The following is a 42,651-nucleotide window of genomic DNA, read 5'->3' as shown; positions in this document are numbered from 1 at the left end:
CGGGGGTCCCCCCCGTACCTACGGCTGGTGCACCTGGGCGGGGGGGGGACCGGTCCCCCGGGCCCCGCCCGCGCCCCATATCCCCCATGGTCCCCCGTGACCCCGTACTCCCCCTGACGCGCCGGACACCCTCCCGCTATGCGTCATGTGGCGCACATCACTCCGCTTGTCTGTCGGTGAGTGCGTCGGCGAGTCTGTTGGGTGACCTGGCAGGTGATCCGTCCGCGGACCTCGTCACCAGTACACGACCACCTTGTCGCCGTTCCTGACCTGCCCGAACAGCTGCGCGATCTTCACCTCGTCCCGGACGTTGACGCAGCCGTGCGAGGCCCCGTAGTAGCCGCGGGCCGCGAAGTCGGAGGAGTAGTGGACGGCCTGGCCGCCGCTGAAGAACATCGCGTACGGCATGGGCGTGTCGTACAGGGTCGACCAGTGGTCGCGGGACTTGAAGTACACGCTGAAGACGCCCTCGCGGGTCGGTGTGTACTCCGAGCCGAACCGCACCTCGACCGTCGTCAGCGTCCTGCCGTCCACCATCCAGCGCAGCGTGCGGCTCGTCTTGCTGATGCACAGCACCCGGCCCGTCAGACAGCGCGGGTCGGGTGACGCGGCCGGCTGCCCGCCGTACGCGTACAGGTCCCACTTGCCGGGCTCCCGCGTCATGTTCAGCAGTCGCGCCCAGGTGACGCTGTCCGTCTTACCGGTCCGCGGCAGCCCCCGCTTGCCCTGGAAGCCCCTGACCGCCCGGACCGTCAGATCGTCGTACGTCCCCGTGGGCCCGGCGAAGAGCCACGCGACCTGCCGCAGCCGGGCCTGCAACTCGCGTACGTCCAACCCTTCGTCGCCCTTGGCCCACAGGACCGTGGGGGCAGGGGTGGGGGTCGGAGTGGGTGTGGGCGAGGGCGGCGCGGTCGCCGGGGCCTTCTCGCGCTCACCCTTGCCGTCACTGTCTCCGTCGGCCTTGCCGCTGTCGCCGCCGTCGGCCTTGTCGCCGTCGCCCTGCTTCGGGGCGCCGCTGGGTGTGGCACTCGGCGTGGCGGTCACGTCGATGCGTACGGGCTGGCGCTGGTCGCCGTGCACCTCGATCCCCTGGGCCGTGCAGGCGCCGGCCATGGCGAGTGCCGCGAGCGCGGCCACCGATCTCCGCATGTCCTTGGTACGCATCAGGGCCCCCGTCGTCTCATGATCCGCCGCGTTCGGTCGCTCTCCCGGACAGGTTTCCCGGACGTGACCCGTCGCGAACAAACGGGCATGGTTGTGAGTAAGGTCCCAGCCAGGTGCACTCCACCGGGCGCAGACCCGCCGCAGACTCGCCGCTACAGTCCGTCGCGAGGGTCGACGTACTGGCTGGTAACAAGCGGGCAACCGAGCAAGACGGAGGCACACACCATGGCGCGCGAGTCGGAGTCCGGACTGCCCATCGAGCCGGTGTACGGGCCGGAGGCGCTGCGGGACTGGGATCCGGCGGACAGGCTCGGCGAGCCGGGCGCGTACCCCTTCACCCGTGGTGTCTACCCGTCGATGTACACCGGCCGCCCGTGGACCATGCGTCAGTACGCCGGATTCGGTACGGCCGTGGAGTCCAACGACCGATACAAGCAGCTCATCGCCAACGGCACGATGGGCCTGTCCGTCGCCTTCGACCTGCCCACCCAGATGGGCCACGACTCCGATGCCCCGATCGCCCACGGCGAGGTCGGCAAGGTGGGCGTGGCGATCGACTCCGTCGACGACATGCGGGTGCTGTTCGGCGGCATCCCGCTGGACAAGGTCTCGACGTCGATGACGATCAACGCACCGGCGGCCTTGTTGCTCCTGATGTACCAACTGGTCGGCGAGGAGCAGGGCGTACCGGCCGCGCAGCTCACGGGCACGATCCAGAACGATGTGCTGAAGGAGTACATCGCGCGCGGGACGTACATCTTCCCGCCGAAGCCCTCCCTCCGCCTGATCGCCGACATCTTCAAGTACTGCAAGGCCGAGATCCCGAAGTGGAACACGATCTCGATCTCCGGCTACCACATGGCCGAGGCGGGGGCCTCTCCCGCGCAGGAGATCGCGTTCACCCTCGCCGACGGCATCGAGTACGTCCGCACGGCGGTCGCGGCGGGCATGGATGTCGACGACTTCGCCCCCCGCCTGTCCTTCTTCTTCGTCGCCCGTACGACGATCCTCGAAGAGGTCGCCAAGTTCCGTGCGGCGCGCAGGATCTGGGCCCGGGTGATGCGGGACGAGTTCGGCGCGAAGAACCCCAAGTCCCTGATGCTCCGCTTCCATACACAGACGGCGGGGGTCCAGCTGACCGCCCAGCAGCCCGAGGTGAACCTGGTCCGCGTCGCCGTGCAGGGCCTGGCGGCGGTGCTCGGTGGCACCCAGTCCCTGCACACCAACTCCTTCGACGAGGCGATCGCCCTCCCTACCGACAAGAGCGCGCGCCTCGCCCTCCGCACGCAGCAGGTCCTGGCCTACGAGACGGACGTGACGGCGACGGTCGACCCCTTCGCGGGTTCGTACGTCATCGAGAAGATGACCGACGACGTGGAGGCGGCGGCCGTCGAACTGATGCGGAAGGTCGAGGACCTGGGCGGCGCTGTCGCCGCCATCGAACACGGCTTCCAGAAGAGCGAGATCGAGCGCAGCGCGTACCGCATCGCCCAGGAGACCGACTCCGGCGAGCGCGTCGTGGTCGGCGTCAACCGCTTCCAGCTCGACGCGGAGGAGCCGTACGAGCCGTTGCGGGTGGACCCGGCGATCGAGGCCCAGCAGGCCGGGCGGCTGGCGAAGCTGCGGGCGGAGCGGGACCAGGGGGCGGTGGATTCCGCCCTGGCCGCGCTGAAGAAGGCGGCCGAGGGCGAGGACAACGTGCTGTACCCGATGAGGGAGGCGCTGCGGGTACGGGCAACGGTGGGGGAGGTGTGCGCTGCCTTGCGGGCGGTTTGGGGGACGTATATGCCGTCGGATGCCTTCTGACCTGGTTGATTACTCGTACGGGTGATCGGGGCGGAATCCGCCCGCTCCCGGTTACGCTCGTGAAGTGTGAGCCCTGAAATGGAGGATGCCGTGGCTGTACTGCAAAACGAGCTGACGTTGGGCGAAGCCGCCGACCTGCTCTCCCGTGCACTGCCTGGGCACCGCGTGGAGATGCTCCAGGGGAGGCTCACTGTGACACCGCCGCCGGACGCTCGCATGCGTTGTCGTTGACGAAGCTGGGCAGGGCGTTCGATCGGGCAGGCATCGTCGAGGCGGGGTACGAGCACGTACAAGGTGTCAGCCTCTGGTTGCCCACGCTGCCCGGGGACTTCGCGATTCCTGACTTCGCCGTCGTTGACGAGGACTTCCGCGACGCTCACGTCACGAAGAACTACTACGCCCCGAATGTCTTCCGCCTGGTCGTGGAGGTGACGTCCTCCAACTGGTCCGATGATCTTCACGCCAAGGTGGAGTGCTATGCACAGGCCTGCATTCCGGCCTACCTCATCGCCGACCGCAAGCACGGCGAGGTTCTCGTCTACCAGAACCCGGTCGACGGGAAGTACGACGCCCCCCAGCGCTTCAAGCGAGGTCAGAGCGTCCCCGTCCCCGAGCCCGTCGGTGTCACCCTCGACATCTCCGTGGACACCCTCCTCGACGGCGACGACTGACCGGAAATGTGAAAGAGGAGTGTCGTACCCCCGTGCGACACTCCTTTTCATGTTCGGTGTCACTGACCTTCCCACCTACCTGGCAGGACTTGTCCTGATCGTCCTGCTGCCCGGCCCCAACTCCCTCTACGTGCTGTCCGTGGCAGCTCGGCGTGGGATACGGACCGGGTATCGGGCCGCCGCCGGGGTGTGGGTCGGGGACACCGTTCTGATGACCCTCTCCGCGGCCGGTGTCGCCTCGTTGTTGCAGGCCAACGCCGTGCTGTTCGGGATCGTGAAGTACGCGGGCGCGGGCTATCTGTCGTGGCTGGCGATCGGGATGCTGCGGGCCGCGTGGGGGATGTGGCGGAGCCGGCACGAACAGGTGGCCGAGGGGCCGGGCGGCGAGGCCGTTGAGGGGGAGCGGCCGTTCCGGCGGGCCCTGGTCATCAGTCTGCTCAACCCCAAGGCGATCCTGTTCTTCGTCGCCTTCTTCGTGCAGTTCGTTCCAGAGTCCAACCCTCTGCTGGGCTTCGTGGTCCTCGGCGCCTTCGCCCAGCTCGCGAGCTTCCTCTACCTGACCGCGCTGATCTTCGCGGGGGCCCGTCTGGCAGCAGCTTTCCGGCGACGCAGAGCGCTGAGCGCGGGGGCCACGTCCGTAGCCGGGGCGTTGTTCCTCGGGTTCGCGGTGAAGCTGTCCCTGGCAAGCGCGTAGGGGGTTCGCTATGTCTGACCTCCAGAAGGTTGCTGAACAGTTTGCCCGCCTGACCGTCGAGGAGCAGGGGGAGGCCCTCAGGGGCTTGGGTGTGGACACGGCGCCAAGACAACGCCGACCGAAGCCAGAAACCCCCGGGACCCCCCTTGCCTCGCTGGCTGAGAATGCGGCTGTGGTTGCTCAGTCGCGACGCAAGAAGCCTCCCGTTATCCGTGCCGTGCGGCGTGCCAACTAGCATCAATCTTCGATGAGTTGATGCTCTGGAGTAGACGCAGAGGCCCCCTACCTCATCCCAGGTATGGGGCCTCTCGCCCCTCGGTCGCGTGCTGCAACCGCAGCCGCTGTGTGTGATGCGTAGGCAGGCTCTCCAGGTCCTCAGGGGCCACCCATCGCAGCTCCAGGGACTCATCCGAGATAGCCAGGGTCCCGCCGACGAGCCGGGCCCGGAAGCACACGTTGAACTGTCGGCGTACCTCCCCGTCGCTGTACGCGATCACGTGCCGGGGGTCGGTATACGTGCCGACGAGACCCGTGATCTCTACGTCCAACCCTGTCTCTTCCTTGACCTCCCGGACGGCAGTTCCAGGCAGGCTGTCGGTCATCTCCATGCCACCACCCGGCAGAGCCCACAGGCCGCTGTCTGAGCGCTTCTGGAGAAGGATGCGCCCCTGGTCGTCGGTGACCACGGCAGAGGCCGCTACAACCAAGCTGTTCGGCTCAGGGGCCGAAGGATCGTCGTAGTACTCAGTCCGTCCCACGGGTGACCTCCTGAGCCGTCGACCAGACGGCATCGAATGACTCGGCGTAGGTGTTGAACATCGACCCGGCCTCTGTGCGGCGGAGGTGCCAGACTGGCGCACCGTATGCGTTGACTCCCCAGACATGGGCATTGACCAACACCTGATCATCGACCCGGTAGAGGCTGTTGTAGAGGGTTGTCCCGTGGGTCCTGATCTCCACCCCAGGAGCACCGATTAGGGGCCGGTAGTGGAGTAGAGCCAGACGGCATCTGGACTCAATACCGTGTCCGAACTTCTCTTCCTGGCCCCGGAGTTGAACGTTTGGAGAGTCGGCATCACCCAGGCAGATCCGTACTTGACACCCTGCCTCGGCCCTCTCCGTCAGAAGGTCATTGAGTCGGGGGTACGCCTCATGCAGGAAGACGGCCGCATAGACCAACACGTCGACCCGTTCCTGTGCCGACGACAGGAGGTCGACGAACACGGACACAGGGAGGTCTGCCCGCTGCTCGTAGAGGGCCACTAGCTCAGGGCTCACGGCCCTTGCTGACCGGGCCTGCCTCAGGGCTGGCCACAGTGCGTTGACGTCCTCCCCCAGAGCCTCAGCCGCCTTGACGGCCGTTGCCCTTCTGGGAACCCTCCCCAGGTTCACCCATCGCTCAACGCTCTTCGGATCAACTCCCGTTACCTCAGCCAGAGTTGCATGTGTCCAGCCACCCGCTACCAGCGTCGCCCGTAGCCGCTCGTTGCCAGCCATGGCGTCACCCCCTCCCGGTTGTCCTGTAGGGACGTTCTACCTCTCGCGGACGTCCCAAAGTGGGGGAATGGAAGAGGTTCCTACGTCCCAGCGATCGGGCCAACCATGGGCCCTCAGAACGCGGAGAGCAGAGGGGCCCGACACATGGCGACGACGACAGCTGAGACGGATGCCAGGAGGGGCGACTACGTCACGTACGCCCCCTCGGGTGAGAAGTGTGCCGATTGCAGGCAGGAACTCAAGAGTCTCGACCGCGTTTGGCGGGTCACTATCGAACGGCAATCCGGGGCCCCGGCCCTCGGCCCTTATCGGCACTATGACCCGTGTCCGAGGTAGTGCTACCAGAGAGCCAGAGTTCCAACCCCTAATCACTTATTGCGGGCAGTGTGCTGGACACGGTTCCATCTGGTGTGACCAGTGCTGTGGATTCAATGGGTGCGAGGTCTGTAACTGGACGTTTAAGCGGCCCTGCCCTATCTGCGTGGGCGGTGACGCCCTGCCTATCCGATGGTGAGACTCCGGGGCTGGACGCGACGGCGAGCGACACAAGGCGCCTAGCCCTGGAAATAGAGCCCCCGGTCACAATGCCGGGGGCTCTTCGGGTTACCAATCAATCCGGAACTTGACCGCAGTCATGTATTCGCTTTCCAGCGACCAATCGAGAACGCTCTCGGACCCGTCTGGGGTCATTCCTCCCTGTCCCAAGCCTTCAAGAATTACGTCTTCCTCAGGTGCCCCATGCCTATCTGGCAAACCCCTCTGACGGTTGCGGTGAACTCTGACGAACTCCCTGGCCTCTTCGATGTGACTCACTTGAGTTCGATCCTGGCTCGCTCCGAGTAATCCTGTTTCTGGTCAGAATCAAGCTGAGCAAGCTTGTACGCCTTGACCTGATGCTGAGTCAGGATGCTAAGAGCCTCACGAATGGTCGGCTTAGCCTGCCCCTGCGTATTCGGGTCAAGGCCACCACGACCGAGATTGACCGGGGCCTCAAATGGAATCCCGTTCTCGTCCCCGTACGGATGCGGAAGCTTCGAATTGATGCTCTCGATAGCAGAGAGAGCGGTATTCACCAGGTCCACAGCCTTACGGTAATCAGCCCAACGCTTGTCCCGGTCTCGGTCAGCCCACTTACGGTAGGGCTCCGATGCCCAGAGATCCAGGTATGCGGAATCTAGTTTGGCCCGGCTCTCGTGGGCCACATTGGCGCCAACCTTTATCGCGTTCTCAAGCTTGGTCAGCTCCTTATGGAGTGGAGTCAAATCGTCATGCTCTGCGGGGTCGGGGATATTCTCCCCGTTCTCTACAGCCTGAGTAAGCCGAGCCTGGTAATCGGCTTCATCCCGCTTCCTGCGAGAGATGGTCTGCTGGAATGCCACCGACTGAACCTCATGCTCGGCCAGATGCTTTGCCACATACTCAAGTCGGCGAGTAAGATCCTTGCCCGCTGCCTTCACTGTGGCATCGTCAATCTCGTGTTCGGTGTAGCTATCAGGGAGGGCCGGAGCCTCGAAGATGGCCCGGTAAGTCGGGTCGCTCTTCTGCTTGAGTTCTTGCTCAAGCTGATCAATTCGGGTTCGCTCGTAAGCAACATGCGCCATATTCACCGGCTGGGCACTGTAGGTAAGGTCGGGGATGTCATCGAATCGCTCAGGCATGAAAGTAGTCATTTCAGTTCTCCTTAATCTCAGCGGCCAGTGCCGCTACTCGCTCGTTCTTCATCAGTTCTGTTCTTTCTTGGCTCTTGCTCCTAAGATCACGCGGCCTCCCTAGGGAACGTGTGACGCTGATTCTTCGAATACCACTGCCGAAAGTACTCGCGCTGACACTCGCGACAGTATGGCTGGACTTGGCTTGCGTGAATCGGACTCTTGTTGAAGTCAGCAAGCGGCTTATCGTATTGACACCTGGAACACGTCTTTGTCACGGGGCCTACCTTTCTGTAGCTCTGACAAATCTCTTTGGCTCAAATAAAAAGGCCACCTCAGAGGGTGGCAGTACTGCGAATAGAGAGGTCTGCCTCTCCCCGGTAGTCAGGGAGACCGAGGAGAGACAGGAGTGCCGTGATGAGGGTTCAGCGCTAGGAACGCCCGCGCTGCGTAGGAGAGGTCATACAGCAGTGGACTTGGCAAGCGGTGCTCGTGGATTCCTTGGGAGGCCTTCTTCGAATGCTCCTGAGCCATGAGAACGGTCGTTTCATGATTTCAGAGGTGCCTCGACGTGACGGGGGAACCGTGCAGATCCTCCTTATTGCTGTTGGCCAGCATTGCTACCTACTTGTTTTGACCTTGATCGGTTCTTCGGCATGGAAGTACTCGGGAGTGCTTCTGCGGCCGAAGGTAATGGCCACGTGCGGGCCGTTTGGTGCGTAGGGCGAGTAGCAGGTCGGCTTGTCGACGGCTTCCACTTTGGTCACGTAGGTCCACCGGTCGTTCCACAAGATCTGCTGTCCTACCTGCACCTCCCCGGCGGGGGTAGGCGTGCCTTCTGCTGCCAGCCGGAAGTGTCTCTCTATCGGTCTAAGCATCTCGGTACCTCGTCAGTCTTCGCCGGTTCCGAAGAAGAGATCCACAAGGATTTCGATCTCCTCCTCCGAAGGCTCTGGAGCCTGTCGAATCCAGTGCTCCAGCCATTCGCTCTCGGTCATCGTCTCGGTACCTCCGTCAGTCTTCGTCCGTCTCACCGAGGATACGGATGAGTAGATTGCAGTTAAGGAATCTTGAAGGTAGCTGCCAACCGGCGGCCACATTCAAGACGCCGTGACCAAGTCAAGACGACCATCCCCCTCGCAAAGCTACGGGGGTGGTTGTTGCCGACTGGTCATCGGTGGATGGAATGAGAAACAACTGTCAGATGGTCCATGAACTGATGGAGGTCACCGTTAAGCACCGGAGTGCATAGCAGTAGGTGCAGGTGAGATCCAGTAGTGAATCTGTCGAAGACCATCTGTCCATCACGAACACGAGAACCTTAGGGTTCTCTCCCATCTGGGATTGAAGAGACTCCGGAGGACAGGCAGGAGTTAGCTCCTGGCTAGTGCCGGCGGAGGAGGACTGAGCATCTGGACTCAGATGCGACCTTCCATCCCCAGATGGATTCTGGCCCATCTGGGTCTATGAATCTACTTAGCCGCCAAAAGCGGCTGACTGCTCGACCCTCAGTCGAGCTTTCTCTATATAAGAACCTTTGTGGGTTCTTAGTAAGTATGGATGGTCAGATCTACCACCCCAGGTGATAAGAACCACCACCCCAGGTGTTGGAAACTACCACCCCCATGGATGCCAGGGGTGGTAAGAACTGCCACCCCATCACTCGGGAATGGTGAGCTGAAAGACCTTGCATCCCATCCGGTAGTTGCCAGTTTCCACTAGCCAGCCGTGCGCCTTAAGGGCGGCACGGCGGGCCTTGACGTTCCGTTCATCAGACTCGGTTATCTCTGCCAGCTTCTCGGTTCCGATGAAGACGGTTCCCTTGCTCCAGTTGGCATGGTTCGCAATCACCATGCCGAGTGCCTTCTCAGACCAGGAAAGACGCTTGTCTTTGCCATCCCTTCCGGGGACAGTCGTCTGGGCACCGGCAAGAGCGTTAACCCACCTTTGAACCACACGCCCTCCATTCGCTCCCTGAGGGCTGTTCTCAGGTTCGATGGGAGTAGACACCGGCTTCACTGTTTCAGTGGCTACAGGGGGCGCCTGGGCAACCTCGGGGCATCCGTCATGGTGTCCAATCAGATGCTGGCATGTGTCGCAATTGGGAGTAGCGTAGGTGACAGGCTTTTCCAGGCAAACTTCCTGATCAGGATTCACGGAACCACCGTGATTCCCGTGTACAGGGTTGGAAGTACCACAGTAGTCACACATCCAGGCAGGGTTAGTAGAGCCAGCGTCGGAAAAAGGGTCGAGTACAGTCGGCATGTGGGCTTCTCCATTCGGACGTAAGGAAAGAGGCTCGGCGTAAGCCAGACCTCTGGATGCGGGATGATGAAAATAGAGGAGCCCGCCAATTCGCCTGGCGGGCTCTTCGTTGTATTCGATTGCGGCGAATGCTGGCCGCCAGTTTTAGGGCAGGCTAAAGCATGAGCAGTTTTTCATTCCTAGCGAGTAGAGCACGGACAAGCAATCGATCCGTCACTAGGTACATCGTTCTGTTCTGCTCAGTCGTTACAGGTCTGGTGGTGTGATCTGGGTCTCAATTTATTTAGGTGGCATTCCCTAACTAACTAAGTAAGTGGTTGAGCGGACTTTGAGAATCCGAGGGCTGCACATCACGTCACCAAGTACAGTCGGCGGTATGGAAATTGAGGAGACGACACAGCAGATCGGCCCCTGGACTGTGCGGGCCGTCTGGACAGAGACAGGCCCGTTCCCCTCCGAGCTGCACATCACGACAGACAAGCAGGGAGCCGCCAGGTGCGGCATCACAGGCGCTGTACTCCGAGACGTGAAGCTGTCTCACCCGAACCCCCCGGAGACTGTGTCCGCCATGGGTACGGCACTGGATGCACTGCGGACAGTTCGGAACTATCAGAGTGACGGAAAGGGTCCACTAAGTGACAACTACCTAAAGGCTCTGGCCGCTGCCTATGTGGCGATGAGTAAGACAAAGACAACGGAACCAGTCGAGACAATGTCTCATTTCCTTCCGGATGATTCCGGCACCATTGAGAATCACTTGACCGAAGCCGAGAAGTTGGGATTCCTTGAGCGAGGAGAAGATGGCAGTTCCGCGCCTCAATCGAAATCGAATTCTCTAGGTGAGCACCTAAAAGGACCTCTAGTCCTCGAATCCGATATGACGGATAGAGAAAGCGTGACCCCGCAGAAGCAGGCCAAGAAGGGAAACATTAAAGTCAGAGTTTTTAGAGTTGACGCTGAGGGAAATAAGACCCTGGTTGACGTCACGGTAGATGGCGAGTGTGCACACGATGATTCTCTTGATTGCAAAGGCCTGCGGGCCCAGCGAACGCAAAGGTATGAGGATCGGTTTCGCACCCGATAATTCGCTCATGTGGGCTCGGGAGGTACCTGGGTTGTAGGAGGGGGAGGGACCCTCTCTTCTGCCTCAATCGAATAGCCCGGATGGGCACTCAGTAAGACCCGGGGTCGGCTCCATGAGTCGGCCCCTTTGGCATGTCCCACTGTCGGCAAGACTCCCGGTGCCCTGTGTCTCCTCCTGCCGTCCTCTCAGGAGCATCCCCAGCAGGAGTACGGCACGCCGGGTGAAGATCGTCATCGAGGGCGGCCACGGCCGAAACTGTAATTAGAGGACACGATGTCCGCCAATTCATCCTCGTCAGGACCCGCATACCGTTAGCCGACAGTTCTTCACTCAGGTCTCTTGTCGGCAACGTTGAAGGGTTCGCCTGACAGCCGAACAATCGGGGCCAAGTGGTTTGGGTCAAGCTAACTGAGATTGAGGCTGAGACAAGCTTTCAGAAGCGTTAGCACTTGCTCGGTTCTTTCATCGATCGAGCACAGAAGTTTGTTTGTGGATTTATCGCAGCGCTTGTGTATATGGGTGCCCAGGGGGAGGGGGGTGGGCCCCTTACGGGCGTTTTCCGGATCGGGACGTCATATGGTCTTTAAACCTGCACGGGTCTCCGTGGATCAGGGAGGACCCAAAATCCCTCCCGAGTGAGGGCGTGACCACAATCACGCGGCCAGTAGCGCCAAGGGGTGTAGGCACTTTTTGCTGAATCTGTCCAAATAGTGGATTCCTTAATTTGTGTGCGGACATGAGAAAGGCCCCGACTCGAAAGGCGGGGCTCATTCTGGCGCTAGGGGCTACTCGGCCTAGTCGATATCTGCGGTCCGCACGAGGCGGTCAAGCAAGTCTTCCGGGATTTTCATATCCGTCAGCACTTCTCCGTCCTCCTTCCAGATGTCGAATGTAATTCCGGCTCGCAGGAGGTCGTTTTCCATGGCTTCCACTCCGCCGCTCTGCCAGTGTTCGACGTAGGTCTGTCCAGATCGAACGTAAATCCACCTGTCTTTAGTCGACTCCGGGTCAATCTTGTCCAGCTCGGTCATGAGGTTATCGAGAGTTTCCTGAGCCCGCTCCTTAACGAAACCCTCCCTGTCGTACCGGCCCCCAGGTTCCAGGCCAGTCATGTAGTAGCTGATGGAATCTTGGATGCGCTTCCGCTCCTTACGGTTTTCTTCCCCCTTGGAGTATTCTCGGTAGACCACGTCATGCTCTCCGATGGATTTGATCACTTCGCTAGCGATCCAGCTATACATTTGTTCAGGCTGGGGGATTACGAATCCGGGCTTTCGGCACTTGGGGCACCTGAGGTAGCGGTACTCCCTTTCCTCGCCAGAAGCAAGCTTTTTGTAATTGTTGGTCTCGTTAATGTTGTTACCACAGTCGCGGTGCTTCATGACATCTAGGAATCGGGTGGGGTTTCGGTTCTTCTCGTGATGCCTCTTGTTCTTCTTTCGGGTGTCGAGAGCTTCACCTACCTTGTCGAACTCTTCGGCTGTGAGGATTGGCTCGTCGGTGACCATGATCTCTTTGCCGTTCTTGTCCAGAACAGGCTTAGAGCGGTATCCAGCGGATTTGGTTCCGCCTTCGGTGCGCACTCCCTTGATGGCGGGGTTCCGAAGGTTCCGAAGTACTTGCTGGTTGTTCCATGTTCTATTGCTGTAGGTCGGGACCTTGGCTCTGTTGAGGACCAGTGCAATCCGGTTTGCCGGGACTCCTCGGATGGCAGCTCGGTACATGTACCTGAGCACCTTCGCCTCGTCTGGGTATTGTACGAGCTTGTTCTTCCCGTCCACCTTGTCAACGTAGTACCCGTAGGAGGGTTTCCCGACCCTCCAATCGTCACTAGCCTTGGTGTGCTCCCACAGGGAAGTGACACGGACTTTGGTGTTGGCCGCTTCGATCTCGGCCACGGCAGCGATGAAGGTGACCATCGCCTGTGCCATAGGGGAATCGAGATCCAGGGTGTCATTCAGAGAAACAAGGTTTTTGTCGTACTTCTGGCACCACGTGATTGCTTCGTGAAGGTCGGTAATCCGGCGAATGAACCGGTCAAGCTTCCAGAAGAGGATCAGGTCGAACTCTGGAATCCGGTTTTTAAGCCAGTCACCAAGTTCCTTGCGTTCGAAGGGGGACTTCTTGGTTGCCGACACGTTGAGGTCTCGGGCTACTCCGATGGCTCGGATGCCCTTCTGTACGGCGTGCCGCCTGAGGTCGAGTTCCTGACGAACCGGAGAGGTTGTCTCCTCGGTGAGGACCGAGAGGCGGACCGACAACAGTCCTCGGGGGGCGTCCTCGGGTAGGAGAGCGGTAGCTGCTTCTAGCTCGGCTAGCTCGGCTAGCTCCTCGGTCGTCCACTTGGTCTCGACCTCTGCGCCTGCCTTGGCTCCGGTTGCCTGGCGTCTGGGTCTGGTCCTGGTCGTCATGGCCGGAGGCTAACACGCAGTTGGATTTTGGAACGTTCTTCGTGCAGTTCGTGGACCCCGGGTACGCCTACCCCGCCCTCTCCTTCGTCGTGCTCGGCGCCTTCGCCCAGGTCGCCAGCTTCCTCTACCTGAGCGCGCTGATATTCAGCGGCACCAGGCTGGCCGCCGGCTTCCGTCGCCGGAAGCGGCTGTCGGCGGGGGCCACCTCGGCGGCGGGGGCGTTGTTCCTGGGGTTCGCGGTCAAGCTGTCGCTGGCGAGCGGCGCCTAGGCGAGAGACCCGCTGCGGTCGCGTATGCGGTGAGGCCGGTCGGGGTGTCGCCCGCCCAGCCGACGTAGCCGACGTAGCCGTCGGGGCGGATGAGGAAGACACCGGTGCCGTAGGCCTCGTAGGGCGGGATGTGAACCGGGCGTACGTTCTTCAGTCGCGGCAGGTCCGGCAGGTCCGGCAGATCCGGCAGGTCTGGAAGGTCCGTCGGCGCGTCGGTGCCGACCGCGACCGTGAGCAGGGTCCAGTGCGGGCCACGGAAGGCGTCGAAGAGGCGTACGTCGCCGCGTCGCCGTCGGGGGCGCGGTCGCCGGGGTGGAGGGCGTCCGGGGGCAGGTGCTCGCGGGTGGTGTCGACGGAGAGGGAGGCTTCCCGGTAGCCGAGGCCCAGCTGCTGGGTGGCCCGGCCACGGCGTTCCTGCCCCGGTGGACCCGCGTGGACAGGCCGAGCATGGCCGCGGCCACCGGGCGCCGCTCCTCCTCGTACGTGTCCAGCAGCGCCTCGTCCGCGTCGCCGCGCAGCACCGCGCCCAGCTTCCAGCCCAGGTTGTTCGCGTCCTGGACGCTGGTGTTGAGGCCCTGGCCCCCAGCGGGCGAGTGGACGTGCGCCGCGTCCCCGGCGAGGAACACGCGCCCCTCGCGGAAGCGGTCCGCCAGCGCGGTCCGGGGCCGGAAGTCCGACGCCCAGCGCACCTCCGTCACGTCCTCGGGGGCGAGGTGGGAGCGGGCGGCGACGACCCTTGCGGATGCCGTCCGGCGAGAGGTCGACCACCTTGTCCGGGTCCGGGAAGTTGGCGGCCAGCTGGAAGTCCTCGGTGCCGGGAGGGGGCAGATCGCCATGAAGCCGTGTTCGCCGGCCGGCGGGAACAGGTGCCAGTTGTCACGGTCGAGGGCCGGGACGCGGATGTCGGCCACCAGGGTCGGGCTCGGGTCGACGGTCTCGCCGGTCATGCCGATGCCGAGGAGGCGCCGCACGGTGGAGCGGCCCCCGTCGGCGGCCACGGCGTAGCGGGCGCCGACCTCGGGGCCGGTGGTGAAGGACGTCGTCCCGCCTCCGCGTCCTGGGTCAGTGCGGTCAGCCTCGGTCGAGGGTGACGTCGCCGCCCAGTTCCCGCAGGCGGGACAGCAGGATCTCCTGTGTCCGCCACTGGGGGATCAGCCACGGGCCCTGGTACGGCTCGGCCTCCGTCGGTGCCGACACCTCGAACATCCGGTGCTCGCCCTGTCGGCTCCCCTCGCTCCAGACCATGCCGACGGGGGTGGGGCCGCCGCCGGCGCGGACCGCGTCGAGTACGCCGAGGTCGTCGAGGACCTCCAGGGTGCGGGGCTGCATTTCCTTGCCGCGTGAGCCGGGGAACAGCGCGGTGGCCCACCGGGATCAGGAGCGGGGGTTCGAGGCGGGGCTCGAGGCGGTGCTGGTTGGGATTGCCGTGACGCTGCGGGGGAGTGGGGGGAGCTGAGAGCTCGGCGGGGGAGGTCGGTGGGCGGCTGCGGGTTGGGTGTGGCTGGTCGCGCAGTTCCCCGCGCCCCTTTCGGGGCTGCGCCCCTCAGGGGAACTGCGGCCCCGTTCAGGGGCGGAGCCTCCTGCGAGGCCGCGCCCTGCGAGGCGCGGGGAACACACGATCCGCGTCGCTTATCGACGTGCGTCGTTCACCGACCCTGCGGCACTACCGCCCCGGCGTCGTTACCGCCCCGGCGTCGTTACCGACCCTGCGTCGTTACCGACCCTGCGGCACTACCGACCCGCCACTCACTTCCCCGCCCTCGCCTTCCTGATCGCCCTCGTCACCAGCGGTGGCAGCAGGTCCACGGCCAGTTTGCGGGCGCTGCTCTGCGGGGGCCGGGGCGGGCGGGGGCGGGCCGGGGGCTGTGGCTTGGGGGCTGCCGGGGCTGGGGCCGGGGGCGGAGGCTCTGTCCAGTGGCGGGAATTCGGGAAGGCGGGAGCCTTCATGCCCTTGGACTTGAGGCGGATGATGCGGTGGCCGGCTGCCTGCTGGTTGCTGACGTGGCAGTCGTCCCGCTCCGCGACCATCTCCAGGAGGGCCTCCTGGATGGGCTCCGGGTCGTCCCAGGTGCCGTAGAGCTTCTGCGTGCTGAGGCAGATGGGGTTGAGGCCCCGGTTGAGGACGGCCTCCCACGCGGCGATGGAGACGCCCGGGGTGTGCTCCGAGCGGAAGTCGTCGAGGACGACGAGGCCGCCGGGGAGGAGTATGTCCCGGGCGGCGGTGATGTCGCCCTCGACGTGCTCGTACAGGTGCGAGGCATCGATGTGCACGAAACGGCAGGAGCGCGGCTTGACCTCGCCGGGGACGATCGAGCTGGGGCCCTGCAGGACGCGGGGCAGCTCGTCGTGGAAGGAGAGGTAGTTCGCCTCGAAGGCCTGGCGGGTGAGCGTGCTGCGGTACGACTTGGTGGCTTCCGCCGCGTTGGCGTCGTCCGGTGCGTCGCTCTCGAAGAGGTCGCAGACCGTGTAGGCCTCGCCCTCCTGGAGATGCCGGCCGAGGAAGATGGCGCTCTTGCCCATGTAGACGCCGACCTCCAGAAGGTCGCCCCTCTCGCCCGCGACCTCCTGTCGGTTCAGGAGCCAGTCGAAGAGCAGTTGGTCGAGCACCGGAAACCAGCCGGGGACGTCATCGAGTTCACGGGGGAGCCGGATCGTGCCTTGTTCAGAGGTCATGAGGACAGAAGACTCTCTTGCGTCGACGAGGCGAACAGGCGAACGGGCCAGGAACCTATGAGATGGCTATGGCCCGGTCAAGGATGATGCGGAGTCTCTCCGCGGAGGCGATTTCGAATCCTCGGGTCGAATGAACACTGGGCCAATTTCACGTTCAACCACGGCGCCCCCCGAGTGACTTGCGCAGCAATGGCTGCAACGGGCGTTCGACCCACAGGTGCAGCAGCCAGGCGAGCGTCAGCATCAGCGCCACGGTGAGCGCGAGGGTGAGGGAGGACGGGATGTCCAGGCCCTGGTGCAGTGCCTGGACCACCGGCCAGCCCAGGTGCTCGTGCACGAGGTAGAAGGGGTACGTCAGGGCACCCGCGGTGGTCAGCCAGGGCCAGTTCACGCGGTCCAGGAGGCCCAGGGCCACCGCCCCCACGGCCACGAAGCCGACGGTGACGGCGAGGATGATGCCGAGCTGGGAGCGGTAGGAGAAGAAGTCGGGGTTCGGGGCGTGCCACATGTCCTCAACCGTGTGGTACTGGCTCAGCAGCAGGCTGAACACCACGATCAGCCAGGCCGCGGTGTCCCGGCGGTCGCGGTGCACCAGGTAGAGGCCGATGCCGCCGATGAACAGGGACGCGTACTCCGGCATCAGGACCACGTCCAGCAGCGGTTCCTTCGCGGCCCGCGCCAGGACGGAGGCCAGCGTCCAGCCGCCGCAGAACCAGATCACCCGTCTGCGGGTCACCCCGGGCAGGACCACACACAGCGCGAACAGGATGTAGAAGCGGACCTCCGCCCACAGGGTCCAGCACACGCCCAGCACGCGGTCCGCGCCGAGCGGCATCTGCAGCATCGTGAGGTTGACCAGGAAGTCGCTGGCGGACACCCGCGCGAAGGCGATGCCGGGAAGCGCGAAGACCGCCGCGACCAGGATCACCGCCGCCCAGTACGCCGGGAACAGCCGCGCCGCGCGGGAGGCCACGAACGACTGGACCGAACGCCCCCACCCACTCGCACAGATGACGAACCCACTGATCACGAAGAAGGCCTGAACCCCCGCCCAGCCGTACGCGAACCAGGTGTGAGCGGTCGGAAACTGCACGGTCGGCGAAGCCCCCCACGCCTTGCCGATCTCCCCGTCGCGACCACCGTAGTGATAGGCCGCGACAGAGAGTGCGGCGAGCAACCGCAGCCCGTCCAGCGCATACAACCGAGGCTTGGGCCGAGCGCCCCCGAAGGGGCGCGGGGCTGTATCGTTTTGCGGCTCTGCCGCGGGGCGCGACCAGCCACGACGCTCCCGCAGCCGGGACTCAGGCCTGTCGGCGGTCTCTGTTGAAGATGTCACCCGGGGCTCACCCCAAGGTCGCTCGCTTGAGGGACCGGGCCCGCCGCGCGACTCTTCGCACCGTCGCGTTGCGCGGGATGAAGGCGAGCTGGACGGGGATACCGCCGGGCAGGCCCAGCGAGGTGAGGCGGCGGCGCTTGAAGTACCGCAGGGTGTGCGCGCTCAGATGCTTCGTCAGATACACCGCGGTCTCGGCGCGCAGCGACGGGTAGATCTTCGACTGCATCGCGAAACCCACCGCCCGGACCAGGCCGTTGAGGTCCGCCACCATCGTGCCCGGCTTCTGCGAGGTGACCGCCGCCCGGTCGCCCAGCTCCGGCAGCAGCGCGTCCACGATCGTGACGGGCACCCGGTTGCTGTTCTCGTACGGGGCGAGCCGGTCCAGCAGGGTGCTCGTGCCGACGCGGGCGACCGGAAGGCCGTACAGCGCGGAGGCGGTGAGCAGGGCCGTGGAGAAGCAGCCGACGACGAGGGCCGGACGCATCCGCTGGTAGAGCACCTCGGCGAGGACCGGCGTGTCCAGGACCGTCAGATCGGCGCCGAGGCGCTCGGCCTCCTTCTCCAGGCCGCGCGACCAACGGGCCGGGGCGCTGGGGTGCGGCTTGAACACGACCTTGGTGTGGCCGAGCGCGACCGCGCCGTTCAGCATCCGAACGTGGAGGTCTTCCTCCTCCTCGGCGGTGAGGATGCCGAGCGCGGAGAGGTACTGGCCGAGCAGTAGCGCCGGCTCCTCGATCGCGGGCAGCGTGTCACCGGTGTCGACCAGTTCCGCCAGCACCTTCACGAAGGCGTCCGTCGGCACGATCTCCGCCTCGACCCCGAACTCGGTGAGCAGCAGCGGCTTCAGGTCCGGCACCAGGTCCAGGTGGAGGAGCCGGTCGATGCGCGTGCCGACCAGCGGGTCGATCTTGTTGCGGGTGGGGCCGTAGCTCATCAGGCCGTCCGCGTACACGGTCACGGGGGCGCCGGTGAAGATCTGGGCGAAGCCGAGCGCCGGGTGGACCTGGATGGACTCCACGGCCAGCTCGACGTCGTCGTCGCCCAGGTTCCACAGCAGCCGCAGGTGCCGCTCCCACAGCGGTACGTCGTCCAAACGCGGGGACCAGCCGCCCGGGTGGAAGGGGGAGATGGTCTCGTTCCAGGAGATCACCTCGTCGAAGCGGCCGCGCAGCCGCTCGAAGCCGGGCATCTCGTCCAGGGCGGGGGCCGTCTCGGGCGTCGCCGCGTTGTTGGAGATCAGCAGGATGCGCCGGGCGGCGGGGCGGAAGCACTCGGTGTCCAGGGCGGCGGCCAGCGTGGCCGTGCCGTACAGCGTGGACGCCATGAAGATCTGCGTGGTCACGCGGCGACCCCCGTGGCGGCGGAACGGCGGCGCAGCCGGCGCAGCCGGGTGGCGCGCTGGACGTCCATGGAGTCGAGGGCCTCGTCGAGCACGTCCTGCGGCATTCTGCGCAGCGCGACCGCGCTCATCGACTTCAGTTTCCGTGCCACCGCCGGCTCGAACCTTTCGATGGATCCCAAATGGTGGGAGATAATCGCGCAATAGGTGCGCACGGCCTTGGGGAGAAGTCTGTCCGCGTCCCGGTCCTGCGCCGTTTCCGCGATGACCTGGTCGAATGCGCGAATGAAATCGAGCTGTCGTACGTCGCCGATCTGGGTCAGGGAAGACGCCACGCCGCGCCGGTAGAAGACGCCCAGCAGCCCCACCGTGGCGAAGGAATCAGCCTCCCGGTGGAGCTTCCAGATCCACGGCCGGTCCTCCGCCGTGCGCAGCCCGTGAGTGAAGTGCAGCACACCCTTGTCGACCAGCCGGCGGTGGTAGATGCCCGCCCAGGCGTACGCGTAGTCGACGGAGGTGGAGCGGTCGGCGGGCAGGATCGCGTCCCGCGGGTTCATCACCACGCCCCGGCGCCCGTTGGGCACCCGGTGGATGGAGCGGGCCCGCGCGGTGCACTGGACATGGTCCGTGCGCACGAAGTCGCAGCCCAGGTCCTCTATGGCGCCCAGAAGTTGGGGGTAGTAGCCGGGGGCGAGCCAGTCGTCCCCGTCGAGGAACGTCAGGTATTCGCCGCGGGCCTTGTCGATGCCCGTGTTGCGCGCGGTCGCCAGTCCTCCGTTCTTCTCGTGTCTGACATACACCGCCCCCGGCAGCTCGCGCTCCGCGCGCGCGAGAATGTCCGGTGTCTCGTCGCGAGAGCAGTCGTCGACGAGAATGAATTCGAAGTCCTCGCGAGCGTTGACTCTGAGGCTCTTCAGGGTGTCGGGCGCGTATTGCTGCACGTTGTAGAACGGCACGATGACGGAGAGCTTGACCACCCCCGTGACGTTAGGCGGCCCTCCGGCATTCGTCTTGACCACCTGCTTGATGTCAGGTGAACGACACGTGGCGGTACCGTGAACCGGGCACTTTTCTGTGCCTTCCGCACCCCGATTCGCCATTCGGCGATGTGCTGTTAACCCTTTGTTGTAGTCGGGTTGGGCCGTTCAACGGAATCGCTTCCTAGCGTCTTCGATGTGCCAGCAAGTGCTACGAACGGCCTGCGAGTCGCCGTACTCGCGGATTCCGACACCCGGTGGAAATGGGGCGCGCTCACCGCGAACCGTCTCGCGCCGGAGGATTCGGACATCCGCCTGGACGGCTTCCTCCTGCGGGGCCGAGCCACCCCCACAGCCCGCCAACTCCAAGAGGTCGGCGTCCGCCCCGACTCCTTGCGCGAGGTGACCGGCCTCGAGTTCCTGCGCGCCATGAAGGAGGAGTCGTACGACGTCGTCCTGCTCTCCCTCGTCGGCGGGGGTGTCCAGGCGATGCTGCACGGCCTGCGCCGGGCCTGGGACGGGCGTGCGAAGCGGCCCGTGGTCGTCACCGGTTACGTCGGTGTCGTCTACGAGAAGCTCGCCGACGGTCTGCTGCTGCGGCACGGCGCGGACCTCGTCCTCGCCAACTCCCGCCAGGACGCGGACCGGTTCCGGGCCGTGTACGAGGGCGTGGGCGCCGACGCCTCCTCGGTCACCGAGGTCGCGCTGCCCTTCCTGGGCGGCAAGCCCTACGCCGGCGCCGAGGACCCGTACACGGTCGCCTTCGCCGTGCAGCCGTCCGTCCCGGACAACCGCAGGGACCGTACGTACCTGCTGAACCGGATCGTCCAGCACGCGAAGCTGCACCCGGACCGCCAGGTCCTGCTGAAGCTGCGCTCCAAGCCGGGCGAGCACACCACGCACATCGAGGAACTGCCGTACCAGAAACTGGTGCAGCGGCTCCCCGGCGGAGCACCCGCCAACTTCCGTCTGGTGTACGGGAACATGGGCGAGGTCCTCGACACCACCGACCTGCTGGTCACCATCAGTTCCACGGCCGCCCTGGAGTCGCTGCACCGCCGGATCCCCACCGTCGTCCTCACCGACCTCGGGATCCGCGAGACCCTCGGCAACCACCACTTCGTGGGCTCCGGCTGCCTCGCCTCCTGGGACCAGCTGGACGCCGGGTACGAGCCGACGCCGGACCCGGAGTGGGTGGCCCGGCAGGGCGTCGTCGCGGACGGCTCGTACGCCACCGCCTTCGACGCGGCCCGCGACCGCATCGCCAAGCTGGTGGCGGCCGACGGACTGCCGCCCCTCGCGCCGTACTACACGCCCGTCACCGCGCCCGGCTATCTGCCCGGCATCCTCGCCCGCCACCACCTCGGCCCCGACGGCGAACCGCTGCCCGGGGCGCCCGCCGCCGACAAGCAGGCCGGGCCCGTACGGCAGATCGTGCGCCGGGCGGCGCGCGGCGCCTACCGCCACGGAGTGCAGCGCGTGGCGCCCGTCATCCGCCGGATGGGGGAGCTGTGAGCCGCCCGACCTCTTCGCACGCACCGCAAGGAGTTCCACTCATGTCCAACCCGGAAGCGGGTCAAGCGCCTTCCGTACGCCGTGTGCTCGCCGTGATCCCCGCGCGCGGCGGCTCCAAGGGCGTCCCCGCGAAGAACCTCGCCCCCGTCGGCGGCGTTCCGCTGGTGGCCCGCGCGGTGCGCGAGTGCCTGGGCGCCCGGCTGGTGACCGACGTCGTCGTCTCCACCGACGACCACGCCATCGCCGCCGCCGCCCGGGTGTCCGGTGCCGAGGTCGTCCTGCGGCCAGCCGCCATCGCCGGCGACACCGCCACCTCCGAGGCCGCCGTCCTGCACGCCCTGGACGCCCACGAGGCCCTCCACGGCTCCCCGGTCGACGTCGTCCTCCTCGTCCAGTGCACCAGCCCGTTCATCCTCCGCGAGGACATCGACGGCGTGGCCCGCGCCGTCGTGGAGCACGGCGCCGACACCGCCCTCACCGTCGCCCCGTTCCACGGCTTCATCTGGCGGGACACGGTCGACGAGCCCCTGGTCGCCGAAGCCGCCCGCACGGGAGCCGTGGGCGGCGAGACGACCGAGCCCACCGACGACACGGAGTCGGAGGGTGGCTACGGCGTCAACCACGACAAGTCGTTCCGCCCCCGCCGCCAGGACCGACCCCAGGACCTGCTGGAGACCGGCGCCGCCTACGCCATGGACGCGGCCGGCCTGCGCAAGCACCAGCACCGCTTCTTCGGCCGTACGGAACTCGTCCGCACCGACCCCGCCCGGGTCCTGGAGATCGACGACCCGCACGACCTCGCCCGCGCCCAGGCACTCGCGCCGCTCTTCGACGCGGACCGCCCCGGCGCCCTCCCGACCGCAGCCGACATCGACGCGGTCGTCCTCGACTTCGACGGCACCCAGACCGACGACAGGGTGCTGATCGACTCCGACGGACGGGAGTTCGTCTCCGTGCACCGCGGCGACGGACTCGGTATCGCGGCCCTTCGCAAGAGCGGCCTGACGATGCTCATCCTGTCCTCGGAGAAGAACCCGGTCGTCGCCGCCAGAGCCCGGAAGCTGCAGATCCCGGTCCTCCACGGCATCGACCGGAAAGACCTCGCACTGAAGCAGTGGTGCGAGGAGCAGGGCATCGCGCCGGAGCGCGTGCTCTACGTCGGCAACGACGTCAACGACCTCCCGTGCTTCGCCCTCGTGGGCTGGCCCGTGGCGGTCGGCAGCGCCCACGACGTCGTGCGCGGCGCCGCACGCGCGGTCACCACCGTCCCCGGTGGCGAAGGCGCGATCCGGGAGATCGCCGGCTGGATCCTCGGTCCCTCTCTCGACTCTCTCGACCCCCTCGACAAGTAAGGAACTGGTCCCACCATGAGCACCAACTCCCGTCTGCGCACGTTCGGTTCGAAGACCGCCGGCCCCGGCCACCCCGTCTACGTCGTCGGCGAGATCGGCATCAACCACAACGGTGAGCTGGAGAACGCCTTCAAGCTGATCGACGCCGCCGCCGAGGCCGGCTGCGACGCCGTCAAGTTCCAGAAGCGCACCCCCGAGATCTGCACCCCCCGCGACCAGTGGGACATCGAGCGCGACACCCCCTGGGGCCGCATGACCTACATCGACTACCGCCACCGCGTGGAGTTCGGTGAGGACGAGTACCGCCAGATCGACGAGTACGCCAAGAGCAAGAACATCGACTGGTTCGCCTCCCCGTGGGACACCGAGGCCGTCGCCTTCCTGGAGAAGTTCGACGTCCCCGCCCACAAGGTGGCCTCCGCCTCCCTGACCGACGACGAGCTGCTGCGCGCCCTGCGCGGCACCGGCCGCACGGTCATCCTCTCCACCGGCATGTCGACGCCGAAGCAGATCCGCCACGCGGTCGAGGTCCTCGGCAGCGACAACATCCTGATGTGCCACGCCACGTCGACCTACCCGGCGCAGGCGGAGGAGCTCAACCTCCGCGTCATCAACACCCTCCAGGCCGAGTACCCGAACGTCCCGATCGGCTACTCCGGCCACGAGACGGGCCTGCAGACCACGCTGGCCGCCGTCGCCCTCGGCGCCACCTTCGTCGAGCGCCACATCACCCTCGACCGCGCCATGTGGGGCTCCGACCAGGCCGCCTCCGTCGAGCCCCAGGGCCTCACGCGCCTGGTCCGCGACATCCGCACCATCGAGGCCTCCCTCGGCGACGGCGTCAAGAAGGTCTACGACTCCGAGCTCGGCCCCATGAAGAAGCTGCGCCGTGTCTCCGGCGTCGTCGCCGAGGCGGAGATCGCGGCGGCGGCGGGCGAGCCGGTCTCGGTCTGAACGTCCGTCAATCCCTGACCACGGGTCTCCCTCACTACGGGACGGTCATACGTCGATGAGCCCCCGCGCCGGAACCGCCGGCCCCCACACTCTCGCCTTCGTCGAGAGCCCGGTACAGCTGTTGAACGTGCTGGAGTGGGCGCACGCCCACGCCCTCGGCACGCCCGAGGACCCCGGCGCGGGGCCCTTCCGTTCAGGCGGCGCGGGGCTCACCCTGGTGGTCCTGTCGCCCAACGACCCCATGACCCGGGGCCAGTTGCGCCGTATGGCGGAACTGGCCCGGGACGAGGGCCACGACGTGCGCTGGGAGGAGGCGCGCGGCGGCACCGCCGCCCCCTTCCGCACCATCGGCGGCCTCGCCCCGCTGCTGCGGGCCGCGAGCCGCGTCGTCCTGGGCGACCCCTTCTCCCGCTACGTCCAGCTCCTGCTGACCATCACCCGGGCACCGGACGTGGTCGTCGTCGACGACGGCACCGCGACCATGGAGTTCGTCTCTCAGCTGGCCCGAGGCGAACGCCTCGTCCGCTGGCACCGCAAGGGCGGCCGGCCCGGCCCCCGCGACCTGCTCTTCGCCCCGGTCTCCTCCAAGGCCCGCAAGCGCCTGACCCCGACCGCCGGCAGACGCGTCGAGGTCTTCTCCTCCATGCCGATCGACGAGACCCCCGAGGGCGTCTCCGTCACCGCCAACGACTTCTCCTGGACCCGGGCCCGCTTCGGCCCGCCCCGCATCACCAAGGGCGCCGACCTCGTGGGCACGTCCCTCGTGGAGACCGGCGTGGTGGACGGCGACCGCTACCTCGAAGCCGTCCGCTCCCTCGCCACGGCCCACGGCGCCACCCGCTACTTCGCCCACCGCCGCGAGAGCACCGACAAACTCCACACCCTCGCCGCGGAGACGGGCCTGGAGATCGTCCGCCCCGACCTCCCTCTCGAACTCATCGCCCGCCGGGGCCCCATCGGCCGTACGATCCTGAGCTTCCCGTCGACGGTGGTCCACACCCTGCCCCTGGCACTGGCCGGAACGGACGTACGCGTGGCGGTCTGTGACATCGACCCCACCTGGCTCACCCAGAACGCCTCCCCCCGCGCCCAGGGCTTCCTGTCCGGGGTCACGGGCACGGCACGGGACGTCCACCGCCTGTCCTCGGTGGTGTCGATCTGAGCCGCTGATCCTCGCTGCCGGTCCTCGCCGCTGATCCTCGCCGCTGATCCGAGTGTTAGCTCCGGGAGCATCCGGAGCGGTCGCTTCCCCGGTCGGAGCGTGCTTGTCGCGCCGCGTGGCTGGGGAGGGTGAAGTGCCCTCCCCGAAGGGGGAGTTGTGACGACGCACGGCGAACGCGTCCGGCTGACACCCACGGCGGACGGACACAAGGTCACGCCCGCCGAGCTCTTCTTCGGCTTGCCTTCGACGTATTCGTCTACGCCATCACCCAGGTCACCGCCCTGATGGCCGCCGACCCCCACCGCCTGCGCCTGCTGGGCGGCATGGTCGTCCTCGCCCTCCTGTGGTGGTGCTGGTGCTGCTTCGCCTGGCTCGGCAACGTCGTACGCGCCGACTCGGGCGGCATGTCCGCGGTGCTGGTGTCGGTGATGGCGGTCGTTCTGATCGTCTCCCCGACGGTCCCCGAGGTGTACGACGACGCCCCGGGCGGCCTGCCCGCGCCCCCGCTCTTCGTGGCCTGCTACGGGCACGGTCCGCGTCCTGCACCTCGTGACGTACTGGCTCTCCGCCCCCGACGACGCGGCCGCGCCCACGAGCAGCAGGGCGAACCGTCGACTGAGGAGGCGAACCGTCGACTGAGGAGGCGAGCCGGTCGACTGAGGAGGCGAGCCGGTCGGCGCCCCATGCGCCGGTCGCGCTCCCGTCGGCCCGCGCCCCCCCACCGCCCCCGTGATCCCTGTCACCCCGCCACCCCCGCGCCACCCGATCACACCCGGCGGCCCCGACGCCCAGGTACACCCCCGCAACCGCAGGCCATCGCCGCCCTGCCTCCCCACTACGACGCCGCCCCGACCACCCCATCGAACACAAGGTGTAGCCGATCGTGCGCGCGGCGGTGATGGTTCCGGGACAGTGAAGTGGCGCGGACGTGGTATCCGTGGAGTGTGGGAATCGTCCGGGCACCCCTGGACGTTTAGATGGTGGGATTCGCGGGCAACCCCAGCGCTTCCTTCTCTCTCGAGGTCCACCTGCCCGCGAAGAGGCGGACGGGTATACCCATCCCTGCCAATACGTATGCGTTGTGCGACCGGAAAACTTCCCCTCACGGGCTGATTTTTTGTTGATCGAGGGTGAGAAGGTCGCCCCATCGCCCTACCCTTCAGAGGGTGAACCAACTGATGTCCCGAGAGTCCGAGGCCGATCTGCCAGGGGAAGCCGAAGCGTCGCTCCCCGGCACGTTGCCGGAAGCCCTGCGTGCCGAACTCGTCGCGTTCCGCCGCGACCTGCACATGCACCCGGAGCTCGGCAACCAGGAGTTCCGTACGACCGCCGCGATCAAGGCCCGCCTGGAGAAGGCAGGCCTCCGCCCGCGCGTGCTCGACAGCGGAACCGGACTCATCTGTGACATCGGCGACTGGAACGGCACCGACAGCTCCGCGCTCGCCCTGCGCGCCGACATCGACGCCCTCCCCATCCCGGACACCAAGGTGGACTGCGACTACCGCTCCACCGTCCCGGACCGCGCCCACGCCTGCGGCCACGACGTGCACACCACCGTCGTCCTCGGCGCCGGCCTCGTCCTCGCCGACCTGCACCGCAAGGGACAGCTGCCCCGCCCCGTCCGGCTGATCTTCCAGCCCGCCGAGGAGGTCCTGCCCGGCGGCGCCGCCGACGTGATCAAGACGGGCGCGCTCGCCGGCGTCGGCCGGATCATCGCCGTGCACTGCGACCCGCGAGTCGACGCCGGCCTCATCGGGCTCCGCCACGGTCCCATCACCTCGGCCTGCGACCGGCTGGAGCTCTCCCTGGACGGGCCGGGCGGCCACACCGCGCGCCCCCACCTCACCACCGACCTCGTCACCGCCGCCGCCCGGGTCGTCACCGACGTGCCCGCGCTGGTCGCCCGCCGTTTCGACGCCCGCGCCGGGCTCGTCGTGACCTGGGGCCGCATCGAGTCGGGCCACGCGCCGAACGTCATCCCGCAGCACGCCGAGCTCTCCGGCACCGTCCGCTGCCTGGACATCAACGCCTGGCGGCAGGCCCCCGACCTGATCAACGAGGCGGTCCACGAGGTCGCGACCATGCACCGCGCCAAGCCCGAGATCAACTACATCCGGGGCGTCCCGCCGGTGGTCAACGACCCCGTCGTCACCGAACTGCTCCACGACTCGATGGTCGCCCGCCGCGGCGTCAAGTCCGTCGAGGACACCGAGCAGAGCCTCGGCGGCGAGGACTTCTCCTGGTACCTGGAGCACGTCCCCGGCGCCATGGCCCGCCTGGGCGTCCGCCGCCCGGGCGACCTCACCGTCCGCGACCTCCACCAGGGCGACTTCGACGCCGACGAACACGCCATCACCGTAGGCGTCGAACTCTTCACCGCAGCGGCCCTCCTGGACGCCCGCATGCGCGTCCTCGACACGGCCGGCCGGTAACCGACCCTTCTCGGGTTGCGCCCCGCCCACCCTCGCGGCAGCCTGGTGCGCGTGTCCGTACGACCCCCGTACGGAGCGCGCACCTTCACGCTGAAGTCACCCCACGTACACGGAACGCGAGGGACATGAGAGGCACTGTGCCCCACACATCCCTTTCGATCCCCTGGTTCACGAGGACGTAACCGGCCATCGGCACGAATGGATAACGGCCAGTCGAAACCCCGTTCCCAGGAGTGTCTACGCGCGTTAATGTGCGCCGAACTGAGCACCCGGTCGCGGGGCTTTGGAGAAGATGGGGAACTTCAAGATGCGTCGGATTTCCAAACTGACCCGCGTCGCGGTGGGGGTCGCGTCGCTGGCGCTCGCCGCCACCGCCTGTGGTGGTACCAGCAGCGAGAGCGGTAGCAGCGACAGCGAGACCACCAAGGGCGAAAAGGGCCTCGCGATCGCGTACGACATCGGCGGCAAGGGCGACCAGTCCTTCAACGACGCCGCGTACGCGGGCCTGGAGAAGGCTCAGAAGGAGTTCGGGTACCAGACCGAGGACATCGAGCCCACCGAGGGCGAGACGGACGCGGACAAGGAGCAGCGCCTGGCCTCGCTGGCCAAGCAGGGTTACAACCCCGTCATCGGCGTCGGCTTCGCCTACGGTCCCGCCATGGAGGCCGCGGCCAAGCAGTTCCCGGACACCTCCTTCGGTATCGTCGACTCGGTCGTCGAGGGTGACAACGTGGCGTCCCTCGTCTTCGCCGAGCAGGAGGCCTCGTACCTCGCCGGTGTCGCGGCCGCCAAGGCCACCAAGACGAACACCGTGGGCTTCGTGGGCGGTGTGGACATCCCGCTCATCCACAAGTTCGAGGCCGGTTACAAGCAGGGCGTCGAGGACACCAGCGGCGGCAAGGTCAAGGTCATCTCGCAGTACCTGACCCAGACGGCCGAAGAGGGCGGCTTCTCCAGCCCCGACAAGGGCAAGGCCGCCGCCGAGGGCCAGATCGAGAAGAAGGCCGACGTCGTCTACCAGGCCGCCGGCCTCTCCGGCCAGGGTGTCATCGAGGCCGCCGCCAAGGCCAAGGTCTGGGCGATCGGTGTCGACTCCGACCAGTACAACCAGGAGGCTCTCGCCCCCTACAAGGAGTACATCCTCACCTCCGCCCTGAAGGACGTCGGCGGCGCGGTCTACGCCCTCGCCAAGTCCGTCGAGGACGGCAAGCCCCTCACCGGCGTCCAGACCTTCGACCTGAAGGTCGACGGCGTCGGCCTCGCCGACTCCAACCCGAAGATGGCCGAGATCGCCGGCCTCTCCGACGCGGTCGCCAAGGCCAAGAAAGAGATCATCGACGGCACGATCAAGGTGAAGACCGAGTAGGTCCAGATCTGCGATGAGCGCTGACAGCGGGCGGGTGTACACATACACCCGCCCGCTTCACGTTTCCACGCCGGACGACGCCCATGCTGTTCAGGGGCGCGGGGCTGTGTCACTGTGCGGCTCCGCCGCGTGGGCGCGACCAGCCACGATGCACCCGCAGCCGCGACTCGACCCGAACCACCCCCCCCCACCCGCGCCCCACAACCCCCAAGTCACGTTGCAACACGGCCCCATAACAACGTGGCCACCCAGTCTTTCCCGGAGGGTCTACGCGCGTTACTCTGCGGCGAAAGCCACATACGGCGCCGACGCTGTGAAGCACCTACTGAGCAGTACCCCCCGGCGCTAGTACGACAGGAGCACCAACACATGCGCCGGGTTTCCCGCACAGCGGTCGCAGGCGCAGCGACCGCCTCCCTCGCCCTCGTCCTCTCCGCCTGCGGCGGCACCTCGACGGAGGCCTCGTCCTCCGCCGACTCCAAGGGTGACAAGGGCCTCGCCATCGCGTACGACATCGGCGGCAAGGGCGACCAGTCCTTCAACGACGCCGCGTACGCGGGTCTGGAGAAGGCGGAGGAGGAGTTCGGGTACGAGACCCAGGACATCGAGCCCACCGAGGGTGAGACGGACGCGGACAAGGAGCAGCGCCTGGTCTCCCTGGCCAAGCAGGGCTACAACCCGGTCGTCGGCGTCGGCTACGCGTACGCGACGGCTGTGAAGGCCGCCGCCGAGCAGTACCCGGACACCACCTTCGGCATCGTGGACGACTCCACGGTCCAGCTGGACAACGTCGCGGACCTGGTCTTCTCCGAGGAGCAGGCCTCGTACCTCGCCGGTGTCGCGGCGGCCAAGTCCACCAAGACCAACGTCGTCGGCTTCGTGGGCGGCGTGGACATCCCGCTGATCCACAAGTTCCAGGCGGGCTTCGAGCAGGGCGTCAAGGACACCAACCCGAAGGCCACGGTCCTCACCCAGTACCTCACCCAGACGGCCGAGGAGGGTGGCTTCTCCAGCCCGGACAAGGGCAAGGCGGCCGCTGAGGGCCAGATCGAGAAGCGGGCCGACGTCCTCTACGCGGCGGCCGGTCTGTCCGGTCAGGGCGTGATCGAGGCCGCCGAGATCGACCAGATCTGGGCGATCGGTGTCGACTCCGACCAGTACCGGCAGAAAGCCCTCGCGAAGTACAAGGACATCATCCTGACCTCGGCGACGAAGGACGTCGCCAAGGCGGTGTACAACCTGGCGAAGTCGGTCGAGGAGGGCAAGCCCGGGACCGGTATCGTCAGGGGCGATCTGAAGAGCGGCGAGGTCGGCCTCGCCGACTCCAACCCGAAGTTCAAGAGCAACACCGAGCTCCAGGAGGCCATCACCACGGCCAAGGAGAAGATCATCAGCGGCGAGATCAAGGTCAAGACCGGCTGATCCAGGTCGAGGCCGGCCGACCCAGCTACACCATGAGCAGCCGGGCGGCCCCGGGGGAGTTCAGGCAATCCCGAGGTCGCCAGTAACCGCGGGGTTACGTCCGCTCAACGGGGTACGGGGAGTATCGCTCCCTGTACCCCGTTGTCTCGGTGCGTCGCCGCCCGCTTTCGATGCCGTAGGGGCGCTACGCGCGTAGACGACCCCCTTTCCCAGGAGAGTGCGCCATCAACGCGTCCAGCAGCCCTCCGGCCGACGCGGCGGTCAACGAATCGGTGACCGCCGTCGAACTCGCCGGGATCACCAAGCGATTCCCCGGCGTCGTGGCCAACCACGACATCCACCTCACCGTCCGCAAGGGCACCGTCCACGCCCTCGTCGGGGAGAACGGCGCCGGCAAGTCGACCCTGATGAAGATCCTCTACGGCATGCAGAAGCCGGACGAGGGCACCATCGCGGTCGACGGCGAGCAGGTCACCTTCTCATCCCCGGCCGACGCCATCGTGCGCGGCATCGGCATGGTGCACCAGCACTTCATGCTCGCCGACAACCTCACCGTTCTGGAGAACGTGGTTCTCGGCAGCGAGAAGCTGTACGGCATCGGCGCCAAGGCCCGCCGCAAGATCAAGGAGATCTCCGAGCGGTACGGCTTCGGGGTGCGCCCCGACGTCCTGGTCGAGGAGCTGGGTGTCGCCGAGCGCCAGCGCGTGGAGATCCTCAAGGTCCTCTACCGAGGCGCCCGCACCCTGATCCTGGACGAGCCGACCGCCGTGCTCGTGCCGCAGGAGGTCGAGGGGCTCTTCGCCAACCTGCGTGAGCTCAAGACGCAGGGCCTGGCGGTCATCTTCATCTCGCACAAGCTGGGCGAGGTGCTGTCCGTCGCCGACGAGATCACCGTCATCCGGCGCGGTACGACGGTCGGCACGGCCGTCCCCGCCGACACCACCCCGCGCCAGCTCGCCGAACTGATGGTCGGCAGCGAGCTGCCCACCCCGGAGACGGCCGAGTCCACGGTCACCGACCGCCCCGTACTCACCGTGGAGAAGCTCCGCCTGGAGACTGCCGGCGGCAAGGCGCTCCTGGACGACATCACCTTCACCATCCACGCGGGCGAGGTCCTGGGCCTCGCCGGTGTCGAGGGCAACGGCCAGACCGAGCTGGTCGACGCGCTGATCGGCCTGAAGTCCGCCGACTCCGGCACGATCTCGCTTGCCGACGACGAGATCACCACCTGGCACACCCGCAAGCGCCGCGAACAGGGCGTCGGCTACATCCCCGAGGACCGCCACCGGCACGGTCTGCTCCTGGAGGCCTCCCTCTGGGAGAACCGTATCCTCGGCCATGTGACCGAGCGGCCGAACGCCAAGGGCGTCTGGCTCGACCCGAAGGCCGCCCAGGAGGACACGCGCCGGATCGTCGCCGAGTACGACGTCCGCACCCCCGGCATCGACGTCACCGCCGCCTCCCTCTCCGGCGGCAACCAGCAGAAGCTGATCGTCGGCCGCGAGATGAGCCACAAGCCGCGCTTCCTGATCGCCGCCCATCCCACCCGCGGCGTGGACGTCGGCGCGCAGGCCCAGATCTGGGACCAGATCCGCGAGGCCCGCCGCGAGGGCCTGGCCGTGCTGCTGATCTCCGCCGACCTGGACGAGCTGATCGGTCTGTCCGACACCCTCCGGGTGATCTACAACGGCAAGCTGGTCGCCGACGCCGACCCGGCCACCATCACCCCCGAGGAGCTGGGCTCGGCCATGACCGGCGCCGTCACCGGCCACCTCGAACACGAAGAGACCCCCGAGACCCCGAGCAAGGCTCCCGAGTCTCCGGAAGACGAGGCCCGCTGATGAAGAAGTTCGACAGGGAGCGCGTGCTCCTCGCGGTGGCCGGCCCGGTCCTCGCGCTCGCCGTGGCCTTCGCGCTCACCGCGATCGTGCTGCTCGCCTCCGGCAAGAACCCGGTCGAGCCCTTCTCGATCATGTTCGAGCAGGCCACGTTCTCCGACATCCAGGTCCGGATCATCAACCAGGCCACGCTGTACTACATCGCGGCCCTCGCGGTGGCCATCGGCTTCCGGATGAACCTGTTCAACATCGGTGTCGACGGCCAGTACCTGCTCGGCGCGATGATCACCGCGATCGTCGGCGCCCACGTCGACCTGCCCGCGGTCATCCAGATCCCGCTGCTGATGCTCACCGCGATCCTCACCGGCGCCTTCTGGGCCGGCATCGTCGGTGTCCTCAAGGTCACCCGGGGCGTCAGCGAGGTCGTCGCGTCGATCATGCTGAACGCGATCGCGACCTCCGTCATCGGCTACCTCTGGCTGCCGAACGTCTTCGGCGTCAAGGTCGGCAACAACAACACCACCGGTGAGATGGCCGAGTCGGGCTGGGTGCCCGGCATCGACATGGGCAAGGCCGGCGAGATCTACGGCCTGGTCCTCCTCGCCGTCCTGCTCGGCATCGGCTACTGGGTCGTCATCAACCGCACCCGCTTCGGCTTCGACCTGCGCGCCTCCGGCGCCTCGGAGTCGGCCGCCGCGGCCAGCGGTGTCGACCCCAAGCGCATGATCCTCACCGCCATGCTGATCTCCGGCGGTGTCGCGGGCCTCGCGGGCCTGCCGATCCTGCTCGGCGACACCCACACCTACAGCCTGAACTTCCCCACCGGCATCGGCTTCCTCGGTATCGGCATCGCCCTCCTCGGCCGCAACGGCCCCGTCGGCATCGCCTTCGCCGCCCTGCTGTGGGCCTGGCTCGACAAGGCCTCCCCGGAGCTGGACTTCCACGGCTACGACAAGGAGATCGCGGTCATCATGCAGGGCCTGATCGTGCTCTCGGTCGTCGTCTCGTACGAGACCGTGCGCGAGTGGGGTCTGCGCCGGCAACAGCGCCGGGTCGGCGCCGAGCTCGCCGCGGGCCACGTCCTCGGCGCGGACGGCTCCGACAACAACAACGCCAAGAAGGAGGTGGCTGGCCGATGACCACCGCAACCGACGTCAACCAGCCCACGCTGCAGCCGGCCGCCCCGACCGGCCGCAGGCTGTCGCTGCCCGTGCTGCTGCTGGTCATCGCCGGCGTCCTGGCACTCACCTCGATCGTCCGCATCGTCACCGGCGCCGACGGCATCACCAACGTCAGCCAGATGTCCACCGCACTGGAGCTGGCCGTCCCGATCGGCCTGGCCGGTCTCGGCGGTCTGTGGGCCGAGCGCGCGGGCGTCGTCAACATCGGCCTCGAAGGCATGATGATCCTCGGCACCTGGTTCGGCGCCTGGGCCGGTTTCCAGTGGGGCCCGTGGACCGGTGTCCTGGTCGGTATCGCCGGCGGCGCGATCGGCGGTCTGCTGCACGCCTTCGTCACCGTCACCTTCAACGTCAACCACATCGTCTCCGGTGTGGCCATCAACATCCTCGCCCTCGGCGCCACCCGCTACCTCGCCCCCCTCGCCTTCGAGGGCCACCAGGGCGGCTCGGCCAAGCAGTCCCCGCCGGTCGACTCCCTCGGCGACTTCACGGTGCCCGGACTGTCGGACGCGCTCCAGACCCTCAACGAGAAGGGCTGGTTCTTCGTCTCCGACATCGCCGGACTGCTCGGCGGCCTGGTCACCAACGTCTCCTGGCTGACCCTCGTCGCCGTCGCGCTGATCCCCGCCACCTGGTGGATCCTGTGGCGCACCGCCTTCGGTCTGCGCCTGCGCTCCTGCGGTGAGAACCCCGTCGCCGCCGAGTCCCTCGGCGTCAACGTCTACAAGTACAAGTACCTCGCCGTGATCATCTCCGGCGGTCTGGCCGGCCTCGGCGGCGCCTTCCTCTCCATGGTCGCCAACCCCTTCTACCTGGAGGGCCAGACCAGCGGCCGCGGCTACATCGGTCTCGCCGCGATGATCTTCGGCAACTGGATGCCGGGCGGGCTCGCCATCGGCGCCGGCCTCTTCGGCTACACGGACAGCCTCAACCTGCGCGGCGGCTCCGAGAACGTCCACGCCCTGCTGCTCCTCGGCGCCCTTTTGCTGATCATCGGCGCGATCTGGCAGGCCGTCCGCAAGAAGTACGTCCCGGCCGCGATCACCTTCGTGGTCGGCGCCCTGGTCTTCACCTGGTACGCGACCACCAACGAGGTCCCCAACCAGGTCGTCGCCGCCACGCCGTACGTCATCACGCTCATCGTCCTCGCGCTCTCCGCCCAACGGCTGCGGATGCCGAAGGCGGACGGCCTGCCGTACCGGAAGGGACAGGGCAAATGACCGCCGTCGACTGGGCCGGGCTTCGTACGGTGGCCCGGGACGCCATGTCCCGGGCGTACGCCCCGTACTCCGGCTACCCGGTCGGCGTGGCCGCCCTCGTCGACGACGGGCGGATCGTCTCCGGCTGCAACGTCGAGAACGCCTCGTACGGCCTCGGCCTGTGCGCGGAGTGCGGCCTGGTCTCGGAGCTGCAGAACAGTGGCGGCGGGCGTCTCACGCACTTCACCTGCGTGGACGGCAAGGGCGAGGTCCTCGTCCCGTGCGGCCGCTGCCGGCAGCTGCTGTACGAGTTCGGCGGCGCGGACCTTCTGCTGGAAACCCCGGCGGGAATCGTCCCTCTCTCGCAGATGTTGCCCCAGGCCTTCGGCCCGGACCATCTCACCAAGTGACTCCCGTGCGGCCCCTCCTGACGAACGGTCGGAGGGGCCGCACACTTTCCGATCCGTATCTCCTCATCGGATCGCTTTCGGAACCCTCGAAAGGAAGGCCATGACGTTGTTGTCCATGGATGCCATCTCCGTCATCCGCACCAAGCGGGACCGCGGCGAACTCAGCGACGAACAGATCGACTGGGTCATCGACGCCTACACCCGGGGCGAGGTCGCCGACTACCAGATGGCCGCGCTCAACATGGCGATCCTCCTCAACGGCATGGACCGCCGCGAGATCGCCCGCTGGACGGCCGCGATGATCGCCTCCGGCGAGCGCATGGACTTCTCGTCCCTGTCCCGCCCCACCGCCGACAAGCACTCCACGGGCGGCGTCGGCGACAAGATCACCCTCCCCCTCGCCCCGCTGGTGGCGGCCTGCGGCGCGGCCGTCCCCCAGCTCTCGGGCCGGGGCCTCGGCCACACGGGCGGCACCCTCGACAAGCTGGAGTCCATTCCGGGCTGGCGCGCCCTCCTCTCCAACGAGGAGATGCTGAACGTCCTGGACGAGGTGGGCGCGGTCATCTGCGCGGCGGGCGACGGCCTGGCCCCGGCGGACAAGAAGCTCTACGCGCTGCGGGACGTGACGGGAACGGTGGAAGCGATCCCGCTGATCGCCTCCTCGATCATGTCGAAGAAGATCGCCGAGGGCACGGGTTCCCTGGTCCTGGACGTGAAGGTGGGCAGCGGAGCCTTCATGAAGACCATCGAGGACGCGAGGGAACTGGCGTCGACGATGGTGGGCCTCGGGACCGACCACGGCGTCAGGACGGTGGCCCTCCTGACGGACATGGCGACCCCCCTGGGCCTGACGGCGGGCAACGCTCTGGAGGTCCGTGAGTCGGTCGAGGTCCTGGCGGGCGGCGGCCCGGCGGACGTCGTCGAGCTGACCATCGCCCTGGCCCGCGAGATGCTCGACGCGGCCGGCGTGAAGGACGCCGACCCGGCGAAGGCGCTGGCCGACGGCTCGGCGATGGACGCCTGGCGCCGCATGATCGCCGCCCAGGGCGGCGACCCGGACGCCGAACTGCCGACCTCGCGCGAGCAGCACGTGGTGAAGGCGAGCGCCTCCGGTGTCCTGACCCGCCTCGACGCGTACGACATCGGTATCGGCGCCTGGCGCCTCGGCGCCGGCCGCGCCCGCAAGGAGGACCCGGTCCAGGCAGCCGCGGGCGTCGAGATGCACGCCAAGCCCGGCGACACGGTGACCGAGGGCCAGCCCCTCCTCACCCTCCACACGGACACCCCGGAGCGCTTCGAGTACGCCCTGCGGGCCGTGGAGGGGTCCTACGACATCGCGGCCCCGGGCACGGCGTTCACCCCGACCCCGATCGTGCTGGACCGGATCGCCTGAGGCAGGCCTGTCCGGACGAATCCGGGCAGCTCACGGCGGGTGCGGTCGCCTCCGCGATGAATTCCGGGACGCTGCCCGGTCTACAGATCGTGGACGCGACGACACCCGCCGTACTCGTGCTGCCAGGCCCCGTCACCCGGGACGAGGTGCCTCGGCTCTGTGCCGAGGTACGAGCGCGGCTCGAGGGGACCGGGGGCGGTGTGCTGGTGTGCGATGTCGCCGGGATCGGACCGCCGGGCCTCGGCACCGTCGACGCACTGGCCCGGATGCAGCTCGCGGCGAAACGCGCCGGGGGCCGGATACGGCTGCGGGATCCCGACCCGGCGCTGTGCGCGCTACTGCACCTGGTCGGGCTTGCCTTCGATGTGGAGGGGCAGGTCGAAGAGGGGGAACCAGCGGGCGGTGTCGAGGAAGCAGTGGAATCCGGCGATCCGGCCATCTGAGATCTCCAGCACCTGCACGGCCCAGGCGCTGAAACCGCCCTTCTCCGGGTCCGGCTTGTACTGCGCGAAGCCCGGCAGTCCGTTCACCGCGACCGGCACGAGGTGCGACCCGGCACAGGGCGCGCCGAGCGTGGTCATGAACCCGGTGATGTCGCTCGTGCCGGTCAGCCACAGGTCGAACGGCGGCATCGTCATGACCGCGTCCTCGTGCAGCAGGGCTGTCAGCGCCGCCATGTCGTACCCCTCGAAGGCGGCCACATAGCGATCGAGGAGCTTCTGCTGCTCCTCGTCCAGCGGGTCGGAGACATTGGCCGCCCCGACCTGCCCGTCGTCCTCGGCGAGGGTCGCGCGGGCCCGCTGCAGGGCGCTGTTCACCGAGGCGACGGACGTATCGAGCAGTTCGGCGACCTCGCTGGCCTTCCACGCCAGCACCTCACGCAGAATGAGCACGGCACGCTGCTTCGACGGCAGCTTCTGCAGCGCCGCGACGAACGCCAGCCGCACGGACTCCTTGGCCACGGCGGCCTCCGCCGGATCGTCGGTCGTCGGCAGCACCCGGGCGTCCGGCACCGGCTCCAGCCAGGTGTTGTCGGGGCGGGGGGCGAGGGCGGCCTGGGCGAGGGGCGTCGAATCGGTGAGATCCATGGGCCGGGCCCGCTTGTTCCCCGCGGTCAGCATGTCGAGACAGACATTCGTGGCGATCCGATAGAGCCACGACCGCAGCGAGGACCGACCCTCGAACTTCTCATAACTCCGCCAGGCCCGGATCATCGTGTCCTGCACGGCGTCCTCCGCCTCGAAGGACGAGCCCAGCATTCGATAGCAGTACCCGGTCAGCTCGACCCGGTGCTTCTCCAACCGGACGTCGAGCTCCGCGGTCACCGTCGCCGTACCGTCACTCATGGCCAACCCACCCCTGTGGCGTACCTGTGCGTACCAACACTCCGGAAGCTACCGCAGCCCACTGACAATGGCCTGGTGAAGGAAGGAAAGGGCAGGTCAGGGGGCTTGTGTGTCGTCTGCGGGTGGGTGGGGGCGGGGAACTGCGCGAGCAACTACGACGAACCGCGCTCGGGGGTGGAGGCGGCGGGGGTCGAAAAGAACTCAGTGAACCGGCACCGGCCCACGTCGAGCCGCATGCGACCCCACCACGGTGACCCCCACAACCCCCAGCACAGCCAACAGCCCCAGTGAAACGGTCCCGCCCCAACCCCCCGCATGGAAGGCCACCGCCCCGAGCGTGCTCCCCGCACTGGACCCCACGTAATAAGCCGACTGATACAGCGCGGACGCCTGCGCCCGCCCCTCCTTCGCCGTGTGACTCACCGACGACGAAGCCACCGCATGCCCAGCGAAGAACCCGGCAGTGATGAGCACCAGCCCCAGCAGCACCAGCACCAGCGAGTCGGACAGCGACACCACCAGCCCGGCGGTCGTCGTACCGCCCGCGAGATACAGCGCACCCCGCCGACCGAGCCGCCCCACCAGCTTCCCGGCGGTGGACGCCGACACCGTACCCACCAGGTACACGAGGAAGATCGACCCGATGACCCCCTGCGGAAGGGAGAAGGGCGCGTCGGTCAGCCGATAGCCGATGACCGTGTAGACACCACCGAAGACCGTCATGAACAGCGCACCGATCGCGTACAGCCGGCACAACAGCGGATTCCTGAGATGCGCCCGCACCGTACGACCCAGCACCCGAGGCCGCAGCGACCCCGCCACGAAGTGCTTCGGCGCCGGCAGCAGCAGCCGGAAGGCCACCGCGCACCCCACGGCGATCACCCCGAGGGCCCCCAGCGCGACCCGCCAGCCCCATTCCTGAGCGACCCACCCGGTGACGACCCGCCCGCTCATGCCGCCGACGCTGTTGCCGGCGACGAAGAGCCCGATCGCGGTGATGAGGGCCTTGGGACGGACCTCCTCGGCGAGGTAGGCGGTCGCCGAGGCCGGCACACCGGCCAGCGCGGCGCCCTGCACGGCCCGCAGCACCACCAGCGCCCCCAGCGAGGGCGCGAAGGGGATCAGCAGCCCGACCGTCACCGCGACCGCCATCGACGCCGTCATCAACGTACGCCGCCCGAACCGCTCCGACAGCGCGCTCATCGGCAGCACGAACAGCGCCAGCGCCCCGGTCGCCGCCGACACCGTCCAGCTCGCCGCACTCGCCGTACTACCGAAGCCGTCCGAGATCAGCGGCAGCAGAGCCTGCGTGGAGTACAGGAGGGCGAAGGTCGCCACACCCGCGAGGAACAGCGCCAGACTCATCCGGCGGTAGCCGGGCCCACCGGGGGCCACTCGGGAGTCGGCGGCGGGCGAACGGTCGGACGTGGCTGATACGGCGCCCACGGTGGTGGACGCCTCGGTACTGGCGGAAGGCATGCCTCGAAACTACGTATGCCGCCACTCATCCGTCCAATGCATGGAACCCCCATAATCGTTCCCGTGATGCATGAGCAGAGGTCAGGGCGGCACCTGTCACAGTCCAGTGACACAAATCAAATCGATGGCCATGCCAACGATGACCCGGAGGCCATCGAGGACATCGTCCTGCGCCTGGCCCCGCGCCTCGCCTACTTCGCTGGAGTCGCCCGCACCGAGCACGTCACCCGGGCCGCGCAGGAGATGCAGGTCCCGCAGTCGACGCTGTCGCGGGCGATGGTCCGGCTGGAACAGGACCTGGGCGTCGACCTGTTCGCACGCCGGGGGCGCACGGTGTCCCTCACCCACGCCGGACGCACCTTCCACGCCTCCGTCGAACGCGCCCTCGCCGAGATCGAGCGTGCCGCCGACGAGGTCCGCGCCGACGCCGACCCCGCCACCGGCAAGGTCGCCTTCGGCTTCCTGCACACCATGGGTGCCGAGACCGTCCCCGGCCTCCTCCAGGCCTTCCGTGCCGAGCACCCCCGCGTCCGCTTCAGCCTGGTCCAGAACTACGGCGAGGCCATGCTCGAACGCCTGCGAGCCGGCGACCTCGACCTCTGCCTCACGTCGCCCGTCCCGGACGCCCCCGACCTGGTGGCCCGCCGCCTCGACGAACAGAAACTCCGCCTCGTCGTCCCCGCCGACCACCGACTCGCCGCCCGCAAACGCGTCCGCCTCGCCGAGGCCGCCGACGAAACCTTCGTCACCCTCGAACCCGGCTACGGCATGCGCCGCATCACCGACGACCTCTGCAAAGAGGCCGGCTTCAAACCCCGCATCGCCTTCGAGGGAGAGGAGACGGAAACCCTACGGGGCCTGGTGGCGGCGGGCCTGGGCGTAGCCCTCCTCCCACCCCCGGCCGTCCCGAGACCAGGAGTGGTCGAACTGACGGTCACGTCCCCGAGAGCCGCCAGAGAAATCGGCGTGGCCTGGCTCGACGGCCACCCGGACACACCCCCGGTGGCGGCCTTCAAGAAGTTCCTGCTGTCGAGAAGGGGCCGCCTCCTCCACGACTGACGCAGGCACGGTTCCCGCCGCTTTCAGGGGCGCGGGACCGTATCGATATGCGGCTCCGCCGCGTGGGCGCGACCAGCCGCAAACGCCCCGCAGCCGCGAGACGCCGTCAACCACCCTGATGCGAGCGTTGCCGGCCGAAGCCGGAGGCGAGCGGCATACGCAACCCCAACGGCGGCGGAGCGGCGAGCGCATCCTCCACAGGCCGCGCGAAAGCCCTCCCGAACAACGCCCCCATCACGAAATCCGAAGCCAACGCATGCACCTCGTCCCGGTACTGCGTCAACCCATGCCGATCCGCATGCACCTCGAACCGACAGATGTCAGGGTTCGTCTTCTTCGCCCGCGCGGCGAACCGGAACGACAACTCGGGATCCACCCGCTCGTCATTCGTCCCGTGCACGATCAGCACCCGCCGCCCCGCCAACTGCTTCACCGGTTCGGGCGGCGCGGCCACATCCTCCTCGGGCAGCCAAGGAGCGATGGCCAGCACGGAGTTGACGGCCTCGTGCCCACCCGCGTGCAGCGCGGCCCGCGCCCCCATGTGGAGCCCGGCAAGACACACCGGCACGTCTCCATAGCGCCGCACCACCTCGTCCGCGGCCCACTCGGCGTCCCGCGCGAGCCGCGCCTCCGTGCCGTTCCAGCCCCGGTAGCGGTAGTGGACGACATGCGCCGCCAGCCCCTCCGTACGGCCCGCGCGGGCGAGCCGTCGGCCGAGGGCACGCACGGAGGCCGTCGCCATCATGGGGGAGGGTCTGCGGGTGGATGCCTCGTCACCGGCCGGGAGGAGCAGAACGACTCCGCTGACCGTGCTCGGCTCCGGGCCGATCGTCCGCCCAATTCGGGGCGTACGAACCGGCATTGCTTGCTGCGCCATGACAGAACAGTGTCAGAAGACATGGTGTACGCCACCCGTCCTGTGGGTCACCTTTGGGTATCGACAGGACCGCCCGACAGGCGCTCTACGCGCGTAGGCGATATCGTGCGAAAATGACGAACCAGACCGACCCGACCGGTAACACCCCGGATTCGGACCAGATCCGCCGGGCGCCCAAGGTTCTGCTGCACGACCACCTCGACGGCGGGCTCCGCCCCGGCACGATCGTCGAGCTCGCCCACGCCTCGGGCTACACCCCCCACCTCCCGGAAACGGACCCCGACCGGCTCGGCGTCTGGTTCCGCGAGGCCGCCGACTCCGGCTCGCTGGAGCGGTACTTGGAGACCTTCTCCCACACCGTCGGCGTCATGCAGACCCGCGACGCGCTGTTCCGCGTCGCCGCCGAGTGCGCCGAGGACCTCGCGGTCGACGGCGTCGTCTACGCCGAGGTCCGCTACGCCCCCGAACAGCACCTCGAAGGCGGGCTCAGCCTCGAAGAGGTCGTCGAGGCCGTCAACGAGGGCTTCCGGGAGGGCGAGCGGCGGGCCAGGGCGGACGGCAACCGCATCCGCGTCGGCGCCCTGCTCACCGCCATGCGGCACGCGGCCCGCGCCCTGGAGATCGCCGAACTCGCCAACCGCTACCGCGACCTCGGCGTCGTCGGATTCGACATCGCCGGCGCCGAGGCCGGATTCCCGCCCACCCGGCACCTCGACGCCTTCGAGTACCTCAAGCGCGAGAACAACCACTTCACCATCCACGCCGGGGAAGCCTTCGGGCTTCCCTCCATCTGGCAGGCGTTGCAGTGGTGCGGCGCCGACCGGCTCGGCCACGGCGTCCGCATCATCGACGACATCCAGGTCCACGAGGACGGCTCCGTGAAGCTGGGCCGCCTCGCCTCCTACGTCCGCGACAAGCGCATCCCGCTGGAAATGTGCCCCAGCTCCAACCTCCAGACCGGCGCCGCCCGTTCGTACGCCGAGCACCCCATCGGTCTGCTGCGGCGACTGCACTTCCGGGCCACCGTGAACACCGACAATCGGCTGATGTCCCACACGAGCATGAGCCGCGAATTCGAGCATCTTGTCGAGGCATTCGGCTACACGCTCGACGACATGCAGTGGTTCTCGGTCAATGCTATGAAGTCAGCATTCATTCCTTTCGATGAACGACTGGCCATGATCAATGACGTGATCAAGCCCGGATACGCCGAGTTGAAATCCGAGTGGCTGTTCCGGCAAACGGCTTCCACCAGCGGTTCTGTCGACGAACAGAGCTGAACGGCGACTTCGGGAAGCGGTCACGCGGACGGCGACGCGGCCGCTTTTCGGTGTTTGCCTCCGGCGGGACTTTGGTGTTTACGTTTCGGCACCGCTCACCACCCGTCAAACGCATTCCAAGGACGCATTCAACATGAAGCAGTCTGCTGCCAAGACCCTCGGTGTCGCCGTCGTCGGTGCCGCCATCGCCGCTGCGGGCGCGGGCGCCGCGAACGCCGCCCCGAGCGTCCCCGACGCCTCCCAGGCCCTGGGCGCCGCCACCCAGGCGCTGCCCGTGGAGAACGTCACGAAGACGCTGCCGGGCACCGCCGGTGGCCTCACCCAGGGTCAGCGCGCGCTCGGCGCCGGTCTGGAAACCGCACAGCCCGCCGTTGCGGGCGCCGAGGGCCCCACCGCCCCCGTCGCCAAACTGCTCGGCGGCCTCCCCGTCGGCAAGACCCTCCCCACCAAGGGCCTCGGCACCAACGGCCTGCCCCTCGGCGGCTGAGGCTTTCCCTCTACGGCGTCTTCGGTACGCCGCGTCCCATACGGCGGTGGGGCGCCCCCGGTAC

General features: G+C 67.3%; 36 protein-coding genes and 1 pseudogene. 22 read left to right on the top strand and 15 right to left on the bottom strand.

From position 1 onward, the window contains the following. Positions 1–234: 234 nt before the first annotated feature. The gene (locus ACFU53_RS17925) at positions 235–1,164 is read right to left on the bottom strand and encodes a L,D-transpeptidase family protein (RefSeq protein ID WP_383992675.1); all 930 of its coding nucleotides are present in this window, start codon (positions 1,162–1,164) and stop codon (positions 235–237) included. Positions 1,165–1,389: 225 nt separating this feature from the next. On the opposite strand from ACFU53_RS17925, the gene ACFU53_RS17920 reads away from it, so the two are divergent. The 3 genes from ACFU53_RS17920 to leuE all read left to right on the top strand — a co-directional run bounded on the left by ACFU53_RS17920 (position 1,390) and on the right by leuE (position 4,335). Continuing rightward, positions 1,390–2,970: a methylmalonyl-CoA mutase gene (locus ACFU53_RS17920; protein WP_383992672.1), complete on the top strand. Its 1,581-nt coding sequence runs from the start codon at positions 1,390–1,392 to the stop codon at positions 2,968–2,970. Positions 2,971–3,191: 221 nt separating this feature from the next. Next, positions 3,192–3,641 (top strand): Uma2 family endonuclease, encoded by a 450-nt coding sequence (locus ACFU53_RS17915; RefSeq protein ID WP_383992670.1) that lies wholly within the window; start codon positions 3,192–3,194, stop codon positions 3,639–3,641. Between the two features lie 49 nt (positions 3,642–3,690). Continuing rightward, positions 3,691–4,335, top strand: coding sequence for a leucine efflux protein LeuE (gene leuE / locus ACFU53_RS17910; protein WP_383992667.1), 645 nt, complete (start codon positions 3,691–3,693; stop codon positions 4,333–4,335). 287 nt (positions 4,336–4,622) lie between these two features. Here the strand turns inward: leuE and ACFU53_RS17905 are convergent, their stop codons facing one another. The 4 genes from ACFU53_RS17905 to ACFU53_RS17890 form a co-directional block, all read right to left on the bottom strand. Further along, on the bottom strand, positions 4,623–5,093 hold the full coding sequence (locus tag ACFU53_RS17905) for an NUDIX domain-containing protein (RefSeq protein WP_383992665.1): 471 nt from the start codon (positions 5,091–5,093) through the stop codon (positions 4,623–4,625). Next, positions 5,080–5,832, bottom strand: a complete 753-nt coding sequence (locus ACFU53_RS17900) for a helix-turn-helix domain-containing protein (RefSeq protein WP_383992662.1) — start codon at positions 5,830–5,832, stop codon at positions 5,080–5,082. Before ACFU53_RS17900 ends, ACFU53_RS17905 begins: the two co-directional genes overlap by 14 nt. 809 nt (positions 5,833–6,641) lie before the next feature. Continuing rightward, positions 6,642–7,502 (bottom strand): hypothetical protein, encoded by an 861-nt coding sequence (locus tag ACFU53_RS17895; RefSeq protein WP_383992660.1) that lies wholly within the window; start codon positions 7,500–7,502, stop codon positions 6,642–6,644. A 1,638-nt stretch (positions 7,503–9,140) separates the two neighbouring features. Next, on the bottom strand, positions 9,141–9,491 hold the full coding sequence (locus ACFU53_RS17890) for a hypothetical protein (RefSeq protein WP_383992657.1): 351 nt from the start codon (positions 9,489–9,491) through the stop codon (positions 9,141–9,143). 631 nt (positions 9,492–10,122) lie between these two features. On the opposite strand from ACFU53_RS17890, the gene ACFU53_RS17885 reads away from it, so the two are divergent. After that, positions 10,123–10,830, top strand: a complete 708-nt coding sequence (locus ACFU53_RS17885) for a hypothetical protein (protein ID WP_383992654.1) — start codon at positions 10,123–10,125, stop codon at positions 10,828–10,830. Positions 10,831–11,624: 794 nt separating this feature from the next. Here ACFU53_RS17885 and ACFU53_RS17880 read toward each other — a convergent pair. Then, entirely contained in the window at positions 11,625–13,241 is a 1,617-nt protein-coding gene (locus ACFU53_RS17880) for a recombinase family protein (RefSeq protein WP_383992651.1), read from the bottom strand. 20 nt (positions 13,242–13,261) lie between these two features. On the opposite strand from ACFU53_RS17880, the pseudogene ACFU53_RS17875 reads away from it, so the two are divergent. Next, positions 13,262–13,510, top strand: a pseudogene (locus ACFU53_RS17875) (LysE family transporter); the annotation flags it as partial. On the opposite strand, the gene ACFU53_RS17870 reads toward ACFU53_RS17875, so the two are convergent. From ACFU53_RS17870 to ACFU53_RS17845, 6 genes are all read right to left on the bottom strand, one after another. Beyond that, on the bottom strand, positions 13,507–14,508 hold the full coding sequence (locus ACFU53_RS17870) for an FAD-dependent monooxygenase (RefSeq protein ID WP_383992648.1): 1,002 nt from the start codon (positions 14,506–14,508) through the stop codon (positions 13,507–13,509). The pseudogene ACFU53_RS17875 and the gene ACFU53_RS17870 sit on opposite strands and share 4 nt — an antisense overlap. A gap of 73 nt (positions 14,509–14,581) precedes the next feature. Next, positions 14,582–14,839 (bottom strand): FAD-dependent monooxygenase, encoded by a 258-nt coding sequence (locus ACFU53_RS17865; protein WP_383992646.1) that lies wholly within the window; start codon positions 14,837–14,839, stop codon positions 14,582–14,584. Between the two features lie 417 nt (positions 14,840–15,256). After that, positions 15,257–16,183: a class I SAM-dependent methyltransferase gene (locus ACFU53_RS17860; protein WP_383992643.1), complete on the bottom strand. Its 927-nt coding sequence runs from the start codon at positions 16,181–16,183 to the stop codon at positions 15,257–15,259. 154 nt (positions 16,184–16,337) lie between these two features. Continuing rightward, positions 16,338–17,519 carry an acyltransferase family protein gene (locus ACFU53_RS17855; RefSeq protein ID WP_383992641.1) on the bottom strand — a complete coding sequence of 394 codons (1,182 nt, stop codon included), beginning with the start codon at positions 17,517–17,519 and terminating at the stop codon, positions 16,338–16,340. Between the two features lie 7 nt (positions 17,520–17,526). Continuing rightward, positions 17,527–18,861, bottom strand: coding sequence for an alpha-2,8-polysialyltransferase family protein (locus ACFU53_RS17850; protein ID WP_383992638.1), 1,335 nt, complete (start codon positions 18,859–18,861; stop codon positions 17,527–17,529). Beyond that, on the bottom strand, positions 18,858–19,835 hold the full coding sequence (locus ACFU53_RS17845; protein WP_383992635.1) for a glycosyltransferase family 2 protein: 978 nt from the start codon (positions 19,833–19,835) through the stop codon (positions 18,858–18,860). Before ACFU53_RS17845 ends, ACFU53_RS17850 begins: the two co-directional genes overlap by 4 nt. Before the next feature lie 198 nt (positions 19,836–20,033). Here ACFU53_RS17845 and ACFU53_RS17840 point away from each other — a divergent pair, with 198 nt between their 5' ends. The 14 genes from ACFU53_RS17840 to ACFU53_RS17775 all read left to right on the top strand — a co-directional run bounded on the left by ACFU53_RS17840 (position 20,034) and on the right by ACFU53_RS17775 (position 36,502). Further along, positions 20,034–21,350, top strand: coding sequence for a DUF6716 putative glycosyltransferase (locus tag ACFU53_RS17840; protein ID WP_383992632.1), 1,317 nt, complete (start codon positions 20,034–20,036; stop codon positions 21,348–21,350). Positions 21,351–21,391: 41 nt separating this feature from the next. Then, the gene (locus ACFU53_RS17835; RefSeq protein ID WP_383992630.1) at positions 21,392–22,702 is read left to right on the top strand and encodes a cytidylyltransferase domain-containing protein; all 1,311 of its coding nucleotides are present in this window, start codon (positions 21,392–21,394) and stop codon (positions 22,700–22,702) included. Positions 22,703–22,717: 15 nt separating this feature from the next. Beyond that, a complete protein-coding gene (locus ACFU53_RS17830) occupies positions 22,718–23,656 on the top strand; it encodes an N-acetylneuraminate synthase family protein (RefSeq protein ID WP_383992628.1) in 939 nt (312 codons plus the stop codon). 55 nt (positions 23,657–23,711) lie between these two features. Beyond that, a complete protein-coding gene (locus tag ACFU53_RS17825) occupies positions 23,712–24,818 on the top strand; it encodes a hypothetical protein (protein WP_383992626.1) in 1,107 nt (368 codons plus the stop codon). Between the two features lie 284 nt (positions 24,819–25,102). Next, the gene (locus ACFU53_RS17820; RefSeq protein ID WP_383992623.1) at positions 25,103–25,717 is read left to right on the top strand and encodes a low temperature requirement protein A; all 615 of its coding nucleotides are present in this window, start codon (positions 25,103–25,105) and stop codon (positions 25,715–25,717) included. Between the two features lie 279 nt (positions 25,718–25,996). Further along, positions 25,997–27,250 carry an amidohydrolase gene (locus tag ACFU53_RS17815; RefSeq protein WP_383992620.1) on the top strand — a complete coding sequence of 418 codons (1,254 nt, stop codon included), beginning with the start codon at positions 25,997–25,999 and terminating at the stop codon, positions 27,248–27,250. 307 nt (positions 27,251–27,557) lie between these two features. Continuing rightward, the gene (locus tag ACFU53_RS17810) at positions 27,558–28,616 is read left to right on the top strand and encodes a BMP family protein (protein ID WP_383992617.1); all 1,059 of its coding nucleotides are present in this window, start codon (positions 27,558–27,560) and stop codon (positions 28,614–28,616) included. 369 nt (positions 28,617–28,985) lie between these two features. Beyond that, a complete protein-coding gene (locus ACFU53_RS17805; protein WP_383992614.1) occupies positions 28,986–30,038 on the top strand; it encodes a BMP family protein in 1,053 nt (350 codons plus the stop codon). Positions 30,039–30,310: 272 nt separating this feature from the next. Continuing rightward, positions 30,311–31,879, top strand: a complete 1,569-nt coding sequence (locus tag ACFU53_RS17800) for an ABC transporter ATP-binding protein (protein WP_383992611.1) — start codon at positions 30,311–30,313, stop codon at positions 31,877–31,879. After that, entirely contained in the window at positions 31,879–33,015 is a 1,137-nt protein-coding gene (locus tag ACFU53_RS17795; RefSeq protein WP_383992609.1) for an ABC transporter permease, read from the top strand. Before ACFU53_RS17800 ends, ACFU53_RS17795 begins: the two co-directional genes overlap by 1 nt. Continuing rightward, positions 33,012–34,277, top strand: a complete 1,266-nt coding sequence (locus ACFU53_RS17790) for an ABC transporter permease (protein WP_383992607.1) — start codon at positions 33,012–33,014, stop codon at positions 34,275–34,277. The genes ACFU53_RS17795 and ACFU53_RS17790 overlap by 4 nt, the downstream gene beginning before the upstream one ends. Continuing rightward, the gene (locus ACFU53_RS17785; protein WP_383992604.1) at positions 34,274–34,666 is read left to right on the top strand and encodes a cytidine deaminase; all 393 of its coding nucleotides are present in this window, start codon (positions 34,274–34,276) and stop codon (positions 34,664–34,666) included. Before ACFU53_RS17790 ends, ACFU53_RS17785 begins: the two co-directional genes overlap by 4 nt. 109 nt (positions 34,667–34,775) lie before the next feature. Continuing rightward, positions 34,776–36,059: a thymidine phosphorylase gene (locus tag ACFU53_RS17780; protein ID WP_383992687.1), complete on the top strand. Its 1,284-nt coding sequence runs from the start codon at positions 34,776–34,778 to the stop codon at positions 36,057–36,059. A gap of 56 nt (positions 36,060–36,115) precedes the next feature. Beyond that, positions 36,116–36,502 carry an STAS domain-containing protein gene (locus ACFU53_RS17775; protein ID WP_383992601.1) on the top strand — a complete coding sequence of 129 codons (387 nt, stop codon included), beginning with the start codon at positions 36,116–36,118 and terminating at the stop codon, positions 36,500–36,502. Here the strand turns inward: ACFU53_RS17775 and ACFU53_RS17770 are convergent. Continuing rightward, the gene (locus ACFU53_RS17770) at positions 36,395–37,405 is read right to left on the bottom strand and encodes a sigma-70 family RNA polymerase sigma factor (RefSeq protein ID WP_383992598.1); all 1,011 of its coding nucleotides are present in this window, start codon (positions 37,403–37,405) and stop codon (positions 36,395–36,397) included. The genes ACFU53_RS17775 and ACFU53_RS17770 overlap by 108 nt on opposite strands. 201 nt (positions 37,406–37,606) lie before the next feature. Then, positions 37,607–38,884, bottom strand: a complete 1,278-nt coding sequence (locus ACFU53_RS17765; protein WP_383992595.1) for an MFS transporter — start codon at positions 38,882–38,884, stop codon at positions 37,607–37,609. A gap of 66 nt (positions 38,885–38,950) precedes the next feature. Here ACFU53_RS17765 and ACFU53_RS17760 point away from each other — a divergent pair, with 66 nt between their 5' ends. Continuing rightward, complete coding sequence (locus ACFU53_RS17760; RefSeq protein WP_383992684.1) at positions 38,951–39,943, top strand: LysR substrate-binding domain-containing protein; 993 nt, start codon at positions 38,951–38,953, stop codon at positions 39,941–39,943. Between the two features lie 106 nt (positions 39,944–40,049). Here ACFU53_RS17760 and ACFU53_RS17755 read toward each other — a convergent pair whose 3' ends face one another. Beyond that, on the bottom strand, positions 40,050–40,820 hold the full coding sequence (locus ACFU53_RS17755) for a prolyl oligopeptidase family serine peptidase (RefSeq protein WP_383992593.1): 771 nt from the start codon (positions 40,818–40,820) through the stop codon (positions 40,050–40,052). A 113-nt stretch (positions 40,821–40,933) separates the two neighbouring features. On the opposite strand from ACFU53_RS17755, the gene ACFU53_RS17750 reads away from it, so the two are divergent. Together ACFU53_RS17750 and ACFU53_RS17745 are read left to right on the top strand one after the other, a co-directional pair. Then, on the top strand, positions 40,934–42,100 hold the full coding sequence (locus ACFU53_RS17750; protein ID WP_383992590.1) for an adenosine deaminase: 1,167 nt from the start codon (positions 40,934–40,936) through the stop codon (positions 42,098–42,100). Positions 42,101–42,233: 133 nt separating this feature from the next. Then, entirely contained in the window at positions 42,234–42,587 is a 354-nt protein-coding gene (locus tag ACFU53_RS17745; protein ID WP_383992587.1) for an ATP-binding protein, read from the top strand. The last annotated feature ends 64 nt before the right edge of the window (positions 42,588–42,651 follow it).

It is taken from the genome of Streptomyces sp. NPDC057474 (genome assembly GCF_042802555.1).
In the GTDB taxonomy this organism is placed as follows: domain Bacteria; phylum Actinomycetota; class Actinomycetes; order Streptomycetales; family Streptomycetaceae; genus Streptomyces.
This window is presented reverse-complemented; position numbering and strand designations above follow the sequence as displayed.

Excerpts from the sequence above, each read along its gene's own strand:
- ACFU53_RS17750 (WP_383992590.1), top strand. The coding sequence starts at position 40,934 with ATGACGAACCAGACCGACCCGACCGGTAACACCCCGGATTCGGACCAG.
- ACFU53_RS17885 (WP_383992654.1), top strand. The coding sequence starts at position 10,123 with ATGGAAATTGAGGAGACGACACAGCAGATCGGCCCCTGGACTGTGCGG.
- leuE (WP_383992667.1), top strand. The coding sequence starts at position 3,691 with ATGTTCGGTGTCACTGACCTTCCCACCTACCTGGCAGGACTTGTCCTG.
- ACFU53_RS17810 (WP_383992617.1), top strand. The coding sequence starts at position 27,558 with ATGCGTCGGATTTCCAAACTGACCCGCGTCGCGGTGGGGGTCGCGTCG.
- ACFU53_RS17880 (WP_383992651.1), bottom strand. The coding sequence starts at position 13,241 with ATGACGACCAGGACCAGACCCAGACGCCAGGCAACCGGAGCCAAGGCA.
- ACFU53_RS17755 (WP_383992593.1), bottom strand. The coding sequence starts at position 40,820 with ATGGCGCAGCAAGCAATGCCGGTTCGTACGCCCCGAATTGGGCGGACG.
- ACFU53_RS17920 (WP_383992672.1), top strand. The coding sequence starts at position 1,390 with ATGGCGCGCGAGTCGGAGTCCGGACTGCCCATCGAGCCGGTGTACGGG.
- ACFU53_RS17835 (WP_383992630.1), top strand. The coding sequence starts at position 21,392 with ATGTCCAACCCGGAAGCGGGTCAAGCGCCTTCCGTACGCCGTGTGCTC.
- ACFU53_RS17785 (WP_383992604.1), top strand. The coding sequence starts at position 34,274 with ATGACCGCCGTCGACTGGGCCGGGCTTCGTACGGTGGCCCGGGACGCC.
- ACFU53_RS17820 (WP_383992623.1), top strand. The coding sequence starts at position 25,103 with ATGGCCGCCGACCCCCACCGCCTGCGCCTGCTGGGCGGCATGGTCGTC.
- ACFU53_RS17760 (WP_383992684.1), top strand. The coding sequence starts at position 38,951 with ATGCATGAGCAGAGGTCAGGGCGGCACCTGTCACAGTCCAGTGACACA.
- ACFU53_RS17770 (WP_383992598.1), bottom strand. The coding sequence starts at position 37,405 with ATGAGTGACGGTACGGCGACGGTGACCGCGGAGCTCGACGTCCGGTTG.
- ACFU53_RS17815 (WP_383992620.1), top strand. The coding sequence starts at position 25,997 with ATGTCCCGAGAGTCCGAGGCCGATCTGCCAGGGGAAGCCGAAGCGTCG.
- ACFU53_RS17895 (WP_383992660.1), bottom strand. The coding sequence starts at position 7,502 with ATGACTACTTTCATGCCTGAGCGATTCGATGACATCCCCGACCTTACC.
- ACFU53_RS17925 (WP_383992675.1), bottom strand. The coding sequence starts at position 1,164 with ATGCGTACCAAGGACATGCGGAGATCGGTGGCCGCGCTCGCGGCACTC.
- ACFU53_RS17775 (WP_383992601.1), top strand. The coding sequence starts at position 36,116 with ATGAATTCCGGGACGCTGCCCGGTCTACAGATCGTGGACGCGACGACA.
- ACFU53_RS17825 (WP_383992626.1), top strand. The coding sequence starts at position 23,712 with ATGAGCCCCCGCGCCGGAACCGCCGGCCCCCACACTCTCGCCTTCGTC.
- ACFU53_RS17790 (WP_383992607.1), top strand. The coding sequence starts at position 33,012 with ATGACCACCGCAACCGACGTCAACCAGCCCACGCTGCAGCCGGCCGCC.
- ACFU53_RS17900 (WP_383992662.1), bottom strand. The coding sequence starts at position 5,832 with ATGGCTGGCAACGAGCGGCTACGGGCGACGCTGGTAGCGGGTGGCTGG.
- ACFU53_RS17745 (WP_383992587.1), top strand. The coding sequence starts at position 42,234 with ATGAAGCAGTCTGCTGCCAAGACCCTCGGTGTCGCCGTCGTCGGTGCC.
- ACFU53_RS17865 (WP_383992646.1), bottom strand. The coding sequence starts at position 14,839 with ATGCAGCCCCGCACCCTGGAGGTCCTCGACGACCTCGGCGTACTCGAC.
- ACFU53_RS17795 (WP_383992609.1), top strand. The coding sequence starts at position 31,879 with ATGAAGAAGTTCGACAGGGAGCGCGTGCTCCTCGCGGTGGCCGGCCCG.
- ACFU53_RS17765 (WP_383992595.1), bottom strand. The coding sequence starts at position 38,884 with ATGCCTTCCGCCAGTACCGAGGCGTCCACCACCGTGGGCGCCGTATCA.
- ACFU53_RS17860 (WP_383992643.1), bottom strand. The coding sequence starts at position 16,183 with ATGACCTCTGAACAAGGCACGATCCGGCTCCCCCGTGAACTCGATGAC.
- ACFU53_RS17830 (WP_383992628.1), top strand. The coding sequence starts at position 22,718 with ATGAGCACCAACTCCCGTCTGCGCACGTTCGGTTCGAAGACCGCCGGC.
- ACFU53_RS17805 (WP_383992614.1), top strand. The coding sequence starts at position 28,986 with ATGCGCCGGGTTTCCCGCACAGCGGTCGCAGGCGCAGCGACCGCCTCC.